This window comes from Leptolyngbya boryana PCC 6306 (assembly GCF_000353285.1).
In the GTDB taxonomy this organism is placed as follows: domain Bacteria; phylum Cyanobacteriota; class Cyanobacteriia; order Leptolyngbyales; family Leptolyngbyaceae; genus Leptolyngbya; species Leptolyngbya boryana.
Map to the genome: position 1 here is coordinate 3,269,348 of NZ_KB731324.1, position 57,671 is coordinate 3,327,018.

Genomic DNA, 57,671 nt, shown 5'->3' on the forward strand with positions numbered 1-57,671 from the left:
AAATTCAGGAGATCGGATGGAGTCGCTCCTGAATTGTGGGGCATATTTTTAGGCAAGGCATGAGTCGCACTTAACCCATGTTTGTTTGTGGAATTCCACTAAAGCGATGCATAAAGGTCGGATCGAGCGCAGGACTATAAACATCAACTTGAGTATTGACTGGAATCTGAATCGTCGGACCTCCAATGCCTGGAACATTTGGAACTCCCTGCATTCCATCTGTAATTGTCGATTGACTATTGCGAATTTGCGTAGCGGTACCCGGTGTGACTGCTGTTTGAGAATTGGTCGTGACTGCTGCACCACCAACACATCCACCATTTGCAGTCATGCCCACATTATTTTGCTGAGTGGAAGGGGTTTGCGATCCATGAATAGCTAACTGATTCGAGACATCAAGCATGACGCATTGAGCAGAAGCAGACGACGTAAATGCAGGTGCGAAAGGCAAGAAAGCTGCTGTAGAGAGAAGACCAATTGATAGTGACTTAAGCATGAGTGTGACTCCAGAATTGGGAGAGAGGAAAGGAACCTGCCGATTTTTTGCATCAGGAATCGGCAAACCTGGGTGAATCTTGAGCGGTAAATCTTGAGCTTAGTGCTGACCTACAACGGCGGTAGCTGCATTGCCTTGAGCACTGGTATTGCCATAGCCATACTGACCTGCATTTTGCACATTGCCTTGATAGACCATTGCACCATTGATGTTCGTAGGATTAGAGGGATAGTAAGGATAGTAGGGAGCGCTACCTTGGAAGACATTGGCAGTAGCAGAGTTGCCTTGAATCGAAGTGTTGCCATGACCAATTTGAGTGGCATTTTGATCATTCGATTGAATCACGCTTGCGCCATTGATTCCAGCAGTTGGGCAGGGTGCAGCAAAGCACTGAATTCCGTAGTAAGGCGAACCATTTTGAGTGACAACTCCAGTTTGGACGTTTCCTTGAACAGATACATTACCGCTACCGACTTGAGTGGTGCTCTGATCCGAAGTTTGAACGACCGAAGCTGCATTTTGAGCGAAAGCGGGAGCCGTTGCGAAGCCACAAACAGAAGTTAACAATGCGATCACGCCAAGTTTGATTGATTTAACAGACATGATGAGTTTTTCCTTTTGTTGAATAGAGTGTGAAGTGAGTCTGCCGATTTTTAGCGAGTGGGGAATCGGCGAAACCCGGTTGTGAAATTTAGTGTTGGGTTACGGTTGCATCCGTTGCACTGCCTTGAACAGAGCTGTTGAATCCACCGAATTGAAATGCACCTTGTTGGCTGCCTTGAACGACATTTGCACCATTCACACCCGGAGTCGGATAGCCGGGGAACCAAGGAGAAGTCGGTGTTCCTTGCGTTACCGTTGCGCTGGTTGCGTTGCCTTGAATGTTGGTGTTGCCGTAGCCAATTTGACCTGCTTGTTGAGAGTTGCCTTGAATCACGTTTGCGCCGTTGATGCTGGCGCCGTAAGGATACACGGGTGAACTCAATTGAGTCACATCAGCCGTTTGTAAGTTGCCTTGCACCGAAACGTTTCCGACTCCAGCTTGTTCTGTGCCTTGGCTGGATTGTTGAACGACCGAAGCTGCGTTTTGAGCGAAAGCAGGAGCGGTCATCAATACAGCAGACATTAAACCGAAGAAGGAAGTTTTGATTGCTTTTGCAGTAGTCATTGTTCGTTGTCCCTTGTTGAATAAAGTGTGTGTTTGAGTTGAACCTGAGAGGTTGTTTTAGCGGTTCACTCTTCTCTACGACTCGTTTTTCGATTTATGCAGCTCTGAATCTTTTGGTCTATTTTTTGTGACACATTCAGTGTTGTTCTGCGTTGTCGAATCTATTGCTGAACTTGTTAGTTCGAGTGAGTCAGATTTGAGTGATTTGCTTTGTTTCCTCTCACACTCTGAACTACGACCTGTTCTTGTGGCTTATGCAGGCTTGCTCGAAAATTTTTGAATTTAAAGCCTTGAAACTGCTGCTGTATATGAATTGCACAATTTTAGGAAAAGTTTTACGCTTGCTTTTAATATAGGGTGAGCTGCATAAAACCTGTTCGTCATTCGCATAGAAAAGAAGAAGCCAGCAATCATCTCAACTGTGCTTCTAAATTTATCCAGTCGTTGGATTACAAGATTATCCACACAGGAGGTTTTTATGGTTGAGCATCAAGCAGGAGATGCCTTTGTCAGAATTGTCTACGCCAAAGTGCAGTCCAACGGCAGAACTGAGATGGTTCCACTCAAACTCTATGTCGATGGCTCACTCGAACACATTACCGGATCGCTGTTTGCCTCTTCTGAATCAGAAGTCTCTGCTCAATCTTTACTCAGCAATCGCTATCAGATTCAGCGAGTCCTCGGTCAGGGAGGCTTCGGTAGAACTTATCTCGCTGTCGATCGACATCGGTTTAATGAGCTTTGCGTCGTCAAAGAGTTTCATCCGCACAGTACAGAAGAATATGAGCTTGAAAAATCTCGTGATCTATTTGAGCGAGAAGCTAAAATTTTGCATGACATTGATCATCCTCAGATTCCAAAGTTTCTGGCTTGTTTTGAAGAAATGGATCGTCTGTTTCTGGTGCAAGAGTATGTGAAAGGACGCACCTATTCTGCATTGCTGCGAGAACGGCAGGGAGAAGGATTTGCTGAAGGAGAAGTTCTGCACTGGCTGAAAGATTTACTGCCAGTGCTAGCTTATATTCACGATCGTAATATCATTCACCGTGATATTTCGCCGGACAATATCATGCTGCATCAAGATCTCAATGTTCCGATGCTGATTGATTTCGGGGTCGGAAAATGGACGATCGAGCAGCTTTCTAATGAAGTTCCTGCTTATTCGAGAAAGCATTCGATCGTTGGAAAAGTAGGGTATGCACCTCATGAGCAGCTTTGGATGGGGCAGTGTTTTCCTAGTAGCGATTTATATGCTTTGGCAGTAACCGCGATCGTACTTTTAACCGGAAAAGAACCAAAGAATTTAGTCGATTCTCGGACACTTTCCTGGCAGTGGCAAAAGCATGTGCAAGTCAGCGATCGCTTTGCCAAAGTGCTTAATACTATGCTGAATGACAAGCCGAGTGAACGGTATGCTTCCGCTCAAGATGTGTTAGCAGCATTAGAGAACTCAGATACTACCTTAGTGAGCCAGGTTCCTGTGGTTACAGTGGTGAGTCAATCCGCGATCGCACCACAGCAGGCAACAATTAGTGCGGTATTGATTGATCAATGCGAGCGAGAGTTAGTCAATTACATCGGGCCAGTTGCTCGATTTTTAGTTCAAGAAGTTCTCAGTGGTGTCACTTCGTCAGAGGGATTGCTCACAGCATTGGCCGCTAAAATTCCGAATGCTCAACATGCGATCGAATTTCAACGTAAGTTATCTCGAATCGTTGCATAAGCTCGTTTTTCAAGTCGTAGTGATTCATAGAAGTAACAGATTTATCATTTTGTAAAAGAGGTCAACTCATGTCTAAGCCCCTTCATGCTTTCGTTCAAGTAAGTGGAATGCTAGCGATTTTACTCAGTGCAACTTATAGTAGTCCGTCAAAAGCTTCTGCCCAGTCTCTTCTCCCGGATATTAGCCTGATCGAAGGCGGACAAGTTTGTCTAGCACTGTGTACTTCAACACCGACTCAAGGTGCTCCGAATCAAGGGTTAGGTGCATTACCTGCTCAATTGATGCAGCTTCCCGGTCAAGTCCTTCAACTTCCAGGTCAAATTCTATCTTCTCAAAGCTCTCAAGTGATGCGCTCTAATCTTCCAATACTGCCACCTGGAGGTGCGCCGATGATACCACCGGGAGCACCACAAGGATTGCCGCCCGGAGCACCACCTCAAGGACTCCCACTTGGAGCACCTCAAGGACTACCACCTGGAGCACTGCCGCCTGGAGCACCGCCTCAAGGATCAGTATCACAAGCTCCACAGTCTCAACGCACTAGTTTTCTGAAGAAGATTGCACCTGTGTTGCCAGTGGTGATTCAGCAGTTGGCGAAGTAATCTAAATTCACAGCAGAGAAGTAGATGGGCAGAATTAAACATCAGTTTGGCGAGTTCTCTCGCTTCGCTGCTGGCTCGCCCTGGAATGGAATTCCGGGGCGAGTTGAACGAAGACCTGTCATGGGATTTGTCAAGTAGCTGTAAGACATCATTTGCCTGCATTTCTAGCAACCATTCATTGAAATGTGATCGCTCAACTCGCTCCCCAATTTCCCGACGAATCCGGTAAATTGCCACTAAGTTATCGAGGTTGAAATCACGATTCAGGCGATCGTATACTTCCAGCGCAACAGGCTTAAAGTCCTCATAAGATGCGATCGCGCTTTTCTTCCCGTTACCATTTATCACACTGGCTGCACAATTTATCCGAATCCATTTCAACAAAGCATTTGCTGTCTTCGCCCCAATACTGGCATCAAATTCAAACGACTCTGCTCTTAGACCCTCTCTAAGAGTTGTTGCCCTTTCGGATTGAGTTGAACCATTTTGTTTTTTAACGCGATCGCGCCATTTTTATCTAATGTCGAAAAAATTGGCTGGTAATCTGCGGCTTTTTCACCTTTGCGCTGCAACCGCCTCGTTAAATCACTCTTCTTGATTTCGGTCTCAATACTGCTCATCTCCCACAATGTCAGCAAAAGGCGAGTTTTTGCCTGGGATTCAGTTCCTCGTAACGTCATCAACTCTCTCCTGGGGACTAAGTTTGTTTACGTACACGTCGTCCACTCAGTATTTACTCAAGAAACATCGGTTTCTCCCAAAATACCTGGACATAAAAAACGATTAACGTAAAGAATTAAACTGCATACTTAGGTTTTATAAAAAACACTCAAAGGGGTGAAAAACACTTGTATTGCAAACAATTGAGCAACCTGCTAAGTATGCGAAAGAAGTCCGTCTACTACCATACAAGCTACAAATGCTGAGTGTCGATGGTGATCAGGCGAAATTCGAGCGCAATCGGTAAAGTTCTGATGAAGAATGCGTAGGATCGATACATTATTCGATAATGAATCCGAAATATTACTGAAGCATTTAATCTCGATTCTTCTACATCAAATAAAGTCTCGTCTAGTCAAAAACAAGAAATCATCTTCCTTTCCCTGTGCCGATTAACGTATGTCTTTCTGAGGCACTCACAGTCTTATAATTGAGAAATGCAAAAGCTCACGATTACCCGACCTGACGACTGGCATCTCCATCTACGCGACGGCGCGGCATTGAAAGCAGTTCTGCCGCATACGGTGCGTCAGTTTGCCCGCGCGATCGTCATGCCAAATTTGAAGCCTCCAGTTCGCTCGGTCGCTGATGCCGCAGCCTATCGCGATCGCATTCTTGCAGCCGTTCCAGAGGGGCAACAGTTCGAGCCACTGATGACGCTCTACCTCACTGACAATACCAGCCCCGAAGAAATTATCGCGGCAAAAGCCTCTCAGTTTGTCAAAGCAGTCAAGTACTATCCAGCCGGAGCAACGACCAATTCAGACCTTGGGGTAACGGATATTCGCAAGTGCGATCGCGTTTTTGAAGCGATGCAGCAGGTCGATCTGCCTTTACTGTTGCATGGAGAAGTGACTGATCACACGGTTGATATGTTTGATCGCGAGAAGGTGTTTATCGATCGACATTTAATCCCACTCAAGCAACAGTTTCCCAAGCTGCGCGTCGTTCTTGAACACATTACGACCTCAGATGCAGTGCAGTATGTTCTATCGGCAAGCAACATTGCTGCAACTATCACGCCACAGCATTTGTTGTTTAATCGCAATAGCCTATTTCAAGGTGGGATTCGCCCCCATTTTTATTGCCTGCCCATTTTGAAACGAGAGGAACATCGATCGGCGCTTTTGCAAGCAGCAACCTCTGGTAATCCTAAATTCTTTCTAGGCACCGATAGCGCTCCTCATCCTCGCAATAGCAAAGAAAGTTCCTGTGGCTGTGCGGGTTGCTATTCGGCTCTGCACGCGATGGAGTTGTATGCAGAAGCATTTGAGAGCGTTGATGCTCTGGATAAACTTGAAGCTTTCGCCAGCTTCTATGGAGCAGATTTTTATCAACTTCCACGCAATACCGAACATATTATTTTGACCAAAACGACTTGGCGTGTTCCCGATGAAGTTCCATTTCCGGAATCTGAGCTTGTGCCTTTATGGGCAGGTCAAGAAATGACTTGGCAAATGGCGTGATCTTAGTACAAGAGCCGTGGATTGATGTCAGCGATCGTATGTTATCGATATGCTGTTCCTTGATCATTGAAAGCTAGAAATTCTTACGCTCCTTCGAGTGCTTCGAGATACAGAAACCTTACAAGGCTTTACCCGTTAAAATGCTTTTTCCAGCAATGTGTAGGGGCTGTTAACCACGCATCACCTGAATAGACATTAGGATGCCAAACCATAGACCTATACATGCGCCAAGTGCTCCCCCATAGAAGAGGGCATTCATACCTGGAGAAAAAATGAGTCCATCCCAATCTCTGTCTATGTAGGCTGAAATCGGTATTGCGATGACTAATGCAAGAACCCAACCAACAATGGGGCTAAACAATTGTGTAGTAATAATGGAAACTCTTTTCCTTAAAGGAATCAGTTGACCTTCTCTTATTCTCAGCCGAATCAAAAGAAAAATGATTGAGAGATTGATTAGCGCTCCGATTGATAATAAAGCAATAGTACCACCTAGACTATTTAATCCTGGAAACCATTGCAACAAAAGCAACAGAACTGCTCCTGGCAAAGTTATGCCAAGTAAGAACGAACTCAGGAAAAACAAGCCAGCCTGTTGAAATAAAAGCATGACGACAATCGTCAGCACTACCAAGCTAACATAGGTGCAGAGTATGGTTGCTGTTATCTTCTGAAGTCTATGCATAGTCGGTTCAATGTCTTGGAGATGAGTGTACTCTAAATCTGATAGCAGAGTCTAGACTGTATGATCGATAACCTAGAGTAGTGGAGCGAGCATCTCAGTGATTTGGTGAAGTAGCACTTTTAGTAAGGAAACCCACATTATTCAGGTTTGGAGTGCCGTATGAAAGTCAAACAAGGAAACCCACATTATTCAGGTTTGGAGTGCCGTATGAAAGTCAAACTTAGAGAGATCTTATTTGCTTCTCCAACGTCTTCTAACTCTCGATTTGTTTTACTAAGCTCTTTACGATCTAAAGAAGAACCGTTTTAGGGAAGGCTAACAGTTCGCCTCATACCAACTTGATTCGGCATCACCCACTGTTAGCAGCAGTTCCTTGAGCAAGGAGAAAATAGCAGTTTGACTGCTTAGCCCGGAATAAAAGACTTAAAATACATTCCCAGCAAGGGTTTCAACTGAGGCGATCGCGATTTAGCTCAAAGTCGATCCAGTCTTTTGAGCAATGATATAAACATGATTCTCAGGATATTGATCGTATTCAAGGTGAAGACACGTACACTGATGCTCAGCCAGAATCTTTAGGAAAGCATTTACGCCCAGCGTGCTGTACTCAAAGTCCTGACCTTGAAACGTTCCAGAAACTTCACTTTGTCGATATCCGCCTCCACAGGTGAACATCAGCACGCCATCCGGTTCAAGAGCATCGCATAGCTTTTGTGTAACAGGTTTTGGCGTTGCTGAATGATGGCATGAATTCTGCCCTCATCCCCTAACCCCTTCTCCCAATTTGGGAGAAGGGGAACTAGAATTCTGGCTCCCTCTCCCAATTTGGGAGAGGGTTAGGGTGAGGGCTGCAACCGATTCAAACGAAGAAAACATACTGTGATTCAGCAACGCCCAGGTTTTTGCATCTCTAACGGCAGATGAAATGTGCTATCCCAAGCAACAATCAAGCTATAGCGTTTGGGAGGGTTCCAACGGCAGATGTCTGCTCGATAGAAGGTGATGCCTGGATGCAGTTGTTTAGCTAAATCAATCATTTCCTCAGACATATCAAGCCCTTCTACCTGAAATCCATGTTCTTTTAGGACTTGAATAAAACGTCCGCTGCTGCCACATCCTATATCGATCGCCAATTGCTTCTTAGGAGTAAATTTGATAGCCCGCTCCAACTGTGCAATCCCATAAGACGAGCTTTGATGCTGAGTCTGCCACCAAGAGGCAATGCGATCGTATCGAGTAGCGGTATCCTTTGGATGCATATTGATTCTCAACTGACAACTCTCTAAATTCTATTGCTCACACTTCAAACTAAGCTCAGTTGTAACTAACAATTCCAGCAGTCTAGCGTTCTCAAGCAGCAGCTCCAAGCCGCGTACCGCCATTATCAATCTTGTGAGTCCGTCTGTCTTGAGCTTGTTAGACGACAAAACTGAACAACCGGCCCAAGCCTAAAAGCTATCGCCTACGGTTACGATATTTGGTTTTCGCTTCTTCCGACGCAAGACTATCTACAAAACTTTCTAAAACTCCTCGTACATTGTCATCCATAAAGTGAACATTCAGGGTGGAAAATGCCAAGTTTACATATTCACTACTTGAATCATTCAATAAATCAATCAGGGCAGCTACATGACGATTAGAATCCTGCTTCATAATTTCAATCACGACCTCATCTAGTCCGAACGATATGTAATGCTCAACTCTAAGCAATAACTTGCAGTAAAGACTTTCTAGAGGCTTCCAGTATGAGCCAGATAGCCGTGCATAGATAACAGATAAGCGCCCTAGTATAAATGCCAGAATAAGATATGGAATACCAACAAGAAGCTGAAGCATGAAATAAAATTACTAATTTCTATCGAATACCATGAACATCAATAGACATTCAGCAATTCAGTCTAACTATTGTTTAGACTGAATCTTTCCACCTAATTCTCCAAATTTGGACATTAGACCGAAAGCTCCCTCTAGAGGGATTTAGACTGCTCAAAGCCAGCATAATATCCCAAATTAGAGAATTAGACCGATTTTTTCTGCATAATTCCGGCTTCTGGAACATTAGATCGACAGATCGACTGATATTCCGCATAATACCCCTCGACAGCATGTTAGACGGAAAATTTAAGTATTGCTTCTTCAAGAAAGCTAGTTCTCGTCTGCCTACGATTCCAGTTCACCCGGTTAGCTTGAACGGTAACAGTTCTGCTGTGTAGTTGCGGGGGCACTATCAACGAAGCAAGGAGACTCTATTCGCTGCTCCAACAGAACTGATAGCTAGCAATGAAGATTTCGGCTTGATTTCAAACTTAGACTTGGGGTGGTAAAAACAAATATCAAATTCAAGCAAAAAGCATTGCTAGCTGATTGAAGACCAAACTCATAGAATAACGAGAACTACTATCAGCTTGATGTAGAGCTTACTAGGATAGATAATGCGACCTTGTATCACATCAACAGAAAACGTTCACAGCATTTGCTAAGTAACAATTGCTTGTCGAAAAAGTGGTTCTACTTGAGCTTTAAATTGAGCTTTAGGCACGCTATGCAGATGAGCGCCTTGTCACTTGAATAGATAGCTTGAATACCGTGCCCTTGTCGATCGAAAAAGTCAGCCAACTGAATTGGTTTCGATGAGATCAAAATCTTCTTTCGCAGAATGAAAAGCTGACTAGATTGCAGTTCTATTTTTCTGAACAGCGATATTACAAAATCGGCACACATCCTGCTAACTTTAATAAAGACCACTTTTCCGATGTGAAAAGCGGAAATTTAAACCCTTTAATTTCCATACCATGAGTCACCCTGACGGCATCGCACCGCACGGCGGAGAATTAATTAACCGCATTGTTACTGGCGCTCAGCGCGAAGAATTCCTCTCAAAAGCTGAATTCCTGCCTCGTGTTCAATTAGACGAACGAGCAGTCTCTGATCTACAACTGATCGCGATCGGTGGATTTAGCCCTTTGACCGGATTTATGGGCAAAGCCGATTACGATCGTGTGGTCGAAGAAATGCACCTGGCCAATGGGTTACCCTGGTCGATTCCGGTCACACTTTCGGTGACTGAAGAAGTTGCTGCACCGCTACAAGAAGGCAGCTTAGTCCGTTTAGATGACTCGGCTGGACGATATATCGGCGTATTACAGTTGAGCGAGAAATACACATACGACAAAGCGCGCGAAGCCGTAAAAGTTTACCGCACCGATGAAGAAAAGCATCCTGGAGTTGCGGTCGTTTACGCTCAAGGCAATGTCAATTTGGCAGGCGAAGTTTGGTTATTAGAGCGTGATCCGCATCCGCTATTCCCGTCTTATCAGATTGATCCAGCCGTGTCGCGGGCTGCATTTCGAGAAAAAGGATGGAAAACAGTGGTTGGATTCCAAACTCGCAATCCGATTCACCGCGCGCATGAATACATCATCAAGTGCGCCTTGGAAACGGTAGATGGATTGTTCTTGCATCCATTGGTCGGTGCAACGAAAGAAGATGACATCTCGGCAGACATTCGGATGCGCTGCTACGAAATCATGTTGGAGCATTACTTCCCCAACGATCGAGTCATTCTCGCCATCAATCCCGCAGCCATGCGCTATGCCGGACCTCGCGAAGCCATTTTCCACGCGCTCGTTCGGAAAAACTATGGCTGTACCCATTTCATTGTGGGACGAGATCATGCAGGAGTCGGCGACTACTACGGCACATACGACGCTCAATATATCTTTGATGAGTTTGAGCCAGGTGCATTAGGCATTCAGCCTCTGAAATTTGAACATGCGTTTTACTGCACTCGGACACAAGGGATGGCGACGACCAAGACCAGCCCGAGTTTGCCAGAAGAACGCATTCACTTGTCAGGGACGAAAGTGAGAGAAATGCTGCGTCGGGGTGAGTTGCCGCCACCTGAATTCTCACGTCCTGAAGTTGCAGCAGAATTGGCGAAGGCGATGAAGGTTTAATCACATCTCCATCATTAAAAAAGAGACGTTGCGATCGCAACGTCTCTTTTTTTAGCAAGACATTCTGCCTCGGGTAGAAGCAGAATTTGCGAATGATTGCGTTCTACACTACGCTCTGTTCTAGCTTGATCGCTCTCTGTGCTCTTGGTAAGTAGTTAAACTTCAACCAATCGGCTAACCGCAGCGACATACCAACAATCATCAGCGTCGGATTAGCATAGCCCGCCGTTGGGAAAACAGAGCTACCTGCAATGAACAGTCCTTCTACGCCATGAACTTGGCAATTAGAATCGACCACGCCTTGAGTGGGATCATCTGACATGCGCGTTGTGCCCGTCGGATGAGCGCGATCGCTAAAGTTCGACTCCCACCCTTCTTTTTGATCCAACCACGCTGATAGCGTTGGCTTCGGTAGACCTAAGCGATCGAATTCATCACAAATTAAATGCGCTAAGCGTCGAACAGATTGCCGTTCTTGTTCGCTAATTTTCCAGTTCAGTTTGGAAATCGGCATGCCTAAGCGATCGACTTTATCCGACAACATCACGCGGCTATCGGGATCAGGACGCTGCTCAACATGACAGAACAATTCCACTTTTTCTGCCTTGTTAATCGTGGGACGATGCTTTAAATAGCGGCGATACAGCCCATGTCCAATCTCAGGAGAACGAGTCAGGACGTTCAAAGCCGTTTGGTAAGACTTGAGCGAAATTTTCCCTTCTTTTAAGCGGGTCTTCAAGTCTTTTAACGTGTTCCAAGCATCGTCTTCAGAGGCTACCGTTTCGAGATAAGCTGCACAGTTGAGTAGTTGCTCTTTCTCCTGCAATTTGTGGCTTAAAGCAATGCCATGCAGATACACATGCCGCCCTTTCGCATCATCTAGCCAGTAATGCCCAAAGCGATTGCGCACCTCTTGTGCCGAGTCTGGGTCAAAACTGCCCAACACACAGCCTGGATGATCCATTAAGAAGCGCCCAACGAGATCGTTTTGATTACCAACGCCATGCGGCACAATCCGATTCGATGCCAACATGAGCCGGGCATTTTCGACTCCACCACAGGCAAGCACGATCGCTCGAGCTTTCACACAGGCTTTTTTCCCTTCTAGTGTCGAAACTTCAACCGATTCCAGTTTCGTTCCAGCTTGATTCGTATTGAGATGCGTGACATTCGCGTGCAGAATCAACTGGATATTAGGCGCGCCCTCCGGCATAAAGTCTTGTCCAAATCGCATTGGTTCATGGCGGTTTGTCACGTGTTTGCTAAACTGCCAGAACACAGGCTGCACCTTTGATGTATTCAGCGAAGCAGGGCGATTGACTCTAAATTTTTCCCAAAGCCGCTCATCATAACAGTGAGGACCAATCCCCAGATTCTCGCCGCCTCGGACTAAATAAGGATCGAGGCTACGACGAGAGATTGACCAACCTGAGTAAGGAACCCACGATCGTTCCTTAAAATCTAATTCATCAAACGGTGCCACCCGACCTGTCCAAATATGAGACGATCCGCCCAAAATTCGAGAGCGGATTACATCTTGATTGAGTTGGCGCGGCGCACCAATATTTTCAATTTCATACAGCGCTTGCGTTTCAGGTTCTTCTGACTTGCCCCCGCTTTCTAAAATCACAACTTTAACATTCGTTCCTACAAACTCTTTCGCGATTGAGAGTCCTGCTGGACCACTTCCCACAATACATAGATCAGTTTCGATAACCAGATTATCTTTCAAAGCTCTGAGGTCACTGACGTTCACACTAACTACTCCGTTGCCAAATCGAATCCTTTCAATCACACTCACTCCGATAGAGCAAAGCTTTCTTCACAACGATGTTGCGAAAATGACTTCAATGCACCTAAAGATAAAGTGAGTAGCACTATTCATTCCGTATAGAAAAGACGAAGATGAACATCTCGGGAAATGCCCATCAATCCGACTGTTCCTTTTTGTTCTTTAAAGCACAAGTTTGCTCTCAAGATCGGCGCGGAAGAACACGTAGAATATACGCTAGGGGACAAGTTGATTCTGTAAACTCCGATCAACTTTGCAGAAAATCTATGTAAAAACCCGGGATCATTAGGTTTGCATCAAAGAATGTTTAATTTGTGTAAAGTTAGCTTGTGCTGATCATTGAAATTACTACTGTGAAAGGTTTTTATCAGATTTTTCGGTGATCAAACTCCGGAGTTTTACGGTTGTTGAATTCCTCATAATTGGTAAGGCAGTGTCAAGATTCTCCGGATTTCGGGTGTCGAATGTGATTTTGAGGAGCAAGACCCTTTAAACTCATTGCAGGTCTCGATCGAGATATTGCATTCAATCCATAGACTGAGACGTGAAAAAGCTGCTTCTGTTTGCTGAAACCTGTTTCGTCATCTTCGGCTTAACCTTCTTTACAGGCGGTCTTGCCTTGGGAGGCAGTGAGGATGGAACCACATCTGGTCCTGTTCCAGTGATTGTGATGACCGCCATACGGTACTTCATCTGGTTAGTGAGTACCTTACTAGTGATGCTCAATGCCAAACGCGCCATCATCACAGTGAAGCGAGATTGGATATTGTGGCTCTTTATCGGAATTGTCCTTTTCTCCTTCGCCTGGTCAGACTTTCCCCAATGGACGCTCCTCGCCAATCGAGAAGTGCTCCAGATGACTACCTTTGGGCTGTACATCGCTACTCGGTTTTCACTGACTCAGCAGGTGAAACTTTACGCGATGACATTTGCGATCGGGGGACTAGCAAGTGCTGCGCTTGCCTTGGGCGTACCCTCGATTGGAAAACATCTTGTCGATCACCCTGGGGCGTGGAAAGGGATTTACGACTACAAAAACACCTTTGGCAGCATGATGGTGATCGCAATGGTGTCGTTCTTTGCGCTGCCGATTGAACATCCGCGCGATCGCTGGCTCAAATGGATTGGGATTGCTGGAGCAACTGCACTGATTCTGCTCTCGACCTCCAGAACGGCTTTGCTTTTGGGTGTCGCGATGTTAGCCATGATGACATTTTATCGAAACTTCCGATGGCAAGGGAGAAAATCGATCGTGCTTGGAAGTTTGGGAGTTTTAGTCTTAGGTTCGACTGTGGTTGGGGTCTTATCGAATTGGACTGAGTTGCTCAAAGCATTTGGAAGAGATCCAACGTTGACGGGACGAACCTACATTTGGTCAGTTGCGCTTGATCGCTTGTGGGATCGCCCTTGGTTCGGCTTTGGTCGCAGTGCGTTCTGGTCGCCTGAAAGCCCGTATCCAAAGGCGATTGGTTATTATCTATCCCAGAGTTTTAATGCACCTCACGCTCACAATGGGTTTATTGAAGTCGCTCTAGATGTTGGTTTGGTTGGATTAGCGCTGTTTTTAATCTGCTATGTGATTGGGTTTGTGATGGCTCTGATGAAAGCGTATGGGTCTAAGCATCCAGAGCATCTTTGGGCGTTGGGCTTTTTGACCTTTCTAGCGCTAAATAATGTCACCGAGAGCTACATGTTGCGGTTGGCAAATATCTACTGGGTTTTGTTTGTTGCTACCATTCTGACGGTGAAGCAGAAAGTGCCAGCGTTTGAGGATGAACGTGAACGAGTTCCAGAAGTTTCACAGTTGCGACAGTTCTCTGAGTCTCAAACTTGAGGACGGATCATCTCTCTTGCAACAGCGCGGCTCCATCCATGGATAGAGCCGCGCTGTTTTGATCTAATGTTCAATTCGATGACTTTAGTCTGTTCCAAAGCGCGATCGCAGTTCACACTTTGCTTAAATCGCAGGCTCTTTATACTCGATCAACTTAGCTTGTTGACCACGTAGCTTAGTTGACCAATAGTTAAACTGTCCAATCGATTCAGGAAATTTTCCTAACACACAAAATCCTGCATACGATCGCGCATCAGATGCCGAATCTCCCCGACTCAGACGATAGCGATAGATTTTCCAGCACAGCAACGGATAGCCCAAAAACGCGAGCAAGCTTAGCCCTGACGTAAAATACGCTAGCCCGATTGCAACTAGCGGCAGTCCCATGACCCAGCCCCAGTGCTTGCGATTTTCGCGCACCATATACCGTTCAGGTGGCGCCCCATGTAAATCTGTCCACGCTGCCATTGCCCAACCGCCACGAACTGAACGCTTCCACCACTGCCGAAATTCCAGCATAGCGGCATCATGTCGCGTCATTTCGGCATCAATTCGCTGAATCTTCCAGCCCAATTTCCGCAAGCGCACACACATCTCAGGCTCTTCACCTGCGATCAGGGTTTCGTTATATCCGCCCACGGCTTGGATCGCTTCGACCCGTATCAAGGCATCGCCTCCACAGGCTTCTGCTTCTCCCACAGGCGTATTCCACTCCATGTCAGCTAAACGGTTATAGACAGATCGCTCTGGAAATCGCTCTCGCCGTCGTCCACACACGATCGCGAATGTTGCGTCACTCGCGAATGCCGCGATCGCAGTCTCGATCCATCCTTCAACGAGTTCGCAATCGCCATCAATGAATTGCACATATTTGAGATCTGGAACCTGGGCGACCAGATGCCGGAATCCAGCATTTCGCCCCCGCGCCATCGTAAACGGAATCGATAAATCCAAATTGACAACCTGAACTCCAAGCGACTCCGCAAATGCAACGCTGCCATCGGTTGATCCTGAATCCACATAGACGATCAATGTTCCGGTTGGCATTTGGGCGACCAAGGATTTCAGACATCGCACCAGTCGATCTCCTTCATTTCTGCCGATCGCGACTACCCCAATTTTTTCCAACATGATCTTAAGTCGCTCAACTTTGTCCAAGTTAATGATTACAAGCCCTGCACCGTCACGAGTAACAATCTATAACTTTTAGGATTTGATAGATTGCTGCTCTATCTATAAATCGCCCCATCCATCAATCGTTGCGGTATGTAATTAGGATGACAGTAAATTATCTTCAAAAAAATTATATTGGCATTTACAGTAATCGTGATTAGAACCTTTTAACCATGAACAGATGAATCAATCTTATCGGTAGACCTAGATCACATTCGCAGCGTTTCAGTGCTATTCCATGGCGTGGTTCAATATTTTCATCGCTCCTTCACAATTCCATGACTTCCAGCAAAGAATGAAAAAGAGTAAGCTCAAAGAATTGTGAAAATATGCTCCGTTCTTATACTGAGACTAATTTCCTATCCGTAAGTTGCACTCTGAAGTCTTATGAAAAATGATATGACTAAAATTGCATATCTGGTGAATCAGTATCCGAAAGTCAGTCACAGTTTCATTCGGCGTGAGATTCACGGAGTCGAAGCTAGCGGTATTTCGGTCGGTCGGTATGCCATCCGCTCCTGTCATGCAGAACTCGTAGATGACGAAGATCAAAAAGAACTGGCGCTCACCCGCACAGTTTTAGAGAGCGGTGGATTTACATTATTGAAGAGTCTGGCAGCCGCAATCGTCACTCGTCCTCATCAAGTTCTCCAGGCACTTAAGCTCGCTGTAAAATTTGGGCGACGCTCCGATCGCGGAGTCTTACGCCATTTGATTTATTTGGCTGAAGCTTGTGTTCTAAACGACTGGTTTCAAGCAGACGGTATTCAGCATATCCATGCCCATTTCGGCACGAATTCAACGACCGTTGCGATGCTGTGCACTGCCCTAGGTGGTCCAACCTACAGCTTCACAATCCACGGACCTGAAGAATTCGACATGATTCAGTCTTTATCGATCGTCGAAAAGGTTCAGCGTTCCTCTTTCGTCGCAACGGTGAGTTCATTTAGCAGAAGCCAGCTTTATCGCTGGTGCGATCAATCGCAATGGGACAAGATTAAAGTTGTGCATTGTGGAGTCGATCGTTCTTTCTTCACAGACGCCACTCCTATGCCTTCAGAACCCAGAATCGTCTGTGTCGGACGACTCTGTGAAGCGAAAGGGCAACTGCTTTTAGTTGAAGCGATTAAGCCGATCGTGGCTGCAGGCATTGCAATTAAGCTAGTGCTTGTAGGAGATGGTCCCTTACGTCCTCAAATTGAAGCTTTGATCGCTGAAGGAAACCTTCAAGATCACGTCGAAATTACAGGCTGGGCAAGTGGCGAAACAGTGCGCGAACACATTCTCGCTTCGCGTGCTTTAGTTCTTCCGAGTTTTGCAGAAGGGCTACCTGTTGCCTTAATGGAAGCACTCGCCTTACACAGACCTGTGATTAGTACCTATATCGCAGGCATTCCTGAATTGGTCATCCCGAATGATTGCGGTTGGCTAGTTCCTGCAGGCTCTATCGCAGAACTCACCTCTGCAATTAAAACTGCGATCGAACTTCCTGCCGAAGTCCTAGCTCAAATGGGGCAAACTGGAGCAGCACGAGTACTGGAGCAGCACGATGTGGCGATCGAGGCGCAGAAGCTTGCCAATCTCTTTAAAGATATGACTGCAAAGCCTGCTGTAGAAAGGGGTTTGACTGAAACCCGTGATCTGATTGTTCCACTTGTGCAATCTTCTCAATAGTTTCCTCTCGATCGTTTCTTCTCAATGACTCACCCTACCCTTAGACAAGAGCCTCAATCCATGAGCAATGCACCCGACTCCCTAACCTTGTGGCAACAGATTGTCGAAGACTGGAATGCCCATGGGCGTGACTGGACAAAACCCGGATTTCGAGCCGTTGCCGTTTACCGTTTCGGGGTTTGGAGAATGCAAATTCAGCCTCTTGCCTTGCGTGCTCCGCTGAGTGTGCTCTACCGTATGCTCTTTCGCAAAGTTCGCAACCATTACGGCATTGAGTTACCTTATAGTGCCAAGCTAGGGCGAAGAGTGGTGATCGAGCATCAAAGTGCGATCGTCATTCATGGAAATTGTGAAATTGGAGATGACTGCATTATTCGCCAAGGCTGTACCTTAGGCAATCGTTATCTGGATCGCGCCTACGAAGCCCCGAAGCTGGGAAATCGGGTAAATGTCGGAGCAGGGGCGAAGATTTTAGGAAAGGTTGTGATTGGAGATGATGCTTGTATTGGAGCCAATGCAGTAGTTCTCAAAGATATTGGAGCTGGAGAAACTGCCATTGGGATTCCTGCCAAAATTCTTAAGCCAAAAGCTGTTCCCGTAGGGACATCTGATGATGTGTTGAACCTAGAAGCAGCAATGGCTGCTCCTGCTGCTCCCATTACTAAATAACCCTACATAGGCATATTAATATATAGCAATATAACCCCCTAACAGGTGATTCAGCCGCGCCTATTAGGGGGCTTTGTTTTGCGAAGCGATCTCGTCTTCTCTCTGAAATCATATAGTCTGCTGGTTCTTATCGATCTCGGTCAGATCTACAAATTTCCACGGGAAGTAGCAACGTCTAAGTAGCCCATCATACTGCCAAGCCTAGAATTCACTACTGCAACCTGAACTGTTGAAAGGAAGCTCGATCGTGTGATTCTAGATCGAGCACTCCCCAAGCGATTCAGCCGAAAAAGCATTGCTATGGCTCCATACTCTCGTTGAAAAAACTCTGCCTATATCCAAGGAGGTAGAAAGTTCTCAATCGAATTGAGTCGCTCATGTAGTTGGGTATGCCAGACCATAGCCTAGAGTGCGGCAAGCCTTCGTAAAGCATCAATGAAGAAAATCTGGACTTTTAGAGCGAAAAAGATATTGTTCAGTGCATTCACGTAATCTACAATAGAGCGCTCGTAAAATGGTTCAAATGCCCAGTTCTGACATTGATAAAATTAGCCCTAAAGCATGGCTAAATTATCATAATGCACCAATTCTACTTGCAAGATATTCTGGTATTGCAAGCTAGACTATTCCTTGAGAATAAATGATACATTCCTAAAAAATAGCGTTGATAAGATTCAGGTTTTATTTAAGCTGAAAATTGACGATCTTAGATATATTTCAATATAATTCTGTTTGTTTTATAACAGCGCAACTTGCGCCCACGCTGAAAGACTTCTAGTTTAGAACAACGTAAATCCATTCTTTTGTAAATTGGTAACGCCCTAAAAAACCTAGTCTCAAATCATTAGAACGATAAAATAGTTCATGTAGTGATGGCGTAAATGCATATCATCTTCGTTGGACTAGAAGTCTATATACGTCTAAATTAGTAAATCAGGTGTTTAGAATCTAAGTCTTGTGATATTTCAAAAGCAGGCCTGTTAATAAATAGACAGATAGTTTCATGGATTTATGTCAGATTTTATCCAGTAATATGATGAGAAATTATCAAAATCTCTATTGGTGAGATCGCTAAATCTTGAGCCTATTTTGTATCAAATTCATAGAAAAAATCTGCTAATGAATTTGTTGTTAATCGTTCAATTGATTGAAGTATGTTGTTCCAAATTAGAAGATAGCTTCTCTCTAAACCGCTTAGCTCAATACGATCAGGCGCAGCAAAACTTTTAGAGCGCTTCGTGTGTTGTCTTTGTGTAACAGATGATTAACAACTTCACAGATTCATTAGAAACATGTTCCGTAGTTCCACGGTTCCCTAACCGAATAATCCCTTAATAGTCGCGTGAAGATTCAGTAAAGCGAGTAGACGCACCTTCAGAAAGCCACTTAGATTACATACAGAGCCGCCTCGGAGTTCGATAGGGCAACTGCTCAAAATAACTTCTGAATCAGCTGGGCTTCTTGTGTGTTGTTTTTTCAACTTGATACGGGTGCAAATCAGCAGATCACCGAAATATGTCTCCCAACTGGGACAGATATTTCGGTGCACAGGCTCTAGCTCTCCATTGGGCAAGCCGTAGTAGAGATCTTTCGGGCAAAGTAATGAGACAGGTTCACCTTCTTAACATTGGAATCCACAACCTCACGATGATTGAGCTACTCGAAAAGCTGCGGCTTGGCGGGACAGTCTTTACACCCAATGTGGATCATCTCATGAAGTTACAGCATGACTATGAATTCTACCGTGCCTATCAAGGGGCGGATTTCAAAGTCTGTGATAGTCGTGTGTTAGTATATGCCTCCTATTTTTTAGGAACCCCGGTGCAAGAAAAAATCTCTGGCTCTGATCTGTTTCCAGCTTTCTACACGTACTATCAAAACGACCCCAGCGTCAAAATTTTCCTTCTTGGGGCTGCTCCTGGCATTGCAGAGGTTGCCCGAACTCGAATTAACGACAAGGTTGGTCGCAACATGGTTGTTGCGGCTCATTCTCCTTCTTTCGGTTTCGAGCGAAACGAAGCAGAGTGCCAAGCCATCATTGACCTGATCAATCGTTCTGGCGCAACCGTGTTAGCGATCGGGGTTGGCGCACCGAAACAGGAACTCTGGCTCACAAACTATAAAGATCAGCTTCCGAATGTCAAAACCTTTCTCGCGATTGGGGCGACGATCGATTTTGAAGCTGGCACAATCCAGCGTTCTCCTCGCTGGATGAGTGATGTAGGACTGGAATGGTTGTTCCGGATTCTGTGTGAACCGAAGCGACTTTGGAAACGGTATCTCGTTCACGACCTGCCGTTCTTCTGGCTGATTCTTCAGCAGCGCTTTCGCAATTATCAAAACCCCTGGGCATCCGAACCGACCACTGCATCGCATAAAAAATCACGATCATTAATGAAAACAATCTAGGGAGACTACGGATGCATTTCAGCATGTTTTCTATATCAAATCCTTAATCTCACCTTTTTGAAGGCTAAGTTATGGCATAGTTATGGGAGAAAGGCTGACAAGGTGATCCGAACGCGATACCATCTAGCGAAACTGTACTTAAAAAGCTGCGCTCAAAGTCGTATCGGTTGACTGAACTCAAAGCCGAATATTTTCAGGCTTGCATCTCAACCGAATCCTGTTTGCTTCTCAAATCATTCTCAGCGCCATCAGTTTTCGGCTTCCTATGTTCCCCAGGTTATGAGTCCCTCATTCCTCAATTCCCCTTTATGACAAGCATGAAAATGGAGACCAAGCAATATTCTGAAGACTTCGATCTTCAAAACTATTGGCTTATCCTGAAACGCCGTTGGTTAACTGCTGCTACTGTTCTTGCAGCAACCGTTGGGCTGGTTGGGCTAGCTACTTCGATGCAACGTCCTAGCTTTGAAGCAAACGGGCGACTCTTAGTTCAGTCAAACCGCACGACCTCTTTAACCGGAGTCGGTGAAAAAGTCGGGACACTGGAATCGCTCAAGCGCGAGGGTAACCCGCTTGACACGCAAGCGGTTGTCGTTACGTCGTATCCGATCTTGCAGCGTGTGATCGATACTCTGCAGTTGAAAAACTCCAAGGGTCGTCCGATGGATCCCGAGGAACTCAGCAAGCAGCTCAAGGTTGAGGCAGTGCCGACAACGGACATTCTCAACTTGAAGTACAGCGATAATGACGCAGAGATGGCAGCAAACGTGGTCAACCAGATCATGAAGGCTTACATCGACAATAATCTGAAGACGAACCAAGAAGAAGCAAATAAAGCAGGTCGCTTTATTGAAAGCCAACTGCCGCGAGCGGAAGCAGAGTTGCAAAAAGCCTCTGAAGAGTTACGCCTATTTAGAACTCAAAATCAGATTGTAGATTTAGAACGCGAATCCGCTGCAAATATTAATTCGCTCTCGCTCCTACAAGATCAGCTCAACCAAGCGCGATCGCAGTTAGCAGATGTCGCCCGTCAAGAGCAAGTCGTGCGCGATCAGTTAGGGTTAGAGACAGGGCAAGCAATCGATCTCGCTTCACTCAGCCAGTCGCCTGGAGTTCAAGAAGCCTTGAGCCAATTGCAACAAGTCCAAACTCGTTTGGTCACTGAGCAAGCTCGCTTCAAGAGCACCACTCCGCAAATTCAGACCTTGCAGCAACAAGAGCAAGACTTGAATGCACTACTGCAATCTCGGGTGAGCGAAGCAGTCGGAGCAAGTGTGCAAGTTGCTCCTGGTGCGCTACAAGTCGGCGATATCAAGCGGAAATTAGCAGAGAGCCTAGCCACTCTGCAGTCGCAAAAATTAGGGTTAGAGGGCCGTGTAGGAACGCTTGCTGGATTGCAGTCAAGCTTCCGCAGTCGCATGGCAGCAACCCCAACATTAGTGAAACAGCAAAGCGAATTAGAGCGTAAGCAAGACTTAGCACAGAAGGCTTATGAGAATCTCACAAGCCGCTTGCAAGAAATTCAAGTTGCAAGAAATCAGCAAGTTGGCAACGCCCGTGTGCTACAAAACGCGCTTGTTCCGACACAGCCAACCGGACGGATGCGGTTGATTCTCTTAGCCGCAGGCACAATGATCGGCTTGCTCTTGGGAGTTGCGGCAGCATTCTTTAGAGACATGATGGACAAGTCGCTGAAGACGGTCAAAGAAGCCGAAGCGCAATACGGCTACACAATGTTGGGGTTAGTTCCGAAGTTTGAAACCAGTGATACGCCAACGATCGTTTCGCCGAGTGCCGATGACATTTCGCCACGGGTGATTGCAATGACTTCACCGCGATCGATGATTCATGAAGCTTATCAGATGCTGCAAGCCAATCTGAAGTTTATGAGTCTCGACAAGAAAGTGAAGACGATCGTAATCAGCAGTGCGGTACCCCGTGAAGGTAAGTCTGAAGTAGCAGCGAACTTAGCCGCTACGATGGCACAGTCGGGTCGCAAAGTCTTGCTCGTCGATGCCGATATGCGAAATCCCTCGCAGCATCACTTGTGGGGCATTGTCAACTCGGTTGGGTTGAGTAACGTGGTTGTCGATCAGAGCGAACTGCGCCAAGCAGTCAAGCCGATTACGAACAATCTTTCGATTCTGACTGCGGGTGTCATGCCACCGAATCCCCTGGCAATTTTGGATTCTGAAGCAATGACGACCTTGTTAGAAACGATTGCTAAGGATTATGATTACGTCCTGTTTGATACGCCACCCCTAGCGGGAACTGCAGATGCGGCTGTCCTAGGCAAAATGGCGGATGGCGTCTTGATCACAGTTCGTCCAGGCGTAGCTGATGCTGGCAGCATCTCTGCTGCTAAATCTTTACTCGATCGCTCTGAGCCAAATATTCTAGGCCTGGTTGCGAATGGAGTCAACGTGCGTTATGAGCCGGACAGCTACTTCTACTACACCAGCCCGCGTGAGCAGGTTTCGGAACGGGGAGAAGGTGCGCGTTCAGTCCGTTCGTTACTGACAAAATAGTCTCAGATTCTCTGTAGATGTGAAAAGGTTGCGGCAAATCATCTGACCGTAACCACACCGATCTTCTTGATTTTGTATTTATGCTGAGTGCCTGTTTTTTGGGAGTTGCAGCTCTTTTCTTGGGGCTGAGCTGCTGGACATTTTTAGAAACTCTGGCTGCTGTGTTCGCACGGCGAATCGAGCCAGCTTATCCGTCGTCTTCATCTGCGCGGGTGGCGATCTTAGTCCCTGCTCACAACGAAGAAATTGAAATTGCAGAGACGCTGCAAACCTTAACAGCACAAAAGCGACCTCAAGATCAGCTGATTGTTATTGCAGATAACTGCACGGATCGAACTGCCGAAATTGCTCGATCGATGGGTGTGACTGTACTAGAGCGCCATGACACACTCCGGCGTGGCAAAGGATATGCTTTGGACTATGGCACAACGCATCTAGCTGCAGATCCACCTGATGTCGTGATTGTAGTGGATGCAGACTGTCAGGTGCAGCCAGGCACGATCGAACAATTAGTCGATACAGTGATGGCAACGGGCAGACCGGTTCAGGCGACCTATTTACTCCAGAAACCGCCTCAAGCGACGGCTAAACACTCTGTTGCCGCATTTGCTTTCACGCTCAAAAATCTGGTGCGACCGCTCGGATTAACTCATCTTGGGCTGCCGTGTTTATTAACGGGGACAGGGATGGCGTTTCCTTGGGCAGCGATTCAAGCCGTGAGTTTAGCGAGCGGTCATATCGTTGAAGATATGAAGGTCAGTGTGGATTTAACGATCGCTGGATTTGCCCCCCTTTATTGTCCAGAGGCACGAGTAACGGGGGTGCTGCCGCAGAATAGCCGTGCGGGTGAAAGTCAACGCACCCGATGGGAGCATGGACATTTGCAAGCGATCACCACCTTTGTTCCAGTCTTAATCAAGAGTGCAATTCAGCGAAGAAATTTGGATGCGCTAGGAGTTGCTCTAGAGCTGAGTGTCCCGCCCTTATCGCTGTATGTCATGAGCTGGTTGGCAATCAGTGCCATTACGCTGTTTTGGGGTTGGATAAGTGGGCATTGGTTCCCTGGAATGATTGCGATCGCGGCTGGAGCTTGTCTTGCAGGGACAGTTTTTGGAGCTTGGGCGAAGTTTGGGCGCGACGATTTATCGCTGCGCGACCTGATCACAGTTCCAATGTACATATTGTGGAAGATTCCGGTGTATCTGAAGTTTTTAGTGCGCCCGCAGAAAACTTGGGTGCGCACAGAGCGGGATGTGCGCTCGGCTTCAGAGTAGTGACTCGTGAAGCGTAAATAATTAGGAACTTTGGCAGAGGATTTAAGTCGGGGTTAAAGTCGAACATAGCGCACACAAGCTGGTATAGGAAGTCTTACCGTGAAGCGATTCGTCTCCCTGAAAACACTCGGTCATAGTTTTATGTGGGGTGCAGCCCTAGCTCTGTCAGCTGTTGCTCCTAGTTTCGCTGCTGAACGTTTAAATTTGCGATTTGGACCGTTTGAGCAATCGATTGAGGTTGCGGATTTAGAACAGTTTGCTCAAAGTGGAAAAGTCTCTACATCGCTTCAGCTCTATACTGCAATTCTGACTCCTGAATTTCGCAAAGCTTTAACGAGTCGATTAGAGCTTGATCCCAACTTGGGCACGCGGATTGTTGAAGACTTGTTAAAGTCTCCATCGGGGCAGCAGGTTTTAAATTCGATCCGACAAGCTGCTCCAGAATTAAGTTTAGAAACGCTGCAAGCGGGGTTTTGGTTAGCAGCTCGGCAGGCAAATCAACTCGATGCAATTGGGGTGATCAAAGCGATTCCACAAGATACGGTGACGATCGATGTCACCCAAGCGCTAGGCATCGCGTCTCAGTTGAATTTTTCCTACTGGAAAACTCAAGGGATTCAATCGCTATTAACGAATAGTTTGCCAGCGGGCAATCCAGGATTTCGCGCTGAACTTGATCCATCTGCGCCCGGAAATCAGCCGGTTCGAGAACAGTTTTTTTCATTCTTCGATGATCAACGGAATCGCCAATTGCCTGTGGATTTGTATTGGAGTTCGACCAATCCTCAAGCGCCTTTGATTGTGATTGCGCCAGGGTTTGAGGCAAATCGGAAGTTTTTAACATATCTGGCTCGACATTTGGCATCGCATGGATTTACAGTCGCCGCGATCGAGCATCCGTTTGTCACGCGTGGTGGAGCACTGCCCGCTTTGAATCCTGATCGCTTAGTGCCTGGAACTGAGTTTATTGATCGCCCCAAAGACGTGAGTTTTTTGCTCGATCGCTTTGCGGAATTGAATCAACAACCGGGCGAACTACAAGGAAAACTCAATACTCAAAAAGTTTCAATGATTGGGCATTCGTTGGGGGGGTATGAAGCGTTGGCGCTGGCTGGGGCTGAGTTGCGGATTGATGAATTACGCGATTTCTGTCGAGAAAGTGGTCTATTAGAGCGGGTTCCAGCGGATTGGCTGCAATGTGCAGCGGCTGAACTTCCCCAAAACCGAATTAGTGTTCGAGATCCAAGAATTGTGCAAGCGATCGCGCTCAACCCGGCGATCGGGCAAATTTTTGGTAAGGAAGGTCTAAAATCTGTAGCTACGCCAACGATGATCTTGACCAGTACCGACGATCGGTTAGCTCCAGCATTTACGCAGCAGCTTCAACCCTTTTTGCAATTACCGACTCCGAAGTATTTATTAACGGCAATTGGGACAACCCATCTCAGTGTGAGCGATCCCGGCAATTTCAGTGGAGCCGTGGCGCAAGGAACGTTAGTCAAAGAGCGCAGGGGCAAGGAAGTTGAACCATTGCGGCGATTGTTGCAAGGGGTCACTTTGGCATTTGTGCAACAAGCGACTCCTGCTGCCAAAACCTATCAGCCGTTCTTAACCCCGGATTATGCGCGATCGCTATCGAAGCCAGAGTTACCCATGCGGTTGAATACTGAACTGCCTGAAAATATTACGCGTTGGCTGAGTTTGGCGTCGGTTTTTTGAATTTAAAGGACTGGAGAAGTTCTATCCAACCTGTGCGGATTGGCTCGAACTTGTTCGTAAAAGTTTCATAAAAGTTCATATCATGAACCTGTGCGATCGTCCGCGCACGGAAACCTACGAGACAGAGGAGTCACCTTAAATGAGTTCAGCTTTAGCTGTATGGATTACCAGTACAATGCAGTCGCTGGGATACATCGGAATCGGATTTCTCATGTTCATGGAAAATCTATTCCCACCGATTCCGTCCGAGCTGATCATGCCGCTAGCTGGATTCACTGTCTCGAAAGGAGATATGGACTTTCAGTATGCCGTGCTGGCTGGTGTGGTGGGGACAATCTTAGGAACGCTGCTCTGGTACTATGGTGGACTTTTGATCGGCGAGAAGCGAATTCGAGAACTGGCAGATCGCTATGGCAAATGGATCGGCGTAACCGGTCAAGACATTGATAAAGTCAATCGTTGGTTTTACAAACATGGAACCAAAGCCGTTTTATTTGGGCGACTCGTTCCCGGCATTCGCACGTTGATCTCGCTCCCTGCGGGGTTAAGTGGAATGCGACTCATGCCGTTTTTGGTGTATTCCACGATCGGGACAACGATTTGGACTGCCGCTTTAACGTATGTTGGGTATGTTTTGGGCGACCAGTATGAATTGGTGGATGAATATCTTGCGCCTGTTTCTAAGATTGTTCTCGGCATTTTAGTCATCGCCTTTGTGGTTTGGTTAATTCGACATCGAAAGGCTTCCCAATAAGGCATGGGTATCTCTAGAATTGTGCCGCAATTTTGAGATGAGACGGGGAACAGATTCAGGCGTAAACTCTTCCAGAAATAAGGCTCCTAGCTTTTGAGCAGATTGTCTCAGCACAACCGTTTAGATCACAAGCACAGGCATCAAGCGGTCGTGCCAACGCGATTTCGACTTATTGTGCGAACCTTGACTTCAATCGTTGCGAGGATATGAGCAATGCGCGATTGTCCCTTTATTTCGTTTAATCTGATAAGGGGATTGGACATTTAGACGGACGGTGATAGGATACTCGCTCGGAAAAGTCACTCCGGATGTAGATCAATCGCTGGTGCCGATCCTTCTAATTATTAATCGTTATGATTGCAAGTTCACTTTTGCTCTCTCACATTCACATCTACCAGGAACACAAGTCAAATCGATCTTGAAAAAACGTTCTAACTACTGGCAACTTCTCGCTTATCTTCGCCCCCAATGGCGCACGATCGTTTATGCCTTGATGTGTGCGGTCATTTTTGCTGTGACTTGGCCCGCCATGGCATTTTTGTCAGAAAAAATGTCTCGGTTTATCAGCGAGGGGCGAATTGCTGCAATTGCGGAAACCGCTGGCTATGTGATTTTGATTTGGGGAAGCCAAAAACTTGCACAATACGGTCAAGAAACGCTGATTGCCAAAGCTTCGTTGAGTATTGCGATGGAGTTGAGAAATCGCACGTTTTCTCATATTCAACGCTTGAGTCTCGCTTATTTTGAGACTGTGCAGACTGGAGATCTCACCTATCGATTGACAGAAGATGTCGATCGCATTGGTGAGGTAATTCAGAAGCTCTTTAGCCAGTTTGTGCCGAATGCGATGAAGCTCGTTGTGACGCTGATTACGATGCTGTATTTCAATTGGCAGTTGACGCTTTCAACGCTGATCGTGGCTCCGTTGCTAGCTGGATTAACGGCTTGGTTTGGCGAGAAGATGCGGAAGTTGTCGTATCGGAGCCAGAGCCGGATTTCAGACTTGTCGGCGTTGCTGACAGAGATGTTAAGTGGCGTGAGATTAGTGCGCGCCTTTGCAGCGGAGGATTATGCGATCGAACAATTCCGCCGAGGTTCAGAACGCAATCGTCAAGCCAGATACGCGACAGAACGCTTGAGAGCGATTCAATACCCAGTTCAAGGATTTTTAGATGCGCTAGGAATTCTCGCGCTCTTGTTAGTGGGCAGTTGGCAAATCTCCCAAGGGAATTTGACGGGCAGTGAATTCATTGCGTTCGTGGTCGCGGTCGCGATGTTGTTTGAGCCGATTAGCACAGTGACATTGAACTACAACGAGTTTAAGCAGGGAGAGGCTTCGGTCGATCGTGTGTTTGAACTGTTGCAGATTAACCCGTCGATCGTGGAACAACCCGATGCCAAAGTTCTGCCTTCTGTGACCGGGAGAATTGAATTTGAGAATGTCTCTTTTGCCTATCGTCCGGATCGTCCTGTTCTGCAAGATTTGAGTCTGCGAGTCTATCCGGGCGAAATGGTGGCTTTAGTGGGGGCATCGGGTGCAGGTAAAACGACGCTCGTGAATTTAATTCCACGATTTTATGATCCTCAAGCAGGAGAAATCTGGATTGATGGCACGAACATTCGCGATGTCTCGCTGAAAAGTTTGCGGCATCAAATCGGGATTGTGCCGCAGGAAACGATTTTGTTTACGGGAACGATCGCGCAAAATATCGCCTTTGGACAACTCGATTTTGATATGAATGCAGTTCGAGAAGCTGCCAAGATTGCCAATGCTCATCAGTTTATTAGTCAATTCCCCGATGGCTATGAAACTTGGGTCGGTGAGCGAGGAGTAAATTTATCGGGAGGACAGCGGCAGCGGTTAGCGATCGCGCGGGCGGTGCTGCTCAATCCTCGGATCTTGATTCTCGACGAAGCAACTTCAGCGTTGGATTCAGAATCCGAAGCTTTGGTTCAAGAAGCTTTAGAACGCATTATGCAAGGTCGAACTGTGTTTATCATCGCGCATCGTTTAGCGACGGTGAGACGCGTCGATCGCATTCTGGTCATGGAGAAAGGACGAGTTGTAGAGTCTGGAACTCATACAGAATTGCTCGCAGAAGGCGGACGATATGCACGATTCTATGCACAGCAGTTTAGCTAAGCTTCACGTTTACCATCTGTGGAGCAACGATCGGGTGTCATTTTGATTGTTCTATAGCAATCCGGTTTGAGGTGTAGAGGCTAAGAAGAGTAGGGAGTAGGGAGCTAATCCAGAGAACTACTCCCCACTTCACAACTGATTTGGAATTGCGATTTATAGGTTTCGATCATGACCCTACCCATTAAATGCCTGACTCAACCCTTGATGGATGCGATCGCTGAACAAGCCCGCACGAGTCCTCGCCATCGCAAGAACTACAATTTTCATGAGCATAGCGACATTGTTCAACGCTTTCTCAATGTTTTGCAGCCTGAAACTTATGTTCGCCCACACCGCCATGTTCGCCCAGAAGGTAAGAGTGGCTTTGAATTCTTTCTAGTGTTGCAAGGCGCGATCGGTATTCTGATTTTAGATGGATCCGGAGAAGTCATTCATACCGAGAAAATTAGCGCAACTGGAACGACTAGAGGAGTAGAACTTGGAGAAGGCATGTTTCACACTTTGATCGCGCTTGAGCCAGATACCGTCATGTTTGAGTTAAAAGAAGGACCTTACATGCCGATCGAAGACAAGGACTTTCTGCAAACTTTTCCTTTAGAAAATACAGCCGAAGCTCAACAGTGGATTCAAACTTGGATGCAACATTTTCAGTAGTACTGTGCAGGTGCATCTATTCAGAATCGATCGTAGAACGAGACTTCAACTTGAGTCTATTGCTCAAGCAAAATTGAAGTGAGCTTTTCGGAATACTAAAGTTCTGATTCATGGCAACCTTCTTTTACTGTCAGTCGCTTCTGAGTCAAAGCGCAATGTGCTTACACTCCAGTCGAACCGAATCCACCTGCTCCGCGAATAGTGTCAGATAAACGATCGACTTCTTCAAGCTCTGCGCGAATCACAGGCACAATGACCATTTGGGCAATTTTCATATGCTTCAGCACCTTGAAAGATTCTTGCCCATGATTGATCAAAATCACTCCAATTTCACCTCGATAGCCTGCATCAACTGTGCCTGGAGTATTGAGAACCGTAATCGAATGCTTCAGTGCTAGCCCACTTCTCGGACGAATTTGGGCTTCAGTTCCGAGCGGTAGCTCGATCGCGATTCCTGTTCCAATCAGCGCTGTCTTTCCAGGAGGAATGTCTTGCTCTTCTAGCGCAAACAGATCCAAACCTGAATCATCTTCATGTTCGTATCGGGGTAGCTTAGCAGAGTCTACTAGCTTGACAAGTTTTACTTTTGCGCTTTGCATACCTTACAACATTAGCTTGACATCGCATATCGAACCAACTGACATAATCGCTGTCTGAGTGTTTCCAGCCCTAGTCGCTCATGGGCTGAGATAAATGCGGCTTGAGGAAACTCTTCGCGAGCGATCGCTAATTGTTCTGCATCGACTTGATCGATTTTATTAAACGCTAAGAGTGCAGGCCCCGGTGTAATAGGCATCTCACCCAGAATGTGCATCACCGATCGAATCTGACTTTGCCAAGCCGGATGCGACAGATCCACCACATGCAGCAAAGCGTCCGCCTCTGTCACTTCTTCTAATGTGGCACGAAACGCATCCATCAAAGAAGGCGGCAATTCATGAATAAATCCAACGGTATCCGTTAACAACAGTTGCGTTGCTTCATGTGTTTCTGAATCGGTGAAATTTAATCGCCGAGTTGTTGGATCAAGTGTTGCAAAAAGCTGATCGGCTGTATAGACTTCAGCATTTGTTAAAGCATTGAGTAATGTAGATTTTCCTGCATTGGTATAGCCGACCACTGCGATCGAGGGAATTTCTTCGTGCTGTCGGCGCTGTCTCAGGCGCGCTCGATGCGCTTGGAGCTGATTCACCTCTTGCTGAAGTCGCGAAATTCGCCGCTGAATTGCGCGGCGTTCGGTTTCTAGCTTCGTTTCTCCAGGTCCTCTTGTACCGATCCCGCCTCCTAATCGAGACATCGCTTGTCCGCGTCCTGACAATCGCGGCAGCATATATTCAAGCTGAGCCAGTTCCACTTGAAGTTTTCCGGCTCCAGACTGTGCTCGTTGCGCGAAAATATCCAAGATGACTTCGGTACGATCGACAATTCGGATGCCAATCTGCATCTCTAAATTACGAACCTGAGCCGGGGAAAGATCACGATCGAACACAATCAAACTTGCCCCGACCGTTTGCGCTGCCAAAGTAATTTCTTGGACTTTTCCTTCTCCGACTACGGTTTGAGGATGCGGACGCGGGCGTTTCTGCTTCACCGTTTGCAGGACTTCGCCGCCTGCGGTTTCGACCAGTCTTGCCAGTTCCTCTAACTCGGTCTGAAACCGTTGCGCTGACTTATTATCCGTTTGTAATCCGACAATTAAGACCTGATCATGATCGCGATCGACTTGCTGAGCAATATACTCACGGCGAAATTCTTCTTCTAGCCCTTCAACCAACGCCAGAAAATCTTGCTCTGAAACCACGTCTAACCCTAGCGGCGGCGAGACTGTCCAACTCACCTCTGGATGCGGCACTAAATGCGCTAAGTAAGCCGCCTTCACATATCCGGTTGCACCACCACCTCGCCGCTCAAATCCGCCTCCCGTCAGCGTTAATGCTACATAGGTATCTAGTCGTTGCAATGCCATCACCGTCAGCATTGCGTCTCCCGGTGGATCTGACTTGAGTTGAGTCGCAATACAACGAATGCCACAGAGTCGCTCTGCACCATAACGCGGCAGTTCCAGCATTGGAATCTGAGTTTGGCGTAAAGTTCCAACCCCAACCCGAATCACTTGACCGCGACGATTCACATACGTACAAACGGGCTGATTGATTTCAGAACTAATGGCTGCGATCCGTTGAGCAAACTCGGCTGTAGTGATGCGATCGCCCGGTAAGCGCTGATGATACAGCCGTTGAAGCTGCTTGAGTTGACTGCTCTTTAGACCTTGGAGGTTTCCGTAGACGGTTTCGATAACTAAACTTTGCCAAACGCGACTTGATCTCATTCTAGATCGCAGAAGACAGTTGCAAGTTACAGTTTGTGAAATCGCAGACAAATTCTCGCTGCCCTAAACCGCCTGCGTCAACCTCGATCGCTTGAGTCAATCAATTTGACATCCATCTTACTTTTACCCGATCGCATTTCCTGATTCCATCAAAATCTGACGCACCTGATCATGCGTTAAAGTTGGGTTTGCGCTTAACATCAATGCAACTACACCCGACACATAAGGTGCTGCCAGAGATGTGCCCCACCAGCCCGATTGATAGCTATTTCCTGGCACTGTTGTTTCAATGTCTTGTCCAGGTGCAAGCACATAATTCATCTTTGGATTCGACCCCGATCGATTTGAAAAGGCAGTGAGTTGTCGATCGCGATCAACTGCTCCCACAGCAATCCCAAACTGTGTTGCATAGCTCGCTGGATTGCTCGGTTGAGAGGCTCCTTCATTTAATGCCGCAGTCACAGTTATCACATTGCGGCTAGCAGCATAGGCAATTGCCTCTCTGAGTTCTGCGGAATCTGTCCACCACAGCGACATATTAATCACACGTGCCCCATTATCCACGGCATAGCGAATCGCTCTTGCTAAGTTCCCATTCCAGTTATCTTGAGCATTCGTCACCCGCAGTGGCATTAACTTAGCACTGTAAGCAACTCCTGTGATACCAACATTGTTTTGAGCCGCAGCAATCACTCCACTTACCGCAGTTCCATGAACACTCGAAGGTGAAATATCGTTGTTGTTTAAGCTAAAGTTCCAGCCATTTACGTCATCAATAAAGCCATTGCGATCGTCATCAATGCCATTGTTAGGAATTTCACCTGGATTCGTCCAGATATTAGACTTGAGATCAGAATGAGTGATATCAATACCAGAATCAATCACAGCGATCGTAATTCCCTGCCCCGTATAGCCTCGCGCCCAAACTTCTGGAATATTCAGCATATCTATGCTCCAAGACGTTGCTGGAACTGAAGTCATAGGAGCTTGTTTCACAGCAGTAGCAACTGCGATCGCGGCATTCACAAGCCCATAACCAAAACTTGCACTATAGCTTGGGCTTGGAGCATAACTTTGCTCAAAGGATTGAATGCGGAAATTTCCGAAGTCTAGAAGTGTGACCGTCTGGAATTGAAGCTGATTGATGCCCCAGTAGCCGGCTGCACCTGTCGTTGATTGCTGCCATAAAATATCCGTTGTTCCATCTTGGTTGTAGTCACTTAAGCCTTTGATATCCCAAGAAAAATCAGGCGCGATCGACAAATTAGACTTCTTGCCGACGCTCATGCCATTAATTTGCCAGATCTGAACTTGTCCCGATTGCCCATTGCGCCAAAGCAGATCGAATTGTCGATCTCCATTAAAGTCACCGCTGCCTTCCAATGTCCAACCTGCAACAGAGTCGATGTAGAGACTGCGTTCTAAGGTTGTGCCATTCATCTGCCAGAACGCGTTTTCATGAGTTCGATCGTTGCGCCAAAACAGATCTAAATCGCCATCATTGTCATAGTCCTGAACATCTGCAATCTGCCATGCTAAGTCACTGATTGTTGTCGTAATTTGGCTCGATTCGAGAGACATGGCATTCAAGCGCCAGAATGCGACTTCTCCAGAACGCTGATTACGCCAAAGAATATCGCGATCGCGGTCGCCATCAAGGTCTCCAATTCGCTCAATCTGCCAGTTCAGGTCACTAACGGTGTAAAGATCGACGCGCTGTCCCTTGGTCAGAAAGTAGTAGCTTTGACGATCGCGCCAGAGTAAATCAGGATTGCCATCGCGATCGTAGTCATAGATATCAATGATTTGTGTATTGCGATCGAGAACGTAAGAAGCTCGATTGACCGCACGATTTTCCGCGATCGAGAACCAAGACAATTCATTGGAGTTTGCAGCAATCAGATCACTGGGATTCGCGATCGCACTCCAAGCAGGCTTGTCGAAAGACATAGTGACGAATTAAGGCAGGAACGACCTTCCCAGAGTTCCCGCTTCAATTCGTCAAATCTTTATAACACTGGTGATCCTAATCACCTAGCAACAGTTCACCCAGCTAGAGCGAATCGCGCCATCTTCACCGTAGTAAAACTCTTTTTTCCAAATCGGGGCGCGATGTTTCAGCGTATCGATCGCGTATTTACAAGCCTCAAATGCTTCCGTCCGATGCGGGCATCCAACGGCAATTAATACACTGATTTCCCCAATCTCTAATCGTCCAACGCGGTGATGAATCACGACATGAGTGACATCCTTCCAAGTTTGTCGAATCTCAGATGCAATTTCTTTGAAAACCGCGATCGCCATCGGTTCATATGCTTGATACTCCAGATGCAGCACTGAAAATCCATCAGTATTGTTCCGAACCATACCGCTCATCAGCACGATCGCGCCATTGGCTGCGTCATCTGCTTGGCTGTAGACTTCTTCGATCGAAAGCGGCGCGATCGTAATCGTGAAACGATCGCCGGGATGCGTGGGAACGGGCTTTGGCGGAGTCGATGAAATCATAGAAGAACGCAGCAAATCAATGTTTTCTCATTCTAAGCAATCGGTTCGTATACCATCTTCGGAACTAGCACCCCATCTTCTCGAACCTCCCCAATTCCTAAAAAGCGATCGCACTTCACCCGCACAATTCCTGCCGCAAGTCCCAAGGCAATTTTCTGTCCCTGACACCAGCGCCGCGCAATGATTTCGTCCACCTCCACCTCTGGCAAATGCAAAACTGCATGTTCAGAATTCATCAAAGGCGCAGGCAAGTCTTCAAGCCTCAAACTATCTGCGAGCAAAAAACCATTACTCTCGGTTCTGAGCAACTTCGCCAAAGTCGCACCTGTGCCAAGTTCCGCTCCTAAATCGCGAGCAATCGATCGAATATAAGTCCCACTCCCACAAGCGATTTCCAGATCCAACTCCGGAAACTCGCCCGCTCTCCAATCCAGCACCTTTAGGCTGTAAATTTCTACAGTTCGAGCCGGAACCTCGATCGTTTTGCCTGCCCGAGCCAAGTCATACAATCGCTTGCCATCGATTTGAATCGCACTGTAATTTGGCGGAATCTGCTCAATCACTCCTTGAAACAAAGAGAGCTTCTCTTGCACATTCTCTAAGCTCAGATTCGCAACCGCTTCTTGCGTCAGAATTTCGCCTTCCAAATCATCGGTTGTGGTCGTTACCCCAAATCGAATCGTCGCATGATAAGCCTTATCGTGATGCAGATATTGCAGCAATCGAGTCGCCCGACCGATCGCGATCGGTAAAACGCCCGTCGCTGCCGGATCAAGCGTTCCCGCATGTCCCACTTTCTTCGTCCCCAGAATCCTCCGCACCTTCGCCACACAATCATGTGACGTAAATCCAAACGGCTTATTGAGATTCAAAAACCCATCCACAAGCAAATCACCTACCCAACTGCGAAAGCGTTAACGATTGCACCAGACTTAACCGTAACGGATCTTGGGAGATTGCACGGGCATAGGTTGCAGAAATATAGGGTCGGAAGCTCGATTGATTGTTAATGTAAGTTTGAAAAAATGCCAAACTCAGCGCATTCATATAGCGCCGCGCGATCGCGGGATTCGCTCCAATCACTTCCGGCGGCACCGGAACCCCTTCATCATTCCCCTGTCCTAATGCTGAGAAGTGCGTTCCTTGCTCAATCACCGCCAAATATCGTTCATTCGTTTGTAACCACGTAAACGGCTGAATCTGCTCTGGCAAAGCAGGCGCGATCGTATCTGCATTGCCTCCTACCATCAAAATCGGTGTTTTAATCTGACTCACAGATGCCTGTCCGAACACACTACTGGTGATCGGATTAATCGCAACGATCGCTTTCACCCGTGGATCGCTCAAATTGTAGTTAATCGGCGGTAAAGCAGCCGCACGGCATTGCAGCAAGAGAGAAAGATTCAAGGTTCGATCGATCTCATCTGGACGACAGGATTGCTGAAGCTGTGCAAAATTGATCGGCGCACCCGCTAATGCCATCACCGTATAGCCGCCAAAAGACTGCCCCAACAGTCCAACTTGCTTGACATTCAAACGACTGTATTGAGGATCAGACTTGGCTCTACGCTCCAGTTCATCCAGTACATACTTAATATCGAGCGGGCGATCGACAAACTCACTCGGACTCGTGACCTCATTGGCGATGCCATCGACTAAAGCTTGCAACTGTTTGGCATTACTGCCGGGATGTTCTGGAACGGCAACCGCAAATCCATGAGACGCGAGGTGTTCTGCTAAATATCGGAACGTTCCGCGATCGGAACCCAGTCCATGCGAAATCACAATCACGGGAATCGATGTTGGCAAAGCTTGACGGCGCGCGATCGGCAAATAGACATCCACCGGAAATACGCGCTCTCGCCCTAACGCTTGCACAAATCCGCGCGTTCGATCGACTAATCTCCAAGAGTCTCGCCGAAATCCATATGCGCCTCGCGCTGTTAAATCAGGAATGTTCCCCGGTAGGGGGGTAGAGTCTTGGCTCGCAAGTTGAGCGACTACATCAGTAGCTTGCTTCGTACGTCCAATCAAATCTCCAAAATCATCCACAATCTGGAGGCTTCGCTGCAAATCAATCCGAATCCCTCGCGTCGGAAACCTCCGAAATACATTCAGCAACGTCAACCCTTCTGGATCAGCCGATGCCAAAATCAATGCCGCTCGAATCGCGAAAAATCCTGTATCGCGAGATTCCGGTTGAATCACTTCTCCCAAACGGCGTAACAAAATCTCTCCCTGCTGTGTATACAGGAATTGCGAAACCGCAACAGGACTAAGGTCTGCCTTTGCAACCAACACCTTACGCAATGTCGCCAATTGCGTTGCATCGACATATTGCGAATACACGTAAAGGTCACTATCGAGTACTCCCTGACGCGCATACGCTTCCAGCGCCGACACAGAAACCGATCGCTCTAAAATGCCATACGACAGAAAAATCCGCTCAGCACTCCGGGCTGGGGAACTCATAGCGAGAACAGAAATCAGTCCTGCGATCGCGGAGAAGAAAAATTTGGCGACTTTCGACTGTTGCATATCTTCGGACGGAATCCTAACGACCTGAACCTAGACTGGCTCATTTTGACGCACCTACAGAAAAAGCGGCAACTTCCAAAGAAATAAAAAGAATTCCTTCTATACAAAAATTAAGCCAAGCTGAAATTTTGATCATTAGCTTGAAGTCTAATTTGCAACTCCGGGCACTTTGGATAGAGTGTGACAGATGAGTTTGATTGATTTCTGCTACTAGTAGTGTGTCTCATATTTAACGAGCACCCTTACCAAGTTCAGACTTTCGATCGACATAATTTCCTCAACTTAGTCGTATAACATCTGGTACGGCAATTTTAAATTTCAGATTTTCCCCCTGAAGTCACAGTTAAAGCAGCACAAGGACGAATTTTTAGTGATAGGATGATGTCCCTGCGCTCCGACAGCCTAAAAAAACATCTACTTCAACATGACGAGGATTTCGATGGCGGTTCTACCCCCCGACACCATTCAACAAAGTTCAGAGGTTGCACTCCAACAGATCGATTGGATAGCACCTGCTGAATCCACAGAGATTGAACTCATTGACTATCTAAAAGACGAATTGGCAGTTTCAGACGACTCGATCGACCTTGCTCTGCGTCACTGCCAACAAGAACGAGGCACGTTGCCAATGGTGCTTTGGCGCTACGGATTTGTCTCGATTGATCAGTTGAATCAGATTTTTGATTGGATGGCTCGCTAGTACTTGCTTGAGTTATTGCTTGCTCATTTTGTTGAGTAGCCACAGCGATGTCGAAATCGCAGCAAACTGAGCCAAAATCACGTTAATACTAGCTTGCACCACCAAAATATCGATCGGTTGAATAAACTTCGCTGGATCAACGTTCACGAACCCTGCAAATCCTTGATTCACAGCTTTTCCAAACAGTAATCCGACGATCGCTTCTGCCCCCAATAGCGCCAGCAACGTCCCCACCAAACTTGCCATCAGTCCGATCCGAATCGTCTGAATCGCCTCTGCCTTTTTCGGACGTGCTGCTGGATTCTCTGATCTGAGCTGCCGCCCAATCGGAACATATTTCATTAACGACCAATACATATTGAATCCCAGCACCAAGATTCCACAGACGGTCAGCACAACTCCAATCCCTGTGGTTGGATTCGTTCCTTGAGGATTGCGATTTGAAACGGCGGCAAATAACAAAATTGCGCCAGAGATCACAGTTAAAACTAACTGAAACCAAAAGCTAAACCATCCCGCGAATCGAAATGTGTTTGCAATTTCTCTCAAGGTCGGAGAAGAGTCGGATCTTGCCATAGGAATTCACACAGAAGCTAGTTCCAGCTTAAAACAAGATGCAGTCGGAAGTCGGACTTGCAATTAAAAATGATGATGAAACTCGCGATCGCGCCCAAATACAACAAAGCCGGGACGAATTTCATCCCGGCACACTCAGACTCAAATGCTGCTCTAACTGACCACCGCAGGCGATTCAAACTTATAACCTACGCCCCGCACCGTCTGAATCAAAGCAGGCTGACTCGTATCGATTTCAATCTTTTTGCGGATTTGTCCGATATGCACGTCCACCACACGTTGGTCACCGACATATTCATAATCCCAAACTTCTTGAATCAACTCAGCCCGTCGCCAAACTCGCCCGGGATGTGCTGCGAGGAAATGCAACAAATCAAACTCTAATGCCGTCAACGGCACAATTTCCTCATTCAACTTGACCTCACGCCGAACCGGATCAATCATTAATCCACCAAACGTGAGACACTGCTGTTCTGCGGTGGTCACAATTCGCTGACGTTTGAGAATTGCCCCCACTCGTCCACCTAATTCCACCAAACTGAAGGGCTTCGTAATGTAATCATCTGCACCTTGAGCAAAGCCCCGAACTTTGTCCGCCTCATCCGTGCGGCTTGTCAGCATCAAGACAAATACATTTGTCCGGCTCTGCATTTCTTGGCACAGCGAGTAGCCATTTGCATCCGGTAAATTCACATCTAAAATCACCAAATCAGGATTAAACTGCTCAAACACCTGCATCGCAGACTTTCCATCTTCAGCAGATTCCATTTGATAATTTTGCTTAGTCAAGAAACGATGAACCAAATTGCGAATCGCTGGATCATCATCAACGACGAGTATCTTGGCTGGAGCCATGACCATAACCTTGCGCTAAAAAATAAATTGAGAAGGGCAGATGACAGTACCTAGAGCAAATTGAGATCGGAGCCAACAGAAAAATCCCTGATTCTGCTTACACAGAAGAATCTTGTCATCAGCATTAGTATGCCTCAGCTTTTGAATAGAATATCCCGATTTGTCCGAGTTTCCGCAAAATCACGGTCGCCGTTCTATTCGATGTGGAAATTGCGAACACTCCAAGTCACGAAGTTCTCGCAGTGTACGGATATCGCAGGGCGTAAATTTGCTGAAGGCAAAATATCTCAAGTCTGTATTCTATCGTCTACACTCTAGTTGTAATCCCGACCATCGCTAGGTTACTTTAGTAGGTGAAGGTGGAGTAACAAGCCCATGAGCGCGCAAAGTCCCTATGAAAAGTTAGGCGTTTCCGAAGGTGCGACGTTTGAAGAGATTCAAACGGCACGAACTCGTTTGGTTGAAGAATTAGCTGGTGATCAGCGAAAAATTTCGGAAATTGAGGCAGCATATGATTCTGTGCTGATGGAACGACTACGGTTGCGGCAAGAAGGCAAGATCAAAGTGCCCGATCGAATTCGCTTCCCTGAAAAGTTGGCGACCCCGGCTCCTGTCGAAACGCCTGCACCTGCAAATCAGTCGGCTCAATGGTTGAAAAGTTTGATCGATCAGCCGAGTGCCAGAGATATTGTCATTCCTGGAATGACAATGGCAGCGCTAGGGACGTTAGTGTATTTCTCTCCAACGAATGCTGTCCTTCAGATGGCGATGGCGCTCGCAACAGGCAGCACGTTGTATTTTCTTTACCGTAAGGAGCGAAAATTAGGTCGCTCAGTTTTATTAGGCGTAGTTGGGTTGCTGTTGGGATTTGCGATCGGGGGCGTGGCTTACACATTTTTAGCACCTTATTTGGGTGCGTTGGTGCTGACGAATGAAGTTTTGATCAGTTTGGTGACTTTTCTGGTTTTATGGTTGGTCAGTAGCTTTACCAAATAAATCCAGATGGCGGCGGATCAATTTCAGAAAAGTGATATTAGTTGGCAAATTCAGCAATTTTTCCGGCAGGCGGGTGAATGGCTTGAGTTGAGGTTCGCTGGATTGCAACCGCCTGGGGTTCCCGATATGCCGAATTGGTCGTTTCCGGCTTGGTGGTGGGAAGCAGCATTTTGGCTGATCATTGTTGGCGCGGGGGGCTGGCTGTTGTGGCAAATTTATCTGTGGCTGCGTCCGCTGTTAGAAGCTAATCAATCGCAGTTCGGCAAATTTCTCGATCGCAGATCCACGCAACCCGAAAAAGAACGCTCGATCGCGGCTTGGGTCAGATCGGCTCAGGAATTTCAACAGCAGGGAAATTACCGAGAGGCTTCGCGTGCGCTCTATATGGCAATGTTGCAGCGGTTAAGTGAGACAAAATTGATTCCAACGGATCAAAGCCGCACAGATCGAGAATATTTGCGCTTGGTTCAGCTTCTACCAGACTCTGAGTCCTATCAGATGGTGTTAGAGACGCATGAGCTGCTTTGTTTCAGTAATGCGCCGATTTCTGCCGAAATGTTTGAGCGGGTTCAGCGAGCTTATGGCAACATTGAACGCGCGACCCTCGATATGGCAAAAATGGCGTGATGAAAAAACTCGATCGACGTTGGGTATTTGGGCTGATTGCAGTCGCGGTGCTGATTGTCCTCACGTTATTTGTTGCGCCCAGAAGCAATCGCTTGATGAGCGGTTCGACGTTTAGCCGTTCGCCGGATGGCTACGGGGCTTGGTACGCTTATATGCAGCGTCAAGGCACCCCTGTGCAACGCTGGCGCAAGAGTACTTCGGAAGTCGATCGCTCGATCACTGGAACGGGCAATACGATGATTCAGATCGATCCGACGCAATCGAGAGCAAACGACGTAGAAAACTGGGTAGAACGTGGAAATACTTGGATCATTCTGGGACGAGAGTTACCCGCAACCGAGGCAGGATTTTCGACACAGCATCAGAGCGATCAGGGGACAGTAAAAATTGAAACATCTCGGCGATTGCTGAAATCTGGTGCAATGGAGATTTTAGGCGATCGATTCGGCTCGATCGTGTGGGAAGTCAAGAAAGGAAAAGGACGCGTCATTTTCGTGGTAACGCCTTTCATTGCAGCCAATGCATATCAAGATGAGCCTGGAAATTTTCCATTTTTCGCTCAGCTTGCTACTCGATACGGGCAGAAGATTTGGGTTGATGAGTATCTTCATGGCTATCAGGACAAATCCGAAGAATCAGGAGCAGACCAAGCACGGAACTGGGGCGATTATTTGATGAGAACGCCACTCGCTGTGGTGTTGCTCCAGACAGGTGTAGTGATCTTGGTATTAATTTGGGCAAAGAATCGCCGATTTGGGCAACCGCAACCGTTGGAAAGTCCTAAGACAAATGATAGTCAGGCGTATACGCAGGCGCTAGCAGGCGTGCTGTACAAAGCGAGACGGAGCGAGTTTGTGGTGGATGTTGTCGGGCGAGAGGAGCGGTTGCAGATTCAGCGATCGTTAGGCATCGGGGGAGCGTTGCTCGATCGAGAAGCGCTGATGAGCGCCTGGGTCGAACAAACGGGTCGGACTGCTTCAGAATTGGAGCCGCTTTTTGCGAATCGGCGCTTGAGTGAGACAGAGTTACGCAAATGGTTAACTCAAGTTCGCGAAATTAAACAGCATCTTCCAAGGTGATTTTCGCCACCATCAAATTGCAAACCGTAGGCGTTTTGGCTGCGAACTACACTTACTTCAAAGCCTCTTCTAACTGGTTTTGCTCCCAGAGCGATCGATAAAGCCCTGGTTGCTCAATCAAATCACCGTGAGTGCCCATCTGTACAATTCGCCCCTGATCCATGACAAAAATTCGATCTGCTAAGGCTGCCGCAGAAAGTTGGTGCGAAATAAACACAACCGTTTTCCGAACCGTGCCTTCTGACAAATTCTTCAAAATCCGAGTTGCCGTTTGATTGTCTACACTCGACAACGCATCATCTAGAATCAAAATCGGGCTATCGACTAACAAAGCTCGGGCTAATGCAGTCCGTTGCCGTTGTCCACCCGATAAGGTAATTCCTCGCTCTCCAACGATCGTGTCGTAATGCTGCGGGAAATTCAGCACCTCGCCATGAATCTGAGCAATTTTTGCAGCCAGTTCCACGTCAGATTGATCCGCCATGGGGTTGCCGTAGCGAATGTTATTGCGAATTGTTGTACTAAATAAGAAACTTTCTTGAGGCACATAAGCGATCGCACCTCGCAAATCGGTTAATCGCAAATCTGTAATGTCATACCCATCCACAAATAGCTGATTCGGTGAGATATCGAGCAATCGCGGCAAAGCATTTGCCAACGTCGATTTTCCCGATCCAATTGCACCGACGATCGCAACTGTTTCACCCGGATCGATCACAAAATCAATCTGATTCAATGCAGGCTCAGTTGCACCGGGATAGCGAAATGTCAAATTCTGAGCACTCAGCTTGCCTCTAACTTGCGCTAACGGCAGCGGAATCGAGTCAGGCGTATCTTGAATTTTCGGCTCGACGGTCAGAATCGATTCAATGCGATCGATACTCACCTCACCGCGTTGATAAGCCGTAATCGTGAATCCAAGTAATGCCGTCGGAAATGCTAATCGTTCGACGAAAATCAGCAGCGCGATAAAGTCACCGACTGTAATTTCTCCCCGCGCGATCGATCCACCTCCAAACCACAGCAAAATCAATGCACTTCCGTAAGCGACACCCTGCAAAATCGGAAACAGAATATTTCGGGTCAAGGCGAGCTTGAGATTAGCATTTAGTAGCGATCTGTTCAGACCTCGAAACGCATTCCGCTCATTTTGCTCTTGCGCATAGATCTTGATCAGCGCAATGCCGCTCATATCTTCTTGAACCAGTTCACTCAAAGTTGAGAGTTCTTCTTGAACGGTTAACTGTTGCGATCGCAGTTTATTACTGAACAAACTGACCAAAATCAGCATAAATGGATAAACCGAAAGCGCGAGCAGGCTCAGCCTCGCATCGATCGCAATCATCGCAGGCAACGTCAACGCATAAGCAAACAGAGTATTCGCTAAACTCAAGACTGCAAATCCCAAGAGGCGACGAATATTATCCACATCACTCGTCGCCCGATTGATCAAATCTCCGACCGTATTCGCAGCAAAATAAGCAGGCTCTAAGGTCAGCAAGTGATTAAAAATTTTCTGTTTTAAATCAAATTCAACCTGCCGCCCTACCCCAAACAGCAAAATTCGCGAAGTCATTCTCACGACTAGCATCACAGATGCAAGTGCCAAAATTAACAGCGCATAAGAGAAAATTTGTTGGACACTAAATGTCACACTCAGCGTATCAACCGCATTGCGGATTTGCAGCGGAATATAAATGCCGATCGCATTCACCACTAACAACGCCGAAACCCCGAGAGTTGCATCTCGCCAATGCGGACGAAGATAAGTTCCCAGCTTTTGAAGTTGTCCCTGCGATCGCGCCATAACTCTGCCTACTATCGAAACTTTCCTATAGTAGCGTGCTTGAAAAAGCAAATTTCAATTAAATAAAGAGAAATACGGATGCAACTTAACCAACTTTTCACGCAAAGTTCACAAGATCACTAAGGGGATTTACGGAATCGATAAGCGACTTGTTGGACAATAGAAAGTATCAAATTTATCTGGCGCTTCTAACGATGCAAACCACGCAGAGGCTGGCAAACCAGTACTATATCTATGTCGATCCAACCCTTCCCCCGGAACCTTGGGATATCTACGACCCAAACCCTCAGAACCGCGGGTTTGTTGCCTACTTTGGTCAGGTCTTGCAAAAGGTTGAGGAAAATCTAGGGAGAAGCGGGCTGGTTTTCTATGTCACGCTGAGTGATATGCGGACGTTGCCCTCTTATGGTGACAATGTCATCGTCTTAATCATCGGCGATGAACACTATCGAATTCCTCAATACATTCACAAAGTTGGGGCAGTCTTTAAGTCCTATGGCATTACTCAGGAAATGCAATGGAAGAATTTCTTGAAGCCTTCCTATCGAGATTTCATCACGCTAATTCAGTATTTTAGCAATCTATCGTTACGGCTACCGTTACTAATTAACTACGAATTTCAAAAGCTCAGATCGCTTATCTTAAAAAACGTAAGAGTTGCGCCTATCTTTGATATACCCGGCGGATATTACAATTCTGAAAACTTGCCTATTAAAGCAATAGAAGATCGTACCTATGATGTGTTCTTCGATGGCAGTGTTCAGAACAATATCTATTCCAAGTGGTCAACTAAAAACTGGCTCAAAACACCAAAGATTGTGGCGCGATCGCAGATGCTGGAAAATCTCGATCGCTTTCACCAAAACCATCCTCAATATCGGGTGCAATTAGCCATTCAACAGGCGTTTGGAGTCGTCAGCGAAGAATCGGCATGGAGTTACAGCGAGAACTTAATGAACGCCAAAGTGTGTTTAGTGCCCCGAGGAACCACCCTTGAGTCTTTTCGGATTTGTGAAGCCATGCGCTATGGCTGTGTGATTGTCGTTGAAGATTTACCAAACCGTGAGTTCTATCGAAATGCTCCAGTCGTGCGTGTGAAAAACTGGAAAAATCTTGAACCTGTTCTTGCAGCACTACTGAGCGATCAACGGCAAATGCGGGAAATTCACGAGCAAACTCTGGCATGGTGGGAAACGCAAATGGCAGAACCCGTCATTGGCAAACAGATTGCAGCAGCGTTGAATCAACTCCCTCATATTCCCTAATCCCGCGGGGCTGTCCGAAGAACAAGGGTAGAGACGGACCATCTCTACCCTTGTTCAATACAAACTCAATGCAAATGCGTTCTAGAGCGTCCGAATCGGTCGAATCCATCCTCGTAAGAAGTAATAGATCGAAGCGATGTATTCATTAAGCACTTTAGAACTCAGAGACAACGCATCAATACTGGGCAGGAGATCCGAGAGTTGAAAATTGCGCTCCACCACATCTCGTCCTTGTGCCCTGCCTCGCAGTGACTCTCTGGGCGGCAACGTGTAAAAGTTCGTCGGACGCGAAATTACGCTCAGCGGAACATTATTCAGATTAAACTCGCGAGTGAACGTGAGCGTCGCCCGATTCATCTCGATCGCAGAAGCGACCAAAATCAACTGATTGCCAAAATTCACGCCACGTCGTCGTAACTCTTCACGAGCATTTCTTGCACTATCAATGATCGTCGGACTATTAGAATCGCCGATAATATCCTCTGCTGGAATTCCTAATCGCTGTAAAAATCTCCGCGCATCTGCGGCTTCAGACACCTCATCCCGAGTTTCTCCCTGCTTGCGATTCCGCTCAGGTCGAGTGCCTGCACTTACCAATACCAGGGGAGCCGTTCCCCGTGCTCGTTCGTCCTGATAAAGCTGATTGGTATAGGTGAGAATATCTCCTCGCTCTGTTAGCTGAATCGGTTGCTCTGCTAACACCGTAAATGCTCCAGGCGGAATCGGAGCCGGCGGCTGAATGAGTTGATTGGTCGGAGGCGCAGGGGGCGCAGGAATCGGTTGCGTGAGCGGTCTTAACTGTAATTGAGTCGTATCCTGTGCCAAAGCCACAATCACTCGCCTTGCCCCCGCCGGAAGCGCTTCGGTCGCGATCGGACGAGTAATCGAGATCGCTTCCGCCTCTGCTCGCTGTGCTAAGAAGTACGATACCGCAGGAATACTGAGAATCAGTAACGCCGGAATCGCAATTCGGAGCAGCAGTAATCCAGTCTTGGACAACTTCCCGCCCCGAACCAACTCAGTAAAGGCAATCAGCAGCAAGACCAAGATAATCCCAAGCGGGGTAAATGGAATCGCAATTACTCGGAACAGATCACCAATCAGCCCTTCTTGAGGCGATCCGCGATAGAACGTAAATGCAGCTACCCCTAATAGTAGTAAAAGAACTAATCCACCCAGGAATGCTCTCGGAAGTGCGCGCAGCAAGACATACCAGGCAAACAGACCCACTACCACCCAGAGCAACACCTGAGTCAATAGCACAAATACATCAGTTACTAATAAAACCATCTAACAATCCCTTGCATTGTTGAAATGTTCCTCACCACCGAAAGCACTCCTTCAACGATTAAATTGAAGATAAAACTTCATCGCTTCAAGATTACCCGTAGGTATCCAATTTGCAAACGTAACTCGTTCGTAAAAAATGAATCACCTAATGATGACGATCGAACTCCATTAATTTAGACTTGCACTAAAAAATAAACGGTTTCAAGACTAGGATTGTACCGAAATTTCTTAGTTCGTAGGGCGTTTCTTGAACCGAATTGCAGATTTTTTTCAAAAACATCGTAGCGGAAACACTTTTTTGGAAAATCTACGGATTTTGAGTGTCAGAACGGATCAAAAATCAGGCAAAATTCAAGATTGATGGCTTGAATCTTCCAATCAATTTTGCAAAAGTGGCAAACAGACTAAGGGTGTACAGGAGGAAAATTCAGTGGAACTGATTTTAGCGGGTATCGTATTTGCAGTGATCTTATTCTTGTTAACGCGCGATATTTTCAAGTAACTCCCGCGTCATGAAAACTTAAATAAGTTCGCCGCTTTCTCCTGAATGTGAAAGCGCGTTCCTGAAGTGGGAATAGTCCTAGAACTTGGGTGAGGATTTATTGTGTCATCTGAAAAGCCGATCGTATTAGTGACAGGTGGAGCCGGATATATCGGTTCTCACGCGGTGCTTGCTTTGCAAAATGCGGGCTATGAAGTGGTGGTCTTTGACAATCTCGTTTACGGACACCGCGATATTGTTGAGAATGTGCTGAAGGTCGAGTTAATCGAAGGAGATACGAACGATCGCGAATTGCTCGATCGTGTGTTTGCTGCTCGTCCCTTTAGCGCGGTGATGCACTTTGCTGCTTATGCCTATGTCGGTGAATCAGTCGCCTACCCAGATAAGTACTACCGCAATAATGTGATTGGAACGTTGACTTTGTTAGAAGCAATGGTCGCGGCTGGGATTAAATCTTTTGTCTTCTCCTCGACTTGCGCGACGTATGGCGTTCCGAAAATAGTCCCCATTCCTGAAGATCATCCTCAAGATCCGATCAACCCGTATGGTGCGACAAAGCTGATGGTTGAGCGCATCTTAGCCGATTTCGATCAAGCCTACGATTTCAAATCTGTGGCGTTTCGTTACTTTAATGCTGCGGGAGCTGATCCCCAGGGGCGGCTCGGTGAAGATCACCAGCCTGAAACTCACTTAATTCCGTTAGTGTTGATGGCGGCTCTAGGGAAGCGAGATGCCATCTCAATTCTCGGAACAGATTATCCAACTCCTGACGGAACCTGTATTCGGGATTATATTCACGTCAGCGATCTGGCTGACGCGCATGTGCTTGGGCTGAATTACTTGCTGCAAGGGGGTAATTCTCAGCGATTTAACTTGGGCAATGGCAACGGATTCTCGGTTAGAGAAGTGATCGAGATGGCGCGTAAGGTGACGGGTCGATCGATTAACGCGATCGAGTGCGATCGTCGCCCGGGCGATCCGCCTGCGCTGGTTGGCAGTGCAGAAAAAGCGCGATCCCTGCTCGGTTGGAATCCGCAATATGCGGATTTAGAGCAGATTCTTAGCCACGCTTGGCAATGGCATCAGAAACGCCACGCTTAGACGAAAATTTTCGGAAGGCGGAGTCTTGTAAAACTCCACCTTCTTGCCTCATGCAAAATGACACAATCCCCAATTCATGCCAAAAGCTCTGAGTTTCTCAAAACTCAGAGCTTTTGTTTGCAATGATTCGAGTGATCTAAAACGCTCCAACCCTGGCAAAGATGACATAAATCGTTCTCACAATCAGAACAATGTCATAAAACGGTGTCCACAGCGCTTGATACCGCAGATCTAACTGAACGATTTCTTCAAAATCCTTCACCATTGATCGTCCATTCACCTGCCATTCGCCTGTAATACCAGGCTTTACATTTAAGCGCTGCCAGTGATGTTCGCTATACTGAGCGACCTCATCGGGAGTCGGTGGACGAGTCCCAACGAGACTCATTTCGCCCCGCAATACGTTCCAAAACTGGGGCAACTCATCGAGGCTCGTCTTCCGAAGGAAACGCCCAACCCGAGTAATGCGCGGATCTTGTTGATTTTTGAAAATTAAGCCTTCTGCTTCATTCTCAACCTGGGATTTTAGATGCTCGGCTCCATCGACCATGGATCGGAACTTGTACATCCGAAACGGTTTGCCTAACATATTCCCTGAGCTTCTCTAAGTCAAGTAAGAATGTGAAAAAGTGCTTCTACCATCATTGTTAGATTCATTCTAGACATCACAATTCTATCGATTCTCAATCTGATAACTTCAGTAAGTTTAGAATCGAAAATCTAAATTACATTGAGTTTCATTCCTACATTCACACCATGACAAATGTCGCGTTCATGCTTGTGAAAGAATTTGCTGTGCTAAGGGTGACCCTTTTTGGTGCAATGCCAGGAGGTACTTGGCTTCATCATACGGAACTCGGTCTTGCCAGCAACGAAATAGAATCCGAATCCACTTAAACGCCAGTGCTCGAATTGCAGCTTGATGCGTCTTTCCAGCTTGTTTCTGAGCTTGATAGAATGCCTTTGCCCAGAGGGACGCTTTGCGCGATTCATTCGCCCACTCAATGAAGGTTTGGCGTAAGAATCTCGGTGCTCCCCAACGCCAATGTATCCAACACTTTTTCCCACTGCGTTCGGTTACCGGAGCAATGCCTGCATACTGCAACAAGTCTTGGGCAGTTTGATAACGAGTGCGATCTTCTCCAAACGCCAGCAGCAATCGTGGCGCGAGGTTAGTTCCAGCATGAGGGAGCGCCGCAAAGATCGCAGCATCAGGCAGTTGATTGAATTCGCGATCTATTTGGGCTTCAAACTGACGCACCGATGTGAGCAAGCTACGAAGTTGGCTGACCAAGGCTTGCACCATGAGTTGAGACGATTCGACGATCGCCGAATCTTGCGTGAGTGGAATACCGTTGCGTAAACACTCAATTCGACGAGCATTGCAGTCTTTGTAGCGAGAATGATGCTCACAGAAAAACTGCTGCAACTGTTCATCGCTGACTTGCTGCACCGCACTCAAAGTTGACCATTGTGTGAGAAAGTCACAGAACACCATCGTATCGCGATGCTCGAAACAGTCAATCGCTTGAGGAAAGTATCCTTTGAGCACATCGACGAGACGATTGGTCGTGCGTCCAATATCTTCAATCAGCGTGCGTCGCCATTCGACGAGTGCTTGCAGTTTTCTGAGCATTGGGCTGGCAGGTTGCCAAACCGTCAGTTTATCCCGGTGTTTCCGAAGAAGTTCAACCTGCAGTGCTGCATCCGTCGGATCATCCTTTGCACGACTCGGAGTAAAGACTTGACGATACTTAGAGACGGTTTGAGGATTGACGGGATAGAGGACAAGGAACTCGTACTTACACAATGCATAGATCAACGGTCCTCGTTTCTGTTCCAGGCAAACAGCAATCGGTTGTCCTCCATAGCGCACCCGCAATTGCATTGCCCAGGCTTCAATCGCTTCTGGTCGAGCGCCAATCACGCAATGTTCTTGAGTTTGAGCCGCACAATCATACAAACACACATCGTGCTTTTGGTCTGCCCAATCTAAACCAATCAAAGCCACATAAGGCATGTCAGTCATCTGAGTCCACCTCCGAAGGAATGTGTCATCATGAACTTGGTTTCAATCCCAGTCTTCAGGCGAAAGTATTATGGCAGACATAAAAATCTGTCCCTGAGGATTCGTTCATTGAGGACTAGGAAGCGAGGTCAGTGCGACAATATGTTAGAAGTCATCTGGCTGTCGCCCGTTGCATAGTCGTCACTGACCTTGCCTATTCTCAGGGCAATTCTGATCTCTTCGGTACTGCCCTTGTCTACCCATAAAACCATGCCGTTCTTGCCCATAGAAAATTGGCCCTGGGCTATCTAACCGAATCGCGATCGCCAAAGGGACGAATAATATCGCTACGATCAAGAGTCCGGCTACGCTACCAACAATGTCGATGGCGCGCTTCAAGAAAGAAGTAGTAGATCGATGGGGCACTTGAAAATTGGTTGATGCAATCTGAGAATCGGTGAATGACGAGGCAAGAGTAGGATTAAACATAGTTCGGGCAAATGCTTGAAACCGTGGTATCACTGAAGTCAGGTCTCATACTTTCATGTAAAGCCTAACGAAAGCCCAAATTTACTAATAGCCCTCACTCAGATATTTCCTCAAAACTTTTTACTCTTGTCCGCATTTTTGGTTTTTATGAAGATTCCGTGAAGAGTAACCTGAGTAGTTTTACGCTTGACGCAATTAATTACAGCGCAGGGAATGAGAAAGCTCGATTAAAATAGGGTTCAGCCGTTGCCCTATCAAATTTCAGCTGATGAGGAGGACATTGAATTTTGGAATCACAACAACTTGCGGCGATCGTGCACGATCTTGCCGAGACGACGATCGCGGCGGCTGAAACGATCGAGCAACTCTCTGATCGACTCGACACGATTACGACACAAGTCGATCAGCAAGGCAAGCAACTCTCCGCCTTAACGAACGCTTTACAGACCTTGACCGAAAATCAATCGACGTTGGTCAATCATATTGTTCATCTCACTGAAACTCTAGATCGGATTGCCACGTCACTCGACTCCAAGAGCTAGAAGATTTTAAGAGTCATCGAGCGACTTTTGAGAAACGATTTATACTGAAGCCTCGGATATAAGTGAGTGCGGTGTTTACTAGTCTTACCCGAATGGGTAAGTGATTTTGTGAGCGACTCTGCGGCACACTCTATATCAGGGCATTGAGGACGGCAACCATGACATATGTAGAACAGATCGCCGAGGACTGGCGATCGCGGCTTAAAACTGAACTTCCCCGTAGCAGCGAGACCACGAGAGAAAGTATCGTTCAATGGTTATTAGGAGACGATCTCGATCGCTTTGAAACCTACACCGCAGAACGGCTCGACATCGAAGTCCAAGCGATGGATTACCGCTATCGCATTCTGGTTCAACGGTATTTTGAGACTCCTCCCCAACGCGCTTACAAGAATCTGATGCAGCGTTTGGGAAGTATGTTTGTCATTCGTAACAAAATTAACACCTGGATTGCGCTGTCACGCGATCGGCAAACGACGGTTGTCGATGTCTTACAAGAAGTGATCCAGGACTTGCTGCAAAATGACAACTATATGCAGCAACAAGTGAAGTGGATCGCTGAATGCACCAGTGATCCCCGATTACGCAATGCCATCGTGCTAACCGCAACCGAAGAGTACTGTCTCCGCCCGATTCGCAACCAGCCTTTGCTAGTTTATCGATTCGTCAATTTTCAAAAGCGCACTCAGCGGGGCGGCATGACTCAAGTGCCTGCGGCTGATTTTATTCGGCTCGTCTCTGAAGAGATTACCTCGGATGATGCAGAAGGCACAGTCAGTTTGCTAGATGGAGAAGCGCTCGCGCAATTCCAAGAAGCAGAAGCGCAACAACAGCAGCAAGAACTGCGAGGCGCGATCGCGCCTCGCAGTTTGAAGACTATCTGACCGAGAAGGTTGGAGAAGATGCTGCCCAGTGGTTACGGTTTTATTTACAAGGTAAAACGCAAGAAGCGATCGCGCAGATGTTAGATATGCCAATCAAGCAGGTGTATCGACTGCGTGAGAAAGTGAATTATCATGCAGTCCGTGTGTTTGCTCAAAAGAGCCAGCCTGAACTCGTTACAGAATGGTTAGGACGTTAACTTGTTCGTTTGAGAGTCGCGAGTGGGCACACTGAATCAGAGTGGTAGTGTCCGTAAGATTACTGAACTCGTTTCATGAGGTTTAGGTCAACTCCCTCGTTTGTTCTCTGGGAATGAATTATGAGTACAACGTCAGACCAACAGCCGCAAGATCTGCGATCAAATGCTTCAGAAACTGAAGCCCAGATTGCCGTCGATGAAGTCGATGTTGCTGCTTTGGAGCCGTCGCGTACTGAATGGGTTGAGCCATCGATTCACCAAGCTCAAGAAACCCTGTATCGGTTTCTCCTCGAAGTTGTGAAACAATGGCCGCCCGAAGAGGTGCTGCTGGAATTTAAGCGTTTGTTTTTCTATCTAGGGGATACAGCAACTTCTGGCGCGGCTCAGGCTGTGCATCAGCTTGTCGTCAGTAATAATCAAGTTGCATTTAAAAATACGCTGAAACGGGCTTGCTATATTCTTGTTAATAATTGGGATGCAGCCAGACAGTACAAATCAATTCAAGAATTAGTGCGATCGTTTCAAGAAATTGCGATCGCAGCCCCATCTATTTCTCCTTCTGCAAACCGTCTCAAAGCTTGGATTGAAGATTTCAGAAATAGCCAAGATTATACTGATTTAAAACTTTTTACTGCACGCTACGAGGAACAGCCCAAAGAGAAATGGGTGAGTCGATATACTTCTTATTTACTGGTTCCTCAGTATGTCGATACCAAGAATCCGATTGAGCAGCGAGAAGCAGCGCGGGCACTGTCTCGTCAGCTCAAAGACCGATTTAAGTTTGATCTAGCGATGTATATTGCAAAATCGCAGTCTGCAACATCCGCTGAAAAAATGCCAAAGAATCCGACTGCTTTAGGCGATAACGTTTTGATGTTAATTAAAGCGATCGTGGCAAGGCGTGGACAATATAGCTATGCTAATTTAGCGCATATTTTTATTAATCAAATTCAGACTTTGAACTATCAACAATTCAAGCAAAGTCTGCAAAAGTATCTGATTTTCTCGGTCGATCATCACAGTCAGTTCGCAGCCGAATTTGAGGCGAGACTGGTTGAGAAATTAGAAGCACTCTATCCAGATTATGAACAGAGGGCGCTGAGTGATGCTTTGGTGTTGAGAACCTGTAATCGCCTGATTGAAGCGTTGACGACTGAAAATCGCAAAGATCCATCGCCGCTGTTTGTGCTACTTCTGGCACAGGGTAACCCGATGACTTTGGTGATTGTCTTGCTCAAACTGGTGCTGATTTGTAATGCTTCGCGATCGCATCTTGAGGCTCAAATCGCTGCCCTCATTCGCTATTACGAACAGTTACCCGAGCAAGAGTGCCATTGGGTTGTCAACTTCTTGGAATTCTTTAACGTTACTTTTGCAATTCATGCCGAAAACGTCCAATACAATCTTGTCAAAATGCAAGAAACTCCTCCAACTCAGACGACGCTGGATCACTATCGGATTTTCTCGCAGATGAAGCCAATCATTCGCCCTCAACCTCCAGAAGTCTCTCAATCTTGAGGAAAGAGCCGATCGTCAATCCATGCCAATCCTGCTCCTAAAGTTTCAGCCAGGGTATTGACCAAGCGATACAGAGCCACGATCGCTAAAATTTCACCACTTGGAAACGATCGGCTTAGGAATGCAATTGCGACCGCTTCAAATACACCAATGCCTCCTGGGAGTCCTGGCGTGATCAGTCCGAGGAGCCATGCCCATGAAAATGCGGTGACGAGAAGCGGTAGATCTCCCCAATTCACCGTACGCAGTGCTAAAACGGCAAAGACAAAGCCGATGGATCGCAATCCCAAAAAGCCGAGCTCTCCGAGTAATGGCAAAAGCGGATATTTTTCAAGTCGCAGTATTGAAGTTGATGGCTTGAGCTTGCTGATTTGTCGAAGAATCGGGTTGAGAAAGATCGGGTGAATTGCAATCAGGATCGCGATCGCGATGCCAATTTGCAGCCAAGCGATTGACCCTGATCCAATCAGAACAAACAAACAGCCTGCAATTACCATCAAGAGCGGTTCTAAGAGAATGCTTAAAGTTGCCGCTTCCACAGGAATTTTCAGTTTTGTAGCGGCGGAAATGCGCCCATAGAAGTGCCAAATATTTCCAGGCAGGTATTTCGCTAGATTCGTTGTCAGGTAGGTCTTTGCACCCCAAGCGCCAGAAACGCGATAAGACAGAAGTTTCAGAATCCATGCCCAGACGTAGCCTGCAAAGATATGAGCGAAAAGGGTGATTCCGAGTGCGATCGTTAAACAAGCAATTCCAGCCGCATCAATTCGGATTTGAGCAACCTCGCGCCAATGATTTGCCAACGTTTTCAGCAGGAAAAACAGCACGGCAGCCAAAATCAGCCCGCGCAAAAAAGGTTTTAACTGCTTGCGATTCACAATCCAAAGCCTCAGCAACGCTTACTCAGCGTAATCGTTCTAGGGACAGAAAGAAATGCTGAAATTTGAAACCTGAGATGCAACTTGCGCTAGAGGGCACGAAATCATGCGGTTCTATATCGTCTAGGTGTCTCGATATGCACAATTTCTAAATTCAATGGAGATTTTTATGAGCAAAATCGCATCGGTTGTCAAAGCACTTCGATTAAAAGAAATCACGATCGCATTCCTTGCTGGAGTCATGTTGTTACTGAACACCGCTTGTAGTGGTGCGGCTCAAGCTAAAATGCCTTCTTTATCGACATCGACTTCTTTAGACAATGATCCGCATCCTGTGAATCAAACCCAGCCTTACAAAGGCGGCATGAACAATTACGATGACACGCCACCAGGACAAATTCCTTCAGAAAAAGCGAAGTCTTTGGTAGATAATGCAAAGCGCAATGTGGATGCGCGTTATGGCAACGCACTAGAGAAGACCTCTGACGAATTGGGTGACACGATGGGAGAACGGGTCAATCGCGTTACAGAAACTGCGAAAAATGCAGTCGGTCGAGGAACTCAAAACATCAAAGACAATGTGAAAGATGCCGCAGATGATGCTGCTTATCAGTCAAAGCGAACCACGAAAACTCTGAGCGATAAGGCTCAAGATGCCATCGACGCAGCAAAGGACACGGTCAAATAATTTCAGCCTCAAATTAACCTCATAATATGATGACGCTCGGATCAGCCGGGCGTTTTTTTGAAGTCTTGACACACAAAAAATACACAATATATAATCCAATAAAAGCTGAATTCAAGTGGCTTATTTACTTGAATTTTACTTAGATTCAGCGTGGTGCAGCGAAAGATTATTCTCTGCGAAGTGAGTGAGTGTTATTGAATCTAACCTCAAATCCACAACTGGAGGCAGTCATGAAATGTGTAAGCGGGTTGCAATTCTGGAAATCTTTCTTTTCGATCGCGGATGCCTATCATCAACCTGATTTCGAGATTGCAGAGAAAGTTTATGAATTAGGACAAATTGCCCAAGTCTGTGAGAAATTACGACCTGGACAACTTGGGCAGGTCGAATTTCGGGGCAGTTGGTGGACGGCTTTGTGTCTAGACAACGTTGTATTGCTACCCGGAGCTAGCGTTCGTGTTGTCGATCGGGTGGAACTGATCTTAGTCGTTGAACCGCTCGCTACTGCGCAAGTCCGTGCATTGCGACCTAAGAAACGAGGAGAAATCGCTGCGTAGAAGAACCCTGCCTACGAGAAGTCGATCGTGGGCAAGGTTAAGTATAAAATTCACAGAATAATTACATATCAATTGTTCATAACAAGACCCATGTTCAAAACCAGAAAGGTGTGGATAATGGAGATAGTATGAGTGAGCAAAAGTGTATTCAAAGCAGATTCCATCGGGGTGCAGCTTTTGCTTCAATACTTATGATGAAATGGCTTGCGGAATCGCGTAGTTGCTCGTAGAGGATTAGATAACAATGGTGGAGAATTCTCCTGTGACAGATTCAACTTCAAAAAAATCTGCCACCACCAAACTCAGAAAGAGATTAAATCTAGATTTGTCTCCGGAAGCTTACGACTTATTGCAATCGCTTTCGGATGAGTCAGGCAAGAACATGGCGGAGGTACTCAGAACAGGATTGGCATTGTACGGGATTGCACGCGAAGAGAAGAAGAAAGGTCGGAGTTTGGGTGTGGTCGAAGACGATCGCGTTGTCAAAGAAATCGTCATTCCTTAAAGCTGAGATGTTCCTATCCCCATTGAAAAACTCAGGACGGTGATTCCTCTTCTTCAAACTGGCGTAGATTGTGCTCAAACTTTTCAACGAAGTTTTGAACTGTCCTGTGTGGAGAGGAGTGATCGTTCTGAGGTTTAGTGTGTACCTGGAGGATCAAGGGGATTATGGAGCGGATTTCATCAGATGACTATCTCAGTCGGCGAGGTGTGGATCAAACAGGAATCAGAATTACGAGTATGCTCTGGTTTTCGAGGTGGTCGAAGCAGCGGCGGAAAGTGCGATCGTCACCAAATTTTGCTGCAACTCAGGTCACTAAGCAGAATCGATTTTGGATATGGATTGCGATCGCAATGAGTCAGATTTTGTTTGCAACCTGGCTCAGTTTGCCAGCAAAAGCACAATGTCAGGATGAAGTCTCTCAAAACTGGCTACAGTTCTCGATGGAATTAATCACGGAGTCATTAAAACTTTAGTGTTCTTCTAACAAGAATTGCTTGGTTAAATACGCTACAAATTGAGTCTGCTTCTCAACCAAATGATCAATAAAATTAACAAGAAAAACCGGAGATCTCCTTACTCAACGGGTAAGTTCCCTATGGCAGATGTTGAATGAAACCTTTATTGTTATGACTGATAGTGGGGAGACATTAGCCTCGTAATTTAATTTGTCTCTATTCAAAAATAAGGTTAACGCTATGCCTCTATGTCCTTGCTGCTCAGAAAAGCTTCTTCGTCATGTTCGTCAAGGCAAGGTGTATTGGTTCTGTACACATTGTTGGCAAGAGATGCCGGACTTAGAAACTGTCATACATTCTAGTGATAAGGAAACAGTACTTGTTGAAAAACAGTAGGGGTTAAGTATGGCATTGGGAATGATGGTCGATGGAAAGTGGACGACCAATTGGAATGAACGAGATCAAAGCGGAAAATTCAACCGATCGCCAACGAAGTTTCGCGATCGCATTACGGCTGATGGTTCTAGCGGATTTCCAGCCGCCTCAGGGCGCTATCATCTTTATGTGTCGCTAGCTTGTCCTTGGGCACATCGCACGTTAATGATGCGATCGCTCAAAGGATTAGAGGCAGTCATTGGGCTTTCAATTGTTGATGCAGTGTTAAGTGAGAAAGGCTGGTATTTCTCTGAAAATCCGGGGGCGATTCCGGATTCGGTCAATCAGGCTGAATATCTGCAAGAGATCTATGTCAAAGCGGATGCAAAGTATACGGGGCGAGTTACAGTTCCGGTGCTGTGGGATAAAGAGAAAAGTACGATCGTCAATAATGAATCTCGCGAAATTATTCGCATGTTCGATACAGAATTTGCAGAATTTGCAACGCGAACGAATGATCTTTATCCACAGGATCTCCAACAGCAGATCGATGACACGATCGATAAAATCTACATGCCAGTTAACAATGGTGTATATCGAGCGGGATTTGCCACCACGCAAGAAGCGTATGAAGAAGCAGTGACCGAGCTTTTCCAGAATTTGGACTACTGGGAGGCTGTATTAGCAAAGCAAAGATATCTGTGTGGCGATCGCTTAACAGAAGCAGATATCTGCATGTTCTCCACATTGTTGCGGTTTGATTCGGTTTATCACGGTCATTTTAAGTGTAATTTGCGTCGAATTTTGGACTATCCAAATCTGTGGAACTATCTCAAAGAACTGTACCAACATCCACAGATTCAGCCGACTTGCAATCTAGACCACATTAAACGCCATTACTACATGAGTCAGACTCAGATTAATCCGAATCGGATTGTGCCAATTGGTCCACAGATCGATTTT

General features: G+C 46.7%; 52 protein-coding genes (1 of these 52 cut by a window edge). 28 read left to right on the forward strand and 24 right to left on the reverse strand.

Annotation, left to right across the window (positions count from 1 at the left end):
* Nucleotides 1-70: 70 nt before the first annotated feature.
* The 3 genes from LEPBO_RS37305 to LEPBO_RS0116540 all read right to left on the reverse strand — a co-directional run bounded on the left by LEPBO_RS37305 (nt 71) and on the right by LEPBO_RS0116540 (nt 1,664).
* Nucleotides 71-496 carry a hypothetical protein gene (locus tag LEPBO_RS37305; protein WP_036046024.1) on the reverse strand — a complete coding sequence of 142 codons (426 nt, stop codon included), beginning with the start codon at nt 494-496 and terminating at the stop codon, nt 71-73.
* A gap of 99 nt (nt 497-595) precedes the next feature.
* Entirely contained in the window at nt 596-1,099 is a 504-nt protein-coding gene (locus LEPBO_RS0116535; protein ID WP_017288672.1) for a hypothetical protein, read from the reverse strand.
* An 88-nt stretch (nt 1,100-1,187) separates the two neighbouring features.
* Nucleotides 1,188-1,664, reverse strand: a complete 477-nt coding sequence (locus LEPBO_RS0116540; protein ID WP_017288673.1) for a hypothetical protein — start codon at nt 1,662-1,664, stop codon at nt 1,188-1,190.
* A gap of 478 nt (nt 1,665-2,142) precedes the next feature.
* Between LEPBO_RS0116540 and LEPBO_RS0116545 the strand changes: the two genes are divergently transcribed.
* Nucleotides 2,143-3,387, forward strand: a complete 1,245-nt coding sequence (locus tag LEPBO_RS0116545) for a serine/threonine-protein kinase (RefSeq protein WP_017288674.1) — start codon at nt 2,143-2,145, stop codon at nt 3,385-3,387.
* A gap of 68 nt (nt 3,388-3,455) precedes the next feature.
* The gene (locus LEPBO_RS42945; RefSeq protein WP_154660833.1) at nt 3,456-3,989 is read left to right on the forward strand and encodes a hypothetical protein; all 534 of its coding nucleotides are present in this window, start codon (nt 3,456-3,458) and stop codon (nt 3,987-3,989) included.
* A gap of 437 nt (nt 3,990-4,426) precedes the next feature.
* On the opposite strand, the gene LEPBO_RS42380 is transcribed toward LEPBO_RS42945, so the two are convergent.
* Nucleotides 4,427-4,669 (reverse strand): hypothetical protein, encoded by a 243-nt coding sequence (locus tag LEPBO_RS42380; protein ID WP_017288677.1) that lies wholly within the window; start codon nt 4,667-4,669, stop codon nt 4,427-4,429.
* Nucleotides 4,670-5,146: 477 nt separating this feature from the next.
* Between LEPBO_RS42380 and pyrC the strand changes: the two genes are divergently transcribed.
* Nucleotides 5,147-6,175 (forward strand): dihydroorotase, encoded by a 1,029-nt coding sequence (gene pyrC / locus LEPBO_RS0116570; RefSeq protein WP_017288678.1) that lies wholly within the window; start codon nt 5,147-5,149, stop codon nt 6,173-6,175.
* A 169-nt stretch (nt 6,176-6,344) separates the two neighbouring features.
* On the opposite strand, the gene LEPBO_RS0116575 is transcribed toward pyrC, so the two are convergent.
* The 4 genes from LEPBO_RS0116575 to LEPBO_RS0116585 form a co-directional block, all read right to left on the reverse strand.
* The gene (locus LEPBO_RS0116575; RefSeq protein ID WP_144056217.1) at nt 6,345-6,785 is read right to left on the reverse strand and encodes a hypothetical protein; all 441 of its coding nucleotides are present in this window, start codon (nt 6,783-6,785) and stop codon (nt 6,345-6,347) included.
* Nucleotides 6,786-7,328: 543 nt separating this feature from the next.
* Nucleotides 7,329-7,535, reverse strand: a complete 207-nt coding sequence (locus tag LEPBO_RS37310; protein ID WP_197693257.1) for a hypothetical protein — start codon at nt 7,533-7,535, stop codon at nt 7,329-7,331.
* A gap of 209 nt (nt 7,536-7,744) precedes the next feature.
* Nucleotides 7,745-8,119 carry a class I SAM-dependent methyltransferase gene (locus LEPBO_RS37315; protein WP_081614745.1) on the reverse strand — a complete coding sequence of 125 codons (375 nt, stop codon included), beginning with the start codon at nt 8,117-8,119 and terminating at the stop codon, nt 7,745-7,747.
* Between the two features lie 196 nt (nt 8,120-8,315).
* Nucleotides 8,316-8,696, reverse strand: coding sequence for a hypothetical protein (locus LEPBO_RS0116585; protein ID WP_017288680.1), 381 nt, complete (start codon nt 8,694-8,696; stop codon nt 8,316-8,318).
* A 956-nt stretch (nt 8,697-9,652) separates the two neighbouring features.
* On the opposite strand from LEPBO_RS0116585, the gene sat reads away from it, so the two are divergent.
* Entirely contained in the window at nt 9,653-10,816 is a 1,164-nt protein-coding gene (gene sat / locus LEPBO_RS0116595) for a sulfate adenylyltransferase (RefSeq protein ID WP_017288682.1), read from the forward strand.
* Between the two features lie 103 nt (nt 10,817-10,919).
* Here the strand turns inward: sat and LEPBO_RS0116600 are convergent, their stop codons facing one another.
* Nucleotides 10,920-12,572, reverse strand: a complete 1,653-nt coding sequence (locus LEPBO_RS0116600) for a GMC oxidoreductase (RefSeq protein ID WP_071596229.1) — start codon at nt 12,570-12,572, stop codon at nt 10,920-10,922.
* Nucleotides 12,573-13,152: 580 nt separating this feature from the next.
* Here LEPBO_RS0116600 and LEPBO_RS0116610 point away from each other — a divergent pair.
* Complete coding sequence (locus tag LEPBO_RS0116610) at nt 13,153-14,442, forward strand: O-antigen ligase family protein (protein ID WP_017288684.1); 1,290 nt, start codon at nt 13,153-13,155, stop codon at nt 14,440-14,442.
* A 123-nt stretch (nt 14,443-14,565) separates the two neighbouring features.
* Here LEPBO_RS0116610 and LEPBO_RS0116615 read toward each other — a convergent pair whose 3' ends face one another.
* Nucleotides 14,566-15,573, reverse strand: a complete 1,008-nt coding sequence (locus tag LEPBO_RS0116615) for a glycosyltransferase (RefSeq protein ID WP_017288685.1) — start codon at nt 15,571-15,573, stop codon at nt 14,566-14,568.
* 441 nt (nt 15,574-16,014) lie between these two features.
* Between LEPBO_RS0116615 and LEPBO_RS0116620 the strand changes: the two genes are divergently transcribed.
* The 9 genes from LEPBO_RS0116620 (at nt 16,015) to LEPBO_RS0116665 (ending at nt 29,439) form a co-directional block, all read left to right on the forward strand.
* A complete protein-coding gene (locus LEPBO_RS0116620; protein WP_081614746.1) occupies nt 16,015-17,289 on the forward strand; it encodes a glycosyltransferase family 4 protein in 1,275 nt (424 codons plus the stop codon).
* A 24-nt stretch (nt 17,290-17,313) separates the two neighbouring features.
* Complete coding sequence (locus LEPBO_RS37320) at nt 17,314-17,958, forward strand: serine O-acetyltransferase (RefSeq protein WP_225885690.1); 645 nt, start codon at nt 17,314-17,316, stop codon at nt 17,956-17,958.
* 1,647 nt (nt 17,959-19,605) lie between these two features.
* Nucleotides 19,606-20,367, forward strand: a complete 762-nt coding sequence (locus LEPBO_RS0116635; RefSeq protein WP_017288689.1) for a WecB/TagA/CpsF family glycosyltransferase — start codon at nt 19,606-19,608, stop codon at nt 20,365-20,367.
* A gap of 323 nt (nt 20,368-20,690) precedes the next feature.
* On the forward strand, nt 20,691-22,895 hold the full coding sequence (locus LEPBO_RS0116640; RefSeq protein WP_017288690.1) for a GumC family protein: 2,205 nt from the start codon (nt 20,691-20,693) through the stop codon (nt 22,893-22,895).
* A gap of 80 nt (nt 22,896-22,975) precedes the next feature.
* On the forward strand, nt 22,976-24,169 hold the full coding sequence (locus LEPBO_RS0116645; protein WP_017288691.1) for a glycosyltransferase family 2 protein: 1,194 nt from the start codon (nt 22,976-22,978) through the stop codon (nt 24,167-24,169).
* A gap of 99 nt (nt 24,170-24,268) precedes the next feature.
* On the forward strand, nt 24,269-25,888 hold the full coding sequence (locus LEPBO_RS0116650) for an alpha/beta hydrolase (RefSeq protein ID WP_026148699.1): 1,620 nt from the start codon (nt 24,269-24,271) through the stop codon (nt 25,886-25,888).
* A gap of 139 nt (nt 25,889-26,027) precedes the next feature.
* On the forward strand, nt 26,028-26,642 hold the full coding sequence (locus LEPBO_RS0116655) for a DedA family protein (RefSeq protein WP_017288693.1): 615 nt from the start codon (nt 26,028-26,030) through the stop codon (nt 26,640-26,642).
* Nucleotides 26,643-27,060: 418 nt separating this feature from the next.
* A complete protein-coding gene (locus tag LEPBO_RS0116660) occupies nt 27,061-28,785 on the forward strand; it encodes an ABC transporter ATP-binding protein (RefSeq protein ID WP_026148700.1) in 1,725 nt (574 codons plus the stop codon).
* Nucleotides 28,786-28,953: 168 nt separating this feature from the next.
* Complete coding sequence (locus LEPBO_RS0116665) at nt 28,954-29,439, forward strand: WbuC family cupin fold metalloprotein (RefSeq protein ID WP_036044653.1); 486 nt, start codon at nt 28,954-28,956, stop codon at nt 29,437-29,439.
* Nucleotides 29,440-29,600: 161 nt separating this feature from the next.
* On the opposite strand, the gene dut is transcribed toward LEPBO_RS0116665, so the two are convergent.
* From dut to LEPBO_RS0116695, 6 genes are all read right to left on the reverse strand, one after another.
* Nucleotides 29,601-30,038: a dUTP diphosphatase gene (gene dut, locus LEPBO_RS0116670; RefSeq protein ID WP_017288696.1), complete on the reverse strand. Its 438-nt coding sequence runs from the start codon at nt 30,036-30,038 to the stop codon at nt 29,601-29,603.
* Nucleotides 30,039-30,049: 11 nt separating this feature from the next.
* A complete protein-coding gene (hflX, locus tag LEPBO_RS0116675; protein ID WP_017288697.1) occupies nt 30,050-31,768 on the reverse strand; it encodes a GTPase HflX in 1,719 nt (572 codons plus the stop codon).
* Between the two features lie 123 nt (nt 31,769-31,891).
* Entirely contained in the window at nt 31,892-33,718 is a 1,827-nt protein-coding gene (locus tag LEPBO_RS40135) for a S8 family serine peptidase (protein ID WP_017288698.1), read from the reverse strand.
* An 84-nt stretch (nt 33,719-33,802) separates the two neighbouring features.
* A complete protein-coding gene (locus LEPBO_RS0116685; protein ID WP_017288699.1) occupies nt 33,803-34,276 on the reverse strand; it encodes a molybdenum cofactor biosynthesis protein MoaE in 474 nt (157 codons plus the stop codon).
* Nucleotides 34,277-34,308: 32 nt separating this feature from the next.
* Entirely contained in the window at nt 34,309-35,160 is an 852-nt protein-coding gene (truB, locus tag LEPBO_RS0116690; protein WP_026148702.1) for a tRNA pseudouridine(55) synthase TruB, read from the reverse strand.
* Between the two features lie 7 nt (nt 35,161-35,167).
* On the reverse strand, nt 35,168-36,814 hold the full coding sequence (locus tag LEPBO_RS0116695; protein ID WP_017288701.1) for an alpha/beta hydrolase: 1,647 nt from the start codon (nt 36,812-36,814) through the stop codon (nt 35,168-35,170).
* Between the two features lie 439 nt (nt 36,815-37,253).
* Between LEPBO_RS0116695 and LEPBO_RS0116700 the strand changes: the two genes are divergently transcribed.
* A complete protein-coding gene (locus tag LEPBO_RS0116700) occupies nt 37,254-37,514 on the forward strand; it encodes a DUF2949 domain-containing protein (RefSeq protein ID WP_017288702.1) in 261 nt (86 codons plus the stop codon).
* 12 nt (nt 37,515-37,526) lie between these two features.
* Here LEPBO_RS0116700 and LEPBO_RS0116705 read toward each other — a convergent pair whose 3' ends face one another.
* Together LEPBO_RS0116705 and LEPBO_RS0116710 are read right to left on the reverse strand one after the other, a co-directional pair.
* Entirely contained in the window at nt 37,527-38,090 is a 564-nt protein-coding gene (locus tag LEPBO_RS0116705; protein WP_017288703.1) for a DUF3611 family protein, read from the reverse strand.
* Between the two features lie 153 nt (nt 38,091-38,243).
* Nucleotides 38,244-38,951 (reverse strand): response regulator transcription factor, encoded by a 708-nt coding sequence (locus LEPBO_RS0116710; protein ID WP_071596170.1) that lies wholly within the window; start codon nt 38,949-38,951, stop codon nt 38,244-38,246.
* 369 nt (nt 38,952-39,320) lie between these two features.
* Between LEPBO_RS0116710 and LEPBO_RS0116715 the strand changes: the two genes are divergently transcribed.
* From LEPBO_RS0116715 to LEPBO_RS0116725, 3 genes are read left to right on the forward strand one after another with little or no spacing between them, the layout of a single operon-like run.
* Entirely contained in the window at nt 39,321-39,941 is a 621-nt protein-coding gene (locus LEPBO_RS0116715) for a CPP1-like family protein (RefSeq protein WP_017288705.1), read from the forward strand.
* 6 nt (nt 39,942-39,947) lie between these two features.
* The gene (locus tag LEPBO_RS0116720; RefSeq protein ID WP_017288706.1) at nt 39,948-40,568 is read left to right on the forward strand and encodes a DUF4129 domain-containing protein; all 621 of its coding nucleotides are present in this window, start codon (nt 39,948-39,950) and stop codon (nt 40,566-40,568) included.
* Nucleotides 40,568-41,647 (forward strand): DUF4350 domain-containing protein, encoded by a 1,080-nt coding sequence (locus LEPBO_RS0116725; RefSeq protein ID WP_017288707.1) that lies wholly within the window; start codon nt 40,568-40,570, stop codon nt 41,645-41,647. Before LEPBO_RS0116720 ends, LEPBO_RS0116725 begins: the two co-directional genes overlap by 1 nt.
* A gap of 52 nt (nt 41,648-41,699) precedes the next feature.
* Here LEPBO_RS0116725 and LEPBO_RS0116730 read toward each other — a convergent pair whose 3' ends face one another.
* A complete protein-coding gene (locus tag LEPBO_RS0116730) occupies nt 41,700-43,454 on the reverse strand; it encodes an ABC transporter ATP-binding protein (protein WP_017288708.1) in 1,755 nt (584 codons plus the stop codon).
* Nucleotides 43,455-43,648: 194 nt separating this feature from the next.
* Here LEPBO_RS0116730 and LEPBO_RS37330 point away from each other — a divergent pair, with 194 nt between their 5' ends.
* The gene (locus tag LEPBO_RS37330) at nt 43,649-44,719 is read left to right on the forward strand and encodes a glycosyltransferase family 47 protein (RefSeq protein WP_017288709.1); all 1,071 of its coding nucleotides are present in this window, start codon (nt 43,649-43,651) and stop codon (nt 44,717-44,719) included.
* Nucleotides 44,720-44,800: 81 nt separating this feature from the next.
* Here LEPBO_RS37330 and LEPBO_RS0116740 read toward each other — a convergent pair whose 3' ends face one another.
* Nucleotides 44,801-46,009 (reverse strand): YdcF family protein, encoded by a 1,209-nt coding sequence (locus LEPBO_RS0116740; RefSeq protein WP_017288710.1) that lies wholly within the window; start codon nt 46,007-46,009, stop codon nt 44,801-44,803.
* A 604-nt stretch (nt 46,010-46,613) separates the two neighbouring features.
* Between LEPBO_RS0116740 and galE the strand changes: the two genes are divergently transcribed.
* On the forward strand, nt 46,614-47,612 hold the full coding sequence (gene galE / locus LEPBO_RS0116745; protein ID WP_017288712.1) for a UDP-glucose 4-epimerase GalE: 999 nt from the start codon (nt 46,614-46,616) through the stop codon (nt 47,610-47,612).
* Between the two features lie 136 nt (nt 47,613-47,748).
* Here galE and LEPBO_RS37335 read toward each other — a convergent pair whose 3' ends face one another.
* The 3 genes from LEPBO_RS37335 to LEPBO_RS0116760 all read right to left on the reverse strand — a co-directional run bounded on the left by LEPBO_RS37335 (nt 47,749) and on the right by LEPBO_RS0116760 (nt 50,109).
* Entirely contained in the window at nt 47,749-48,201 is a 453-nt protein-coding gene (locus tag LEPBO_RS37335) for a sugar transferase (protein ID WP_036044657.1), read from the reverse strand.
* A 183-nt stretch (nt 48,202-48,384) separates the two neighbouring features.
* Nucleotides 48,385-49,641: an IS110 family RNA-guided transposase gene (locus LEPBO_RS0116755; protein WP_036044552.1), complete on the reverse strand. Its 1,257-nt coding sequence runs from the start codon at nt 49,639-49,641 to the stop codon at nt 48,385-48,387.
* Nucleotides 49,642-49,821: 180 nt separating this feature from the next.
* Nucleotides 49,822-50,109, reverse strand: a complete 288-nt coding sequence (locus tag LEPBO_RS0116760) for a sugar transferase (RefSeq protein ID WP_017288714.1) — start codon at nt 50,107-50,109, stop codon at nt 49,822-49,824.
* A gap of 287 nt (nt 50,110-50,396) precedes the next feature.
* Between LEPBO_RS0116760 and LEPBO_RS0116765 the strand changes: the two genes are divergently transcribed.
* The 3 genes from LEPBO_RS0116765 (at nt 50,397) to LEPBO_RS0116775 (ending at nt 53,250) form a co-directional block, all read left to right on the forward strand.
* On the forward strand, nt 50,397-50,651 hold the full coding sequence (locus LEPBO_RS0116765; protein WP_017288715.1) for a hypothetical protein: 255 nt from the start codon (nt 50,397-50,399) through the stop codon (nt 50,649-50,651).
* A 158-nt stretch (nt 50,652-50,809) separates the two neighbouring features.
* Entirely contained in the window at nt 50,810-51,535 is a 726-nt protein-coding gene (locus tag LEPBO_RS37340; protein WP_051077801.1) for a hypothetical protein, read from the forward strand.
* A gap of 317 nt (nt 51,536-51,852) precedes the next feature.
* Nucleotides 51,853-53,250, forward strand: coding sequence for a hypothetical protein (locus tag LEPBO_RS0116775; protein ID WP_017288716.1), 1,398 nt, complete (start codon nt 51,853-51,855; stop codon nt 53,248-53,250).
* Here LEPBO_RS0116775 and LEPBO_RS0116780 read toward each other — a convergent pair.
* Complete coding sequence (locus tag LEPBO_RS0116780) at nt 53,241-54,128, reverse strand: putative bifunctional lysylphosphatidylglycerol flippase/synthetase (protein ID WP_017288717.1); 888 nt, start codon at nt 54,126-54,128, stop codon at nt 53,241-53,243. The two genes, LEPBO_RS0116775 and LEPBO_RS0116780, sit on opposite strands and share 10 nt — an antisense overlap.
* Before the next feature lie 169 nt (nt 54,129-54,297).
* Between LEPBO_RS0116780 and LEPBO_RS0116785 the strand changes: the two genes are divergently transcribed.
* The 5 genes from LEPBO_RS0116785 to LEPBO_RS0116805 all read left to right on the forward strand — a co-directional run.
* Nucleotides 54,298-54,816, forward strand: a complete 519-nt coding sequence (locus LEPBO_RS0116785; RefSeq protein WP_026148706.1) for a DUF6658 family protein — start codon at nt 54,298-54,300, stop codon at nt 54,814-54,816.
* Nucleotides 54,817-55,046: 230 nt separating this feature from the next.
* Complete coding sequence (locus LEPBO_RS37345; protein WP_017288719.1) at nt 55,047-55,373, forward strand: NfeD family protein; 327 nt, start codon at nt 55,047-55,049, stop codon at nt 55,371-55,373.
* Nucleotides 55,374-55,617: 244 nt separating this feature from the next.
* Nucleotides 55,618-55,878 carry a hypothetical protein gene (locus LEPBO_RS0116795; protein ID WP_017288720.1) on the forward strand — a complete coding sequence of 87 codons (261 nt, stop codon included), beginning with the start codon at nt 55,618-55,620 and terminating at the stop codon, nt 55,876-55,878.
* A 164-nt stretch (nt 55,879-56,042) separates the two neighbouring features.
* Complete coding sequence (locus LEPBO_RS0116800; protein ID WP_017288721.1) at nt 56,043-56,351, forward strand: hypothetical protein; 309 nt, start codon at nt 56,043-56,045, stop codon at nt 56,349-56,351.
* 387 nt (nt 56,352-56,738) lie between these two features.
* Nucleotides 56,739-57,671, forward strand: the 5' portion of a protein-coding gene (locus tag LEPBO_RS0116805; RefSeq protein ID WP_017288722.1) for a glutathione S-transferase family protein. The gene runs 33 nt beyond the window's last position; the window shows 933 of its 966 coding nt (coding positions 1-933); the start codon lies at nt 56,739-56,741; its stop codon lies off the right edge, out of view.

Excerpts from the sequence above, each read along its gene's own strand:
- LEPBO_RS37305 (WP_036046024.1), bottom strand. The coding sequence starts at position 496 with ATGCTTAAGTCACTATCAATTGGTCTTCTCTCTACAGCAGCTTTCTTG.
- LEPBO_RS0116535 (WP_017288672.1), bottom strand. The coding sequence starts at position 1,099 with ATGTCTGTTAAATCAATCAAACTTGGCGTGATCGCATTGTTAACTTCT.
- LEPBO_RS0116540 (WP_017288673.1), bottom strand. The coding sequence starts at position 1,664 with ATGACTACTGCAAAAGCAATCAAAACTTCCTTCTTCGGTTTAATGTCT.
- LEPBO_RS0116545 (WP_017288674.1), top strand. The coding sequence starts at position 2,143 with ATGGTTGAGCATCAAGCAGGAGATGCCTTTGTCAGAATTGTCTACGCC.
- LEPBO_RS42945 (WP_154660833.1), top strand. The coding sequence starts at position 3,456 with ATGTCTAAGCCCCTTCATGCTTTCGTTCAAGTAAGTGGAATGCTAGCG.
- LEPBO_RS42380 (WP_017288677.1), bottom strand. The coding sequence starts at position 4,669 with ATGACGTTACGAGGAACTGAATCCCAGGCAAAAACTCGCCTTTTGCTG.
- pyrC (WP_017288678.1), top strand. The coding sequence starts at position 5,147 with ATGCAAAAGCTCACGATTACCCGACCTGACGACTGGCATCTCCATCTA.
- LEPBO_RS0116575 (WP_144056217.1), bottom strand. The coding sequence starts at position 6,785 with ATGCTTTTATTTCAACAGGCTGGCTTGTTTTTCCTGAGTTCGTTCTTA.
- LEPBO_RS37310 (WP_197693257.1), bottom strand. The coding sequence starts at position 7,535 with ATGTTCACCTGTGGAGGCGGATATCGACAAAGTGAAGTTTCTGGAACG.
- LEPBO_RS37315 (WP_081614745.1), bottom strand. The coding sequence starts at position 8,119 with ATGCATCCAAAGGATACCGCTACTCGATACGATCGCATTGCCTCTTGG.
- LEPBO_RS0116585 (WP_017288680.1), bottom strand. The coding sequence starts at position 8,696 with ATGCTTCAGCTTCTTGTTGGTATTCCATATCTTATTCTGGCATTTATA.
- sat (WP_017288682.1), top strand. The coding sequence starts at position 9,653 with ATGAGTCACCCTGACGGCATCGCACCGCACGGCGGAGAATTAATTAAC.
- LEPBO_RS0116615 (WP_017288685.1), bottom strand. The coding sequence starts at position 15,573 with ATGTTGGAAAAAATTGGGGTAGTCGCGATCGGCAGAAATGAAGGAGAT.
- LEPBO_RS0116620 (WP_081614746.1), top strand. The coding sequence starts at position 16,015 with ATGACTAAAATTGCATATCTGGTGAATCAGTATCCGAAAGTCAGTCAC.
- LEPBO_RS37320 (WP_225885690.1), top strand. The coding sequence starts at position 17,314 with ATGACTCACCCTACCCTTAGACAAGAGCCTCAATCCATGAGCAATGCA.
- LEPBO_RS0116635 (WP_017288689.1), top strand. The coding sequence starts at position 19,606 with ATGATTGAGCTACTCGAAAAGCTGCGGCTTGGCGGGACAGTCTTTACA.
- LEPBO_RS0116640 (WP_017288690.1), top strand. The coding sequence starts at position 20,691 with ATGGAGACCAAGCAATATTCTGAAGACTTCGATCTTCAAAACTATTGG.
- LEPBO_RS0116645 (WP_017288691.1), top strand. The coding sequence starts at position 22,976 with ATGCTGAGTGCCTGTTTTTTGGGAGTTGCAGCTCTTTTCTTGGGGCTG.
- LEPBO_RS0116655 (WP_017288693.1), top strand. The coding sequence starts at position 26,028 with ATGAGTTCAGCTTTAGCTGTATGGATTACCAGTACAATGCAGTCGCTG.
- LEPBO_RS0116665 (WP_036044653.1), top strand. The coding sequence starts at position 28,954 with ATGACCCTACCCATTAAATGCCTGACTCAACCCTTGATGGATGCGATC.
- dut (WP_017288696.1), bottom strand. The coding sequence starts at position 30,038 with ATGCAAAGCGCAAAAGTAAAACTTGTCAAGCTAGTAGACTCTGCTAAG.
- hflX (WP_017288697.1), bottom strand. The coding sequence starts at position 31,768 with ATGAGATCAAGTCGCGTTTGGCAAAGTTTAGTTATCGAAACCGTCTAC.
- LEPBO_RS40135 (WP_017288698.1), bottom strand. The coding sequence starts at position 33,718 with ATGTCTTTCGACAAGCCTGCTTGGAGTGCGATCGCGAATCCCAGTGAT.
- LEPBO_RS0116685 (WP_017288699.1), bottom strand. The coding sequence starts at position 34,276 with ATGATTTCATCGACTCCGCCAAAGCCCGTTCCCACGCATCCCGGCGAT.
- LEPBO_RS0116695 (WP_017288701.1), bottom strand. The coding sequence starts at position 36,814 with ATGCAACAGTCGAAAGTCGCCAAATTTTTCTTCTCCGCGATCGCAGGA.
- LEPBO_RS0116700 (WP_017288702.1), top strand. The coding sequence starts at position 37,254 with ATGGCGGTTCTACCCCCCGACACCATTCAACAAAGTTCAGAGGTTGCA.
- LEPBO_RS0116705 (WP_017288703.1), bottom strand. The coding sequence starts at position 38,090 with ATGGCAAGATCCGACTCTTCTCCGACCTTGAGAGAAATTGCAAACACA.
- LEPBO_RS0116710 (WP_071596170.1), bottom strand. The coding sequence starts at position 38,951 with ATGGTCATGGCTCCAGCCAAGATACTCGTCGTTGATGATGATCCAGCG.
- LEPBO_RS0116715 (WP_017288705.1), top strand. The coding sequence starts at position 39,321 with ATGAGCGCGCAAAGTCCCTATGAAAAGTTAGGCGTTTCCGAAGGTGCG.
- LEPBO_RS0116720 (WP_017288706.1), top strand. The coding sequence starts at position 39,948 with ATGGCGGCGGATCAATTTCAGAAAAGTGATATTAGTTGGCAAATTCAG.
- LEPBO_RS0116725 (WP_017288707.1), top strand. The coding sequence starts at position 40,568 with ATGAAAAAACTCGATCGACGTTGGGTATTTGGGCTGATTGCAGTCGCG.
- LEPBO_RS0116730 (WP_017288708.1), bottom strand. The coding sequence starts at position 43,454 with ATGGCGCGATCGCAGGGACAACTTCAAAAGCTGGGAACTTATCTTCGT.
- LEPBO_RS37330 (WP_017288709.1), top strand. The coding sequence starts at position 43,649 with ATGCAAACCACGCAGAGGCTGGCAAACCAGTACTATATCTATGTCGAT.
- LEPBO_RS0116740 (WP_017288710.1), bottom strand. The coding sequence starts at position 46,009 with ATGGTTTTATTAGTAACTGATGTATTTGTGCTATTGACTCAGGTGTTG.
- LEPBO_RS37335 (WP_036044657.1), bottom strand. The coding sequence starts at position 48,201 with ATGTTAGGCAAACCGTTTCGGATGTACAAGTTCCGATCCATGGTCGAT.
- LEPBO_RS0116755 (WP_036044552.1), bottom strand. The coding sequence starts at position 49,641 with ATGACTGACATGCCTTATGTGGCTTTGATTGGTTTAGATTGGGCAGAC.
- LEPBO_RS0116760 (WP_017288714.1), bottom strand. The coding sequence starts at position 50,109 with ATGTTTAATCCTACTCTTGCCTCGTCATTCACCGATTCTCAGATTGCA.
- LEPBO_RS37340 (WP_051077801.1), top strand. The coding sequence starts at position 50,810 with ATGACATATGTAGAACAGATCGCCGAGGACTGGCGATCGCGGCTTAAA.
- LEPBO_RS0116775 (WP_017288716.1), top strand. The coding sequence starts at position 51,853 with ATGAGTACAACGTCAGACCAACAGCCGCAAGATCTGCGATCAAATGCT.
- LEPBO_RS0116785 (WP_026148706.1), top strand. The coding sequence starts at position 54,298 with ATGAGCAAAATCGCATCGGTTGTCAAAGCACTTCGATTAAAAGAAATC.
- LEPBO_RS37345 (WP_017288719.1), top strand. The coding sequence starts at position 55,047 with ATGAAATGTGTAAGCGGGTTGCAATTCTGGAAATCTTTCTTTTCGATC.
- LEPBO_RS0116795 (WP_017288720.1), top strand. The coding sequence starts at position 55,618 with ATGGTGGAGAATTCTCCTGTGACAGATTCAACTTCAAAAAAATCTGCC.
- LEPBO_RS0116800 (WP_017288721.1), top strand. The coding sequence starts at position 56,043 with ATGGAGCGGATTTCATCAGATGACTATCTCAGTCGGCGAGGTGTGGAT.